The sequence below is a fragment of the Myxococcus eversor genome, from assembly GCF_010894455.1.
Classification (GTDB): Bacteria; Myxococcota; Myxococcia; order Myxococcales; family Myxococcaceae; genus Myxococcus; species Myxococcus eversor.
The window spans coordinates 1-57,148 of sequence record NZ_JAAIXY010000037.1; the positions used below are offsets into that span (position 1 = coordinate 1).

47 protein-coding genes are annotated in these 57,148 nt (G+C 69.5%); 29 read left to right on the plus strand and 18 right to left on the minus strand.

Features of this window, described 5'->3' with window-relative positions:
• The 6 genes from G4D83_RS43830 to G4D83_RS43855 all read left to right on the plus strand — a co-directional run bounded on the left by G4D83_RS43830 (position 1) and on the right by G4D83_RS43855 (position 4,567).
• Entirely contained in the window at positions 1 to 96 is a 96-nt protein-coding gene (locus G4D83_RS43830; RefSeq protein WP_372241176.1) for an IS3 family transposase, read from the plus strand.
• 380 nt (positions 97 to 476) lie between these two features.
• Positions 477 to 1,760, plus strand: a complete 1,284-nt coding sequence (locus tag G4D83_RS43835; RefSeq protein WP_240357159.1) for a right-handed parallel beta-helix repeat-containing protein — start codon at positions 477 to 479, stop codon at positions 1,758 to 1,760.
• 295 nt (positions 1,761 to 2,055) lie between these two features.
• Positions 2,056 to 2,349 carry a hypothetical protein gene (locus tag G4D83_RS43840; RefSeq protein ID WP_163870925.1) on the plus strand — a complete coding sequence of 98 codons (294 nt, stop codon included), beginning with the start codon at positions 2,056 to 2,058 and terminating at the stop codon, positions 2,347 to 2,349.
• A 293-nt stretch (positions 2,350 to 2,642) separates the two neighbouring features.
• Positions 2,643 to 3,221 (plus strand): DJ-1/PfpI family protein, encoded by a 579-nt coding sequence (locus tag G4D83_RS43845; protein WP_163870926.1) that lies wholly within the window; start codon positions 2,643 to 2,645, stop codon positions 3,219 to 3,221.
• A gap of 93 nt (positions 3,222 to 3,314) precedes the next feature.
• Positions 3,315 to 3,590 (plus strand): hypothetical protein, encoded by a 276-nt coding sequence (locus G4D83_RS43850; protein ID WP_163870927.1) that lies wholly within the window; start codon positions 3,315 to 3,317, stop codon positions 3,588 to 3,590.
• Positions 3,591 to 3,733: 143 nt separating this feature from the next.
• Positions 3,734 to 4,567 (plus strand): Uma2 family endonuclease, encoded by an 834-nt coding sequence (locus G4D83_RS43855; protein WP_205522859.1) that lies wholly within the window; start codon positions 3,734 to 3,736, stop codon positions 4,565 to 4,567.
• A 10-nt stretch (positions 4,568 to 4,577) separates the two neighbouring features.
• Here the strand turns inward: G4D83_RS43855 and G4D83_RS43860 are convergent, their stop codons facing one another.
• The 3 genes from G4D83_RS43860 to G4D83_RS43870 form a co-directional block, all read right to left on the minus strand.
• Positions 4,578 to 6,440 carry an ABC transporter ATP-binding protein gene (locus G4D83_RS43860; protein ID WP_163870929.1) on the minus strand — a complete coding sequence of 621 codons (1,863 nt, stop codon included), beginning with the start codon at positions 6,438 to 6,440 and terminating at the stop codon, positions 4,578 to 4,580.
• Positions 6,441 to 6,483: 43 nt separating this feature from the next.
• A complete protein-coding gene (locus G4D83_RS43865) occupies positions 6,484 to 7,350 on the minus strand; it encodes a universal stress protein (protein ID WP_240357160.1) in 867 nt (288 codons plus the stop codon).
• A gap of 977 nt (positions 7,351 to 8,327) precedes the next feature.
• Positions 8,328 to 8,519 (minus strand): CsbD family protein, encoded by a 192-nt coding sequence (locus G4D83_RS43870; protein ID WP_163870931.1) that lies wholly within the window; start codon positions 8,517 to 8,519, stop codon positions 8,328 to 8,330.
• Positions 8,520 to 8,919: 400 nt separating this feature from the next.
• On the opposite strand from G4D83_RS43870, the gene G4D83_RS43875 reads away from it, so the two are divergent.
• Entirely contained in the window at positions 8,920 to 10,644 is a 1,725-nt protein-coding gene (locus G4D83_RS43875) for a methyl-accepting chemotaxis protein (protein WP_240357161.1), read from the plus strand.
• Here the strand turns inward: G4D83_RS43875 and G4D83_RS43880 are convergent.
• Complete coding sequence (locus G4D83_RS43880) at positions 10,635 to 11,492, minus strand: hypothetical protein (RefSeq protein WP_163870933.1); 858 nt, start codon at positions 11,490 to 11,492, stop codon at positions 10,635 to 10,637. The two genes, G4D83_RS43875 and G4D83_RS43880, sit on opposite strands and share 10 nt — an antisense overlap.
• A gap of 94 nt (positions 11,493 to 11,586) precedes the next feature.
• Positions 11,587 to 13,185, minus strand: coding sequence for a phytoene desaturase family protein (locus G4D83_RS43885; protein ID WP_163870934.1), 1,599 nt, complete (start codon positions 13,183 to 13,185; stop codon positions 11,587 to 11,589).
• A 211-nt stretch (positions 13,186 to 13,396) separates the two neighbouring features.
• Between G4D83_RS43885 and G4D83_RS43890 the strand changes: the two genes are divergently transcribed.
• The gene (locus G4D83_RS43890; RefSeq protein WP_240357162.1) at positions 13,397 to 15,226 is read left to right on the plus strand and encodes a CHASE domain-containing protein; all 1,830 of its coding nucleotides are present in this window, start codon (positions 13,397 to 13,399) and stop codon (positions 15,224 to 15,226) included.
• 16 nt (positions 15,227 to 15,242) lie between these two features.
• On the opposite strand, the gene G4D83_RS43895 is transcribed toward G4D83_RS43890, so the two are convergent.
• Together G4D83_RS43895 and G4D83_RS43900 are read right to left on the minus strand one after the other, a co-directional pair.
• Entirely contained in the window at positions 15,243 to 16,214 is a 972-nt protein-coding gene (locus G4D83_RS43895; RefSeq protein WP_163870935.1) for an aldo/keto reductase, read from the minus strand.
• Between the two features lie 147 nt (positions 16,215 to 16,361).
• On the minus strand, positions 16,362 to 17,270 hold the full coding sequence (locus G4D83_RS43900) for a LysR family transcriptional regulator (protein ID WP_163870936.1): 909 nt from the start codon (positions 17,268 to 17,270) through the stop codon (positions 16,362 to 16,364).
• Positions 17,271 to 17,336: 66 nt separating this feature from the next.
• Here G4D83_RS43900 and G4D83_RS43905 point away from each other — a divergent pair, with 66 nt between their 5' ends.
• Positions 17,337 to 18,821, plus strand: a complete 1,485-nt coding sequence (locus G4D83_RS43905) for an alpha/beta fold hydrolase (RefSeq protein WP_163870937.1) — start codon at positions 17,337 to 17,339, stop codon at positions 18,819 to 18,821.
• A 69-nt stretch (positions 18,822 to 18,890) separates the two neighbouring features.
• On the plus strand, positions 18,891 to 19,292 hold the full coding sequence (locus tag G4D83_RS43910) for a hypothetical protein (RefSeq protein ID WP_163870938.1): 402 nt from the start codon (positions 18,891 to 18,893) through the stop codon (positions 19,290 to 19,292).
• A 15-nt stretch (positions 19,293 to 19,307) separates the two neighbouring features.
• Here G4D83_RS43910 and G4D83_RS43915 read toward each other — a convergent pair whose 3' ends face one another.
• Positions 19,308 to 19,598 (minus strand): hypothetical protein, encoded by a 291-nt coding sequence (locus tag G4D83_RS43915; protein ID WP_163870939.1) that lies wholly within the window; start codon positions 19,596 to 19,598, stop codon positions 19,308 to 19,310.
• A gap of 114 nt (positions 19,599 to 19,712) precedes the next feature.
• Here G4D83_RS43915 and G4D83_RS43920 point away from each other — a divergent pair, with 114 nt between their 5' ends.
• The 3 genes from G4D83_RS43920 (at position 19,713) to G4D83_RS43930 (ending at position 24,118) form a co-directional block, all read left to right on the plus strand.
• Positions 19,713 to 20,576 carry a class I SAM-dependent methyltransferase gene (locus tag G4D83_RS43920; RefSeq protein ID WP_163870940.1) on the plus strand — a complete coding sequence of 288 codons (864 nt, stop codon included), beginning with the start codon at positions 19,713 to 19,715 and terminating at the stop codon, positions 20,574 to 20,576.
• A 110-nt stretch (positions 20,577 to 20,686) separates the two neighbouring features.
• Complete coding sequence (locus G4D83_RS43925) at positions 20,687 to 23,695, plus strand: protein kinase domain-containing protein (protein WP_163870941.1); 3,009 nt, start codon at positions 20,687 to 20,689, stop codon at positions 23,693 to 23,695.
• A gap of 108 nt (positions 23,696 to 23,803) precedes the next feature.
• On the plus strand, positions 23,804 to 24,118 hold the full coding sequence (locus tag G4D83_RS43930) for a hypothetical protein (protein ID WP_163870942.1): 315 nt from the start codon (positions 23,804 to 23,806) through the stop codon (positions 24,116 to 24,118).
• Between the two features lie 18 nt (positions 24,119 to 24,136).
• Here the strand turns inward: G4D83_RS43930 and G4D83_RS43935 are convergent, their stop codons facing one another.
• The 3 genes from G4D83_RS43935 to G4D83_RS43945 all read right to left on the minus strand — a co-directional run bounded on the left by G4D83_RS43935 (position 24,137) and on the right by G4D83_RS43945 (position 26,538).
• A complete protein-coding gene (locus G4D83_RS43935; protein WP_163870943.1) occupies positions 24,137 to 24,505 on the minus strand; it encodes a hypothetical protein in 369 nt (122 codons plus the stop codon).
• Between the two features lie 98 nt (positions 24,506 to 24,603).
• A complete protein-coding gene (locus G4D83_RS43940; RefSeq protein ID WP_163870944.1) occupies positions 24,604 to 26,106 on the minus strand; it encodes a glycosyltransferase family 39 protein in 1,503 nt (500 codons plus the stop codon).
• A gap of 150 nt (positions 26,107 to 26,256) precedes the next feature.
• A complete protein-coding gene (locus G4D83_RS43945) occupies positions 26,257 to 26,538 on the minus strand; it encodes a hypothetical protein (protein WP_163870945.1) in 282 nt (93 codons plus the stop codon).
• Positions 26,539 to 26,837: 299 nt separating this feature from the next.
• Between G4D83_RS43945 and sitA6 the strand changes: the two genes are divergently transcribed.
• Together sitA6 and sitI6 are read left to right on the plus strand one after the other, a co-directional pair.
• Positions 26,838 to 27,542 carry a SitA6 family polymorphic toxin lipoprotein gene (gene sitA6 / locus G4D83_RS43950; RefSeq protein ID WP_163870946.1) on the plus strand — a complete coding sequence of 235 codons (705 nt, stop codon included), beginning with the start codon at positions 26,838 to 26,840 and terminating at the stop codon, positions 27,540 to 27,542.
• On the plus strand, positions 27,543 to 28,283 hold the full coding sequence (gene sitI6, locus G4D83_RS43955) for a SitI6 family double-CXXCG motif immunity protein (RefSeq protein ID WP_163870947.1): 741 nt from the start codon (positions 27,543 to 27,545) through the stop codon (positions 28,281 to 28,283).
• A gap of 45 nt (positions 28,284 to 28,328) precedes the next feature.
• Here the strand turns inward: sitI6 and G4D83_RS43960 are convergent, their stop codons facing one another.
• Positions 28,329 to 28,994, minus strand: a complete 666-nt coding sequence (locus tag G4D83_RS43960; RefSeq protein ID WP_163870948.1) for a hypothetical protein — start codon at positions 28,992 to 28,994, stop codon at positions 28,329 to 28,331.
• Positions 28,995 to 29,125: 131 nt separating this feature from the next.
• Here G4D83_RS43960 and G4D83_RS43965 point away from each other — a divergent pair, with 131 nt between their 5' ends.
• The gene (locus tag G4D83_RS43965; RefSeq protein WP_176434815.1) at positions 29,126 to 30,415 is read left to right on the plus strand and encodes a glycosyltransferase; all 1,290 of its coding nucleotides are present in this window, start codon (positions 29,126 to 29,128) and stop codon (positions 30,413 to 30,415) included.
• A 10-nt stretch (positions 30,416 to 30,425) separates the two neighbouring features.
• Here G4D83_RS43965 and G4D83_RS43970 read toward each other — a convergent pair whose 3' ends face one another.
• Together G4D83_RS43970 and G4D83_RS43975 are read right to left on the minus strand one after the other, a co-directional pair.
• Positions 30,426 to 32,132 (minus strand): DUF3616 domain-containing protein, encoded by a 1,707-nt coding sequence (locus G4D83_RS43970; protein ID WP_163870949.1) that lies wholly within the window; start codon positions 32,130 to 32,132, stop codon positions 30,426 to 30,428.
• A gap of 310 nt (positions 32,133 to 32,442) precedes the next feature.
• Complete coding sequence (locus G4D83_RS43975) at positions 32,443 to 33,381, minus strand: AraC family transcriptional regulator (protein ID WP_163870950.1); 939 nt, start codon at positions 33,379 to 33,381, stop codon at positions 32,443 to 32,445.
• Between the two features lie 114 nt (positions 33,382 to 33,495).
• Here G4D83_RS43975 and G4D83_RS43980 point away from each other — a divergent pair, with 114 nt between their 5' ends.
• Complete coding sequence (locus G4D83_RS43980; RefSeq protein WP_163870951.1) at positions 33,496 to 34,605, plus strand: TlpA disulfide reductase family protein; 1,110 nt, start codon at positions 33,496 to 33,498, stop codon at positions 34,603 to 34,605.
• A 303-nt stretch (positions 34,606 to 34,908) separates the two neighbouring features.
• On the opposite strand, the gene fdhA is transcribed toward G4D83_RS43980, so the two are convergent.
• Positions 34,909 to 36,105, minus strand: a complete 1,197-nt coding sequence (fdhA, locus tag G4D83_RS43985; protein WP_163870952.1) for a formaldehyde dehydrogenase, glutathione-independent — start codon at positions 36,103 to 36,105, stop codon at positions 34,909 to 34,911.
• A gap of 262 nt (positions 36,106 to 36,367) precedes the next feature.
• On the opposite strand from fdhA, the gene G4D83_RS43990 reads away from it, so the two are divergent.
• Entirely contained in the window at positions 36,368 to 38,248 is a 1,881-nt protein-coding gene (locus G4D83_RS43990) for an RICIN domain-containing protein (protein ID WP_163870953.1), read from the plus strand.
• An 18-nt stretch (positions 38,249 to 38,266) separates the two neighbouring features.
• Here G4D83_RS43990 and G4D83_RS43995 read toward each other — a convergent pair whose 3' ends face one another.
• Entirely contained in the window at positions 38,267 to 39,727 is a 1,461-nt protein-coding gene (locus tag G4D83_RS43995) for an RluA family pseudouridine synthase (protein WP_163870954.1), read from the minus strand.
• 266 nt (positions 39,728 to 39,993) lie between these two features.
• Here G4D83_RS43995 and G4D83_RS44000 point away from each other — a divergent pair, with 266 nt between their 5' ends.
• From G4D83_RS44000 to G4D83_RS44045, 10 genes are all read left to right on the plus strand, one after another.
• Complete coding sequence (locus G4D83_RS44000; protein ID WP_163870955.1) at positions 39,994 to 40,467, plus strand: chemotaxis protein CheW; 474 nt, start codon at positions 39,994 to 39,996, stop codon at positions 40,465 to 40,467.
• Positions 40,464 to 42,254: a CheR family methyltransferase gene (locus G4D83_RS44005; protein WP_163870956.1), complete on the plus strand. Its 1,791-nt coding sequence runs from the start codon at positions 40,464 to 40,466 to the stop codon at positions 42,252 to 42,254. Before G4D83_RS44000 ends, G4D83_RS44005 begins: the two co-directional genes overlap by 4 nt.
• Positions 42,254 to 42,856: a chemotaxis protein CheW gene (locus G4D83_RS44010; RefSeq protein ID WP_163870957.1), complete on the plus strand. Its 603-nt coding sequence runs from the start codon at positions 42,254 to 42,256 to the stop codon at positions 42,854 to 42,856. Before G4D83_RS44005 ends, G4D83_RS44010 begins: the two co-directional genes overlap by 1 nt.
• Positions 42,853 to 44,496: a methyl-accepting chemotaxis protein gene (locus tag G4D83_RS44015; protein WP_163870958.1), complete on the plus strand. Its 1,644-nt coding sequence runs from the start codon at positions 42,853 to 42,855 to the stop codon at positions 44,494 to 44,496. Before G4D83_RS44010 ends, G4D83_RS44015 begins: the two co-directional genes overlap by 4 nt.
• Complete coding sequence (locus tag G4D83_RS44020; RefSeq protein ID WP_163870959.1) at positions 44,496 to 46,736, plus strand: hybrid sensor histidine kinase/response regulator; 2,241 nt, start codon at positions 44,496 to 44,498, stop codon at positions 46,734 to 46,736. The genes G4D83_RS44015 and G4D83_RS44020 overlap by 1 nt, the downstream gene beginning before the upstream one ends.
• A complete protein-coding gene (gene cheB, locus G4D83_RS44025) occupies positions 46,733 to 47,794 on the plus strand; it encodes a chemotaxis-specific protein-glutamate methyltransferase CheB (RefSeq protein ID WP_163870960.1) in 1,062 nt (353 codons plus the stop codon). The genes G4D83_RS44020 and cheB overlap by 4 nt, the downstream gene beginning before the upstream one ends.
• 100 nt (positions 47,795 to 47,894) lie before the next feature.
• Positions 47,895 to 49,583, plus strand: a complete 1,689-nt coding sequence (locus G4D83_RS44030) for an ATP-binding protein (protein WP_205522860.1) — start codon at positions 47,895 to 47,897, stop codon at positions 49,581 to 49,583.
• 34 nt (positions 49,584 to 49,617) lie between these two features.
• Positions 49,618 to 51,099, plus strand: a complete 1,482-nt coding sequence (locus G4D83_RS44035; RefSeq protein WP_163870962.1) for a potassium/proton antiporter — start codon at positions 49,618 to 49,620, stop codon at positions 51,097 to 51,099.
• Positions 51,100 to 51,156: 57 nt separating this feature from the next.
• A complete protein-coding gene (locus G4D83_RS44040) occupies positions 51,157 to 52,005 on the plus strand; it encodes a helix-turn-helix transcriptional regulator (protein ID WP_163870963.1) in 849 nt (282 codons plus the stop codon).
• Between the two features lie 25 nt (positions 52,006 to 52,030).
• A complete protein-coding gene (locus G4D83_RS44045; protein ID WP_163870964.1) occupies positions 52,031 to 52,393 on the plus strand; it encodes a VOC family protein in 363 nt (120 codons plus the stop codon).
• Between the two features lie 56 nt (positions 52,394 to 52,449).
• Here G4D83_RS44045 and G4D83_RS44050 read toward each other — a convergent pair whose 3' ends face one another.
• Positions 52,450 to 54,876, minus strand: a complete 2,427-nt coding sequence (locus G4D83_RS44050) for an arylsulfatase (RefSeq protein ID WP_240357163.1) — start codon at positions 54,874 to 54,876, stop codon at positions 52,450 to 52,452.
• Between the two features lie 98 nt (positions 54,877 to 54,974).
• Entirely contained in the window at positions 54,975 to 55,403 is a 429-nt protein-coding gene (locus G4D83_RS44055) for a helix-turn-helix domain-containing protein (protein ID WP_163870965.1), read from the minus strand.
• Between the two features lie 75 nt (positions 55,404 to 55,478).
• Between G4D83_RS44055 and G4D83_RS44060 the strand changes: the two genes are divergently transcribed.
• Positions 55,479 to 56,339, plus strand: a complete 861-nt coding sequence (locus tag G4D83_RS44060; protein ID WP_163870966.1) for a class I SAM-dependent methyltransferase — start codon at positions 55,479 to 55,481, stop codon at positions 56,337 to 56,339.
• Positions 56,340 to 57,148 lie beyond the last annotated feature (809 nt).

Consider the following 57,148-nt stretch of genomic DNA (forward strand, 5'->3'; position numbering starts at 1 on the left):
CTGTTCGACTACATCGAGGTCTTCTACAACCAGCAACGCATGCACTCGGCAATCGGCTACGCTGCGCCGGCTGAGTTCGAAAGAGCAGCGGCGTAGTCAACCTGTCCACCGAACCGGATCACGCCCAGTCCGCCCCGCAGGGCTACGAGGTTGATGCGGCGAGGGTCCGTTACAACCATGGAAGCTCTCGGTGGCGGGCCATGGGGGAAACGGTCATGAAGAAGCACCGGTTGGGGCAAACGCTCACGCGTCTGGCTTTCATCGCGTGGATGGGGAGTGGCGCGTCAGGCTGTGGCGCGAGCCCGGAGGACGCACTTGGCGAAGGCTCTTCGTCAGATGAGGTGGGGACTCAGACCGCGAGGCAGGGACCCGCCTTCACAGAGGACATCTTCTACGACCGCTGTCCCAAGGCGGAGCAGGCCAATGGCCCCACACTCTACGTGTCGAAGAATGGCCCACGGGATTCCAGAAAGCCATTGGGGTCCAACCAGAACCCCTACTCCACCATCATGGCGGCGGTGAAGGTCGCGAGGCCGGGGAACATCATCCAGGTGCGAGCAGGCGACTACAACGAGCAGGTCTCCATTACCGCCCCGAAGGGGGCACGACCCGGCACCGTCGATGCGCCCATCGTCCTGAGAGGTGAGCAGGCCGGGCGTCCCCGCATCCTCCCCTCGGCCACCAACGTCGGCAGCCTGGTCGCGGTGAGCCAGCCGTACTGGGTGGTGCAGGGCTTCGAGGTGGACGTCCAGGGCAGGCCGTCGTTCGCCGCCCTCTTCGAGACGAGCACCACGTGCTCCCAGCTCACCGACTCGGTGCTGCACGGAGGCCGGGCTGGCGGTGGCGTCGTCGCCAGCTACGCGGACTTCGTCCTCATCGACAACAACGAGATCTACGACTTCTCCAGGGCGAATACGGACTCACACGGCGTGGCGGTGCGAGGCGTGTCCCGCAACATCTTCATCGTGGAGAACGACATCCACGATGTCTCGGGCGACGGGGTGCAGTGCCAGCCGAACGGCGGCCGACCCGCCATCGTCCTCATCGAGAAGAACAAGCTGCATGCGGCCGGGGAGAACGGGGTCGACATCAAGGCCTGCGATGACATCCTCATCCACCAGAACACCATCTCCGACTTCCCGAACATCGCGAGCTATCCCTGGCAGGCCAACACCTCCGCGGCGGAAGGCGTGCTCATTCACGAGGACGCGACGAACGTCCAGATTCTGGGCAACGAAATCCACCGGGCGGGCCGAGGCGTCTCCGTCGGCGGGAACAACCCCGTCGACCGGCCCGCCAACGTGCAGATCGACAACAACTACATCCACGACATCTATGACTATGCCAACCGCAACAACGGTCAGGGCATCCGCATCGTGAAGGCGCAAGGCGTGCACATCGTCGGCAACTACATCGAGCGGACCGCCGACGCGGGGATGCGGCTCGCCGCGGACGAGCCCAACACGGTGTTGGGCCTCATCGTCTACGACAACGTCCTGCGCGACATGAGGTTGTTCGTACGCCTGGGGCAGCCGTCCTCCCGGCCGGGCATGGGGATGGACCGCAACCGCTACGTAGGCACCGGGGGTGTCTTCACCATCACCAACCTGCTCTGGGAGGGAGACCACGCCCGGTGGCTCAACGCCCTGGCCTCATCCTATCTGGACCAGTACTCGGTGAGAGTCCTCTTGCCCACTCGGGCCCTCTCCGAGACCGGGCTCCTGGAAGCGCCCTCCCCCTCGTCGACGCACGTCCCCTGAGCAGGTCGCCACCCGTCGGAAGGAGCCACGGAGCTTCCGACGGGCGGTGCGTCCGCATCGGGCGCGGTGCGGCATGAGGGGAATCCCTGCTCACGCCCCAAGCACCATGGGCAGACGCCCACCGGACAATTCATTGACTTCGGCAACCACTTACACGCCGTCATATTGCCTTTCCGGTCCCTCCGTGGCTTACTGTCTTTGCGTCTGATGGGCCAATCAGAACCCAGACGCCAAGGAAACGGAGACACCTATGTTCATGACGGGACTGCGTCGTTGTGCGCTGTTGGCTGGAGTCGTGGCATTGACCGCGTGCGGAGGTCCGCTCCCGGAGGAGCAGGCGCCCACCGAGGCCACGCCGGGCGAGGAGGTCACCATGGAGGAGGTGACCGAGGGCGGTGAAGTCGAGGCTCAGCTCTGCTCACTGACCGTCAAGGAGGCATGTCAGCCCAACCTGCGGACCTGCGGCATCCGCTGCTGCGATGGAACGCTCATCCAGGCCCCGAACACGGCCTGTGGCGCATGTGAGCCACTCGCGTATGAAGTCTGCGCCTGGCGCGGCGGTCCGTGGCACATCCGCTGGACGAACTGACGCACTGGCGAATCGCACGAACCCGTCCATTCGTGCGGCGGACAGCACACCGCGAGTCAATTGACGGAGTCAACCACTCACATCCACGTCGCTCGTCGTGCGCCCATGGCGGACGCGAACCGCCGTCCCTTACCCTGAGCAGGACGACTTCGGCCTGACTGAAGCTGGATGACTTTGACCCCAGGGCGAGAGGGCCCCGCCGCTGCTTTGCCTTGGCGGCGGGGACTTCTCTCGGCTGGAGAGTCGCGGCCACTTTCCCTATCCTTGGGGCTCATTCAGCGAGGAGCACGCTGTTGGCCCGTATCGCATTCGTCGTGGTGGAGCCGTTCGCCGACTGGGAACCCGCGCTGCTGGCGGCGGTGGCTCGCGAGGACTTTGGCGACCAGGTGTCGTGGTGGTCTCCGGGGGGACGGCCGGTTCCTTCGATTGGCGGAATGACCATCCAGGTCCACGGCGCGCTCGAGGACTTCTCCACCGACCAGGCCGAGGCGCTCGTCCTGATTGGGTCCCCGCTCTGGATGACGGCCGCGAGCCCCGACCTCACGCCCTTGCTGCGGCGCGCGGCGGACGCGGGCCTCGTCGTCGCTGGCATCTGCGGCGCGACGCTCGCGCTGGCCCGGGCCGGCCTGCTCGATGATTGCGCTCACACCAGCAACGCCCTCGACTTCCTCCAGCAACATGTCCCCGCCTACCGCGGCGCCGCGCACTATCGACCGGGGGCGCGCGCGGTGCGTGGCGGACGGATTGTCACCGCGTCCGGCTCGGCGCCCACGAGCTTCGCCTCGGAAGTGCTCGGCGCCCTGCATCCCGAGGCCACGAAGTCCCTGTCCGAGTTCGTCACGGAGTTCGGGCGCGAGCACCAGCCCGCCTGAGCCCTCGCGCGGACAGCGTCCCCAGGCGGCTTCCGAGCCCGTGTGCTTCAATGGAGGGAACGCGGGCCCTCTCGCTGCATCACGAGGCAGACCATGACCCTCATCGAGCCCGTCCTCCTCGCGGCCGCCACCCTCAGCGGCATCGCTGGCGCCGTGTGGGGCATCACCTCGGCCCCCATCTGGGGACTCGACGGCTTCGTCGGCGGCGCCGTGCGTGGGCTCGGTGGCTTCGTCGGTGGCTTCATCGGCGGGGGCGCCTCGTTCGCCGCGGTGTTCTTCGCCCTGGGGTGCGTGCTCCTCCTTCTGGACAAGGCACGCAAGAAGCGCCAGCGCCACACCGGGGGACCTGACCAGCCGCCCTCGCCCTGAAGTCGGACCTCGGAGTGGACGTCGCCCACCTCGACTCCTGCTTTTCCGGGCAACGCCCGGGGGCCTACAGCGCCCCAACGAACGAAACGCGCCAGCGGCCCTTGGCCCTGCATTCCGGGCGACCTACTCTCGGAAGCAGTCCCATGGCTTCCAACCCCTACCGCGTCAATCCGGACGACCCGCGCGCTCCTCCCCAGGAGTTGTGGGAGCAGCTGACACCCGAGGAGCAGGCCCAGGTCATCGACAGCCTTCCCTCCGAGTTTCCCGTGTCACAGACGCACCCTCCCGAGGGGGACCCTCACTACGAGGCCAAGTCGCGGACGAGGGAGGTGCTCGGGAGCTTCTTCTCTCGCATTGGCCGCAAGGTGTACCTGGCTTGCGAACTGCCCGTGTACTACCCGGGCGAGTCGATGTTCGCTCCGGACGTCATCGCCGTGTTGGACGTGGAGTCCCGTTCCCGCATGCGCTGGATGGTGAGCGCTGAAGGAAAGGGCCCGGACCTGGCCCTGGAAGTCATCGTCGCGGGGGAGCGACGCAAGGACCTGGAGCGCAACGTGGAGCGCTTCGCCCGCCTCGGAATCCGCGAGTACTTCGTCTTTGACCGAGGCCGGCTGCGGCTCAGCGGCTGGAGGCTCGAGGAGGGACGCCGTGCCTACCGCCCCATCCTTCCCCAACATGGGTTCTACCGCTCGGACGTGCTCGGCCTGGAGCTCCAGGTGGACGACGAGCGGCTTCGCTTCTACGTCGGCGGCGCGGCGCTTCCCGAAGCCCAGGAGATGATTTCGCGACTCGAGCACATGATGGAGCGCGTCGAGGCGAGCCACACGGACCTGGAGCACCAGCTCACCGAGGAGATGCGCTTGCGCGCGGAGGAGTCTCGCCTGCGCGCGGAGGAGACCCAGCGCCGCGAGGACGCCGAGCGTCGCCTGGCCGAGGCCCTCGCCGAGCTGGAGCGGCTGCGCGGCGAGCGAGGCTGAGCGCCCTGCCTCAGGTCTGGTAGCCGCGCGCCTGCAGGCGGAACAGGTGCGCGTAGCGCCCGTCCTTCGCCATCAACGCGTCGTGGCTGCCCAGTTCGTCCACGCCGCCGTTGTGCAGCACCGCAATCTGGTCCGCCATCCGCACCGTGGAGAAGCGGTGCGAAATCACAATCGCCATCCGGTCCGCCGCCAACGCCTGGAAGCGCTCGAACAACGCGTGCTCCGCCTCCGCGTCGATGCTCGCCGTGGGCTCGTCCAGAATCAGCACCTCCGCGTCGTCGCGCATGAACGCTCGCGCCACCGCCAGCTTCTGCCACTGCCCCGCCGACAGCTCCTGCCCCTTCTCGAACCACCCGCCCAGCATCGTGTCGTACTGGCTGGGCAGCGTCTCAATCACCCCGCTCGCTCCACCCTGCTCCGCCGCCTTCACGATGCGGCCCCGGTCCTCCAGCGCCGGCACATGCCCCAACCCGATGTTCTCCGCCACGTTGAACTGGTAGCGCACGAAGTCCTGGAACACCGCTCCGAAGCGGCTGCGCAAATCCCCCACGTCCATGTCCCGGATGTCCACGCCCCCGTAGAGGATGGCCCCCTCCGTCGGCTCGTACAGCCGCAACAGCAGCTTCAACAACGTGCTCTTCCCCGCCCCGTTCTCCCCCACCAGCGCCAGCTTCTGTCCCGGCCGCAGCGTCAACGACACGTGCCTGAGCGCCCACGCCTCCTTCCCCGGATAGCGGAAGGACACGTCGCGCAGCTCGATGTGATTGGTCGGCCCGCGCGGCGGTGACTTCGCCGGCAACACCCGGGACGTCTCGGCGCCCGTCGGAATCTCCAGGTACGTGAAGAGATTGCTCATGAAGAGCGCGTCCTCGAACATGGAGCCCACGCTCGTCAGGATGCCCTGGAACGCCGCCTGCCCCTGCCGGAACACGCCCAGGTACAACACCATGTCGCCCACGCTGATGGCCCCGTCCGCCGCCTTCCCCGCGACAAACAGATAGCAGCCATAGAAGGCAGCCAGCGACAGCAGGCCCAACCCCAACCCCCACGCCATCCGCTTGAAGGCCAGCGCCCGGTCCTCCGCGAAGAACTTCCGGAACAACTCCCGGTAGCGCCCCAGCACCAGCTCCCCCAACCCGAAGAGCTTCACCTCCTTCACGTGGCTGTCGCGCGTGAGAATCCACTCCAGGTAGTTCAGCTTGCGCCCCTCCGGCGCACGCCACGAGTAGAGCCGGAAGCCCGCCATCGCCAGCCGCGCCTCCGCGATGAACGCCGGAATCGACGCCGCCACCAGCACCACGACGCTCCACGGCGACAGCGCAATCAACAGCGCCGCGAAGGTCGACAACGTAATCGCGTTGCGGACGATGGAGAACGCCTGCATCACCAGCGACAGCGGCCGGCTGCTCGCCTCGCGCCGCGCGTTCTGCATCTTGTCGTAGGTGTCCGAGTCCTCGAAGTGCCGGAGCTCCAGCGCCAACGCCTTCTGGAGAATCTGCTCGTTGAGCAGGTTGCCCAGGTTGGCGCGCAACAACTCCCGCGTCAGCGTCAGCCCCCGCTCCACCACCCCCGCGCCGAGCATCAACCCGAACTCCAACCCCACCAGGCCGTAGACGCGCGAGTGCGCCTCCGCCGAGCCCTGCGCGGACGCCACCACCGCGTCCACAATCAGCTTGCCCACCCAGGCGATGGCCGCCGGCAGCACCGCCGCCACCAGCGTCAGCGCGCCCAGCAACACCGCGCCCTGGGGGCTCGCGCGCCAGAAGAGGTGGAACGTGCCAGGGAGCTGCCGGAACAGGCTTCCGGCCCCCTTCAGGCGTTCCTTGAGGGAGGGCTTCGCGGGGGGCGTGGAATCAAGAGGACGAGAAGACACAGGGCGCGTACATAACGCGCCCGGCGTCCGCGCGCTCGGCCCCTCACGACATCGCGCGTCCTTCGTGACGGGACACCAGCACGTCGCACGAGGACCTCGCCAGCACCCGCTCCGCCAGCGAGACGCCGCACCCCTCGGACGGGCCCGAGCCCGCCAGCGCCAGCAGGTCCGTGCCCAGCTCCGCCGCGTGCGCGAGGATGCTCTCCCCCGGCTCTCCTCCACGCAGCCGGGCTTCCAGCTCGCGCCCCGTCTCCCGGTAGGGAGCCAGGAAGCGGGCGAGCGCCACCCTCGCGGCGTCCTCCCGCTCCCGCTGCAATATCAAGAAGCGCTCCGGTGACACCCCGCGCGCTCGCAGCGCCGCTTCTTCCGCTCGGGTGTCCACCACGTGCAGCACCTCCACGGGCGTCAGGGGGCACAGCCGCAACGTCAGCTCCAGCGCCCGCCGGGACTCGCGCGAGAAGTCCACCGCCACCAGCGGGTTCGCATAAGGCCGCGCCGGATGCGGCAGCACCGTCAGCACCGACGTGTCCAGCCGCCGCACCATGCGCCTCACCGTCGAGCGCTCTCCCAGCTCCTTCCCGGGCGTCGTCACGTGCGTGCCGCCCAGGACCACCAGCTCCGCGCCCTGCTCGCGCGCCACCGCCACCGCCGCGTCCACCGCGTCTCCCCGCCGCAGCTCCTCGTGCACCGTCACGTCCGGCCGCTGCCGCAGCCGACGACACACCGCGCTCACCGCCTTGCGCAGACAGCGCTCTCCCGCGACGACGCCTCCCGCGGGGGTGCCCTCCAACAGAGGCCCCGCGTGCAACAACGTGAAGGAAGCGCCCTGCCCCAGCGGCAGCCGCAGCGCACGGGCCAGCGCCAGCTCGGAGCGCAGTGAAAAGTCCGTCGCCACCACCAGGCGTGTCATGCCCCTCGGTCCCCGGAAGGGCCCCTGTGACGACGCCAAGGGAATGGCCATTCGGGTCAGCTCGTGCTGCCTCATCGCGAGACCCTCCTTTCGTCTGTCCTCACTTCTTTAGTGTCGGCGCCGTGGGGCGGTGACACGCCATCCCATGCACCCGACACGACCTGGGCGAGCCGTTGCTCGTTCGGTCCGCCGCTGCCGCGTCGCGGCGACATCCCAGCCCTCGAAGCGAAGATTCAGGCCGACGCGCTCAAATGCCACCCGGTCCCCGGGGACGCCGCGTGCCCGAGCGGACGACGGAGCCCTCCTGTCCTCGCGCGTCCGTCACGCCCTCCGAGCCGGACGTCGTGCGCCCGGCGCATGCCCCGGCGTCCCGTGCGCTGACAGTCGCGACGGCCCGACTCAGACCTGGGTGAGGGTGGAGCACGACACCGCGTTCAGTGAGGACGTGACGTCGCGAGGGGTGGCGAGGGTGCGAGCCCCCGCTGCGCGCGGGAAGGAGAGGTGCGTCGCACGGTGGACGGCCTCCCTGAAAAAACTCCAGGGGGCGGGTGTCCGTATCTCACGTGAGGCGCGAGGGGCCCGCGGCTCGATCTGAGGATTGGCCCGCTTGGCACGTCCGCAGAGCAACAGAGCGACGCCTGCGGGCCGCGCGAAGAACGGCCAGGGCTTTGCAGAAGGGGTGCGGCGGCAGCGCGGTGGGGTGGCGGGACGGACGGGATGCAGCAGAAGGGGGAGGGCCAATGCGCGGGGTCATCACCGGCAGAGAGGTGGTCACCAATCTGGGTCTCATCTACCGAGAGTTCGGCGCGGGCTGTGTGCTGCGCTGCTTGTGGGTGATGCTCAGTGGGAAGACCACGACGTTTCTTGAAGTGGCGTGTCCGCCCGCGGTGAAGCGTTAGGGCGACGACGACGGCGACGGGCCGCGAGGGCGACATGCCCCGCGACCCGACCGTCGGCTTCAACTTCGTGACAGCGGACTAGGGTTCATCGCGGCGAGGCTTGTTGTCGTCCACCGCGTCCCGGACCGCGCGCTTGGCGTCCTCGAGCTTCTCCTTCGCGTGGCCCTTCGCCGTGTCGACCTTGCCTTCGGCCTCCAGCGAACGGTCGCCCGTCGCGGCGCCCACGGTCTCCTTGATCTTGCCCTTGGCCTTGTCGATCAACTCACCCATGACGCGTCTCCTTTGGCTGTGAGCTCCTGAGAGCCGTTGTGGTGTGAGTGTGAACACCCCTTCACGAGCGTGCAGGCACGGGCGAGACGCTCGCCTGCCCTGGAAGCGGCGCAAAGGCGTGTAGGTGCCGGTGTCAGGCGTTCCTCTCTCACCGGGTGGTAATCCCATAATTTTCCTGGAATTGCCTGACATGCAGACAGACTGCGGGTAGGGTTCCGAAGCGGTCCTGACGACCAGGCAGACACGCTATCTGGTTGGAATCCTCCTCTCAGGCTGAAACGGGACGTTGACGCAGGGCGCGCCGGCCCGCACGCTCAGGTCACTGCCACCCCGGAGTCACTGCTTCCCGATGTCTACTCCTCCGCTTCCGACCCCTGGCGCGCTGTTCTGGCGGATGTACATGTTGCGGTCCCTCATCACGACGGTGGCCTTCTGTCCGGCCCTGTACGTGGACATGCAATTGCTCTCACTGGAGGGACCGCGCGCGACGCGCATCCTGCTGGGAGTCATCACCCCGCTGGTGCTGGGGTTGTGCGCGGTGGCGCAGCCGGTGCTCGTGCTGCCGTGGCTCTTGAAGCGCGCCATGGGCTCGCAGGGGAAGCAGCGGGTGGAGCGGTTGATTGGCATCCCCTCCACGCTGGCGTTCGGCGAATCGATGGTGTCGTGGTTCATCGGCGGGGTGCTCTTCAACGGCGGCGTGGCGCTCCTCTTGGACCGGCCCCTGTCGGTGGTGCCGGTGGGCGTGGCGGTGTCGATGAGCGCGGGCCTGTTCAGCAGCCCGCTCCTGTACATGCTCTATGAGCAGGTGCTGATGCCCACCGTGCTGGACGCGTACCAGAAGGCGCCCAGCAGCCGGCCCGCGGGCGACGGCTTCGCGCCCCGACAGTTGTGGCTCCTGCCCGCCACCGTCGTGTCCGCGCTGCTCGTCACGTGTCTGACGAGCATCGTCACGCTGCACCTGCGAATCGAGCGGGAGCTGGGCGAGCTGGCGACGGACATCGAGTCGCGAGGCCAGGCCTCGTCGGCGGACCGCGTGCGCGCCACGGTGGCGCCGCTGCAGCGGGACTTGGTGCTGCCGGTCATCATGTTCGGTGGCTACGCGGCGCTGGGCTCCATCCTCACCGCGGCGTGGGCCGCGCGAAGGCTCGCCAAGGGCTCGCGGGCGGTGGGGGCGTCGCTGGAGGCGCTGGTGGAGGGCCGCGCCGCGCCGCCGCGCTGGGTGTCCACGGACGAGCTGGGAGACCTGGCCGCGACGACGTGGCAGCTCTACCAGCGGCTCCAGGAGCTGCCGCGCTCGCTGCGCTCCTCGGCGGGTGACCTGGCCCAGGCTGGCACGCGGCTGTCGGAGGCCAGCAGCCAGCAGAACCAGACGCTGTCGCGCCAGGCCGCGGCGCTGCATCAGGCGCGCGCCACCGCGCAGGAAATCCAGCAGGCGTCACACGTCGCGGCCTCGCGGGCCACCAGCATCCTCCAGGTCGCCGAGCGCGCCGCGGCCGTGGGCCGGCTGGGCGAGGAGTCCCTGCTCGGCACGGAGAAGGGGCTCGCCTCCATCCGCGATATCGCGGACGGGCTGCACGAGCAGATGATGGATTTGGAGCAGCGCGCCCGCGAGGTGGGCCGTGTGTCGGAGGTGGTGAAGGCGCTCGCGGACCAGTCGCACATGCTGGCCATCAACGCCGCCATTGAAGCGACGCGCGCGGGCGAGCATGGCAAGGGCTTTGGCGTGGTGGCGCGGCAGATGCGCGAACTGGCGGACCAGTCCGTCCAGGCCACCAACCAGGTGCGCGGCCTGCTGGAGACGATGGCCTCCGCCGCCACCGAGGCCACGGAGATGACGAACAAGGGCGCCGCGGGCGTGGAGACGGCGCTGACGCCGCTGCGCAACAGCGGAGAGCGGCTGCGCGAACTGGCCACGCTGTCGCGCGAGTCCGCGTCCGCCGTGCGTCAAATCGCCGAGGCCGTGGCCCAGCAGCACCAGGGCGTGGACCAGCTCTTCGCCGCCGTGCGCGAGCTGGACGAGCTGACGACGGACACGCTGCGACACCTGGACACCACGCAGCAGGCCGCCGTCGCCGTCACCCACGCGACGGGCCAGGTGTCCCAGCTCGCGCAGCGCTACGTCTGAGCCAGCAGCGCTTCTTCCGGTGACACCGGGGGCTCGGGAACGAGCCTCCCTTCCGACGACAGCACCGGCGCGCACAGCAGCACCACCAGGTGCCCCGCGAGCACGCCCAGGCGTGACAGTCGCTCGCGAGGCTCCGGGCCACCCTCCTCGAAGCTGGCCGCGTCCAGGTAGTTCAACTGGACCTCCGCGCGCCCATGGAGCACCCCCACGCGCGCGTCGAGCGTGGCCAGGCGCGAGAGCATCTCCTCCAGGAAGGCCGTGGCCCGCACCAGCATCGCCGCGCGGTCATCCAGGCCTCGCACGCGCGCCTCCACCGTGTCCGGCGCGGGCGAGGCGGCCCAGGGCGCCGCGGCGTCGAACAACGACATCCCATCCAACACCACCGGCACCGCGTCCTCCAGGAGCCAGCCCCGCTCCAGCCACTCCAGCACCGGCACCAGCTCCGAAGGCGCCGTCGCCCCCGCGCCGAAGAGCGGCCACGCGCGCCGCGTCCCACGGGACACGGGCTCCGGAGGCAGCGCCTCCAGCGCGGACAGGGCCTCGGCCGGAAGGACGTCCTCGCGCCGCGCGTGCTCCCACCGCTCCAACCGCGCCAGCAGTCCGCGCAGCGGCTCCACGACTTGCGCCTTCGCCTTCGCCTGCCGCTCGCCGAGCGAGGCCATGGTGTCCCGCACCCGCAGCCGGGCGGACTTGAGCGCCCCCAGCGCCACCGCGTGCCGCTCCTTCGCCGCGCGGACCTCCGGTGGGTCCGGAGGCCCCATCAGGCCCTCATCGAAGGCCCGCTTCACGCCGAGCCCCAGCGCCGTCAGCACCAGGCCACCCACCGCGAACGGGATGAATAAGGGCATGCTCTCGCGACCTCCAGGAACAGTCATGACAGCTTCGCACCCGCCACGCCGCCGCGCGAGCCGGGCCCGCCGTTCGCACGGAGAGGAGGGAGGCTCAGCCAGCGCGCGCCCGGGGCGCCTGCATTGGCGGGCCCGAGGCATTTCGTGTCGCGTCCTCGAGCGGCGGCACATACGGCCAGCCCGGCAGCGGCCCCTGGCCCGCCTCGCGGTTGAGGTAGTCCGCGGCGATGTTGGCGCTCTCCATGATGGTGAGCAGCCCGCTGCCTGGATGCGTGCCACCGCCCACCCAGAACAGGCCCTCCACGTCCGGGCTCTTCACGCGGGGCCGCAGCGGACCCAATTGCAGCCACGTGTGAGAGAGATTGAAGACGGCGCCCCGGAACACGTTGAAGTCGTCCCGCCACGTCTCCGCGGTGAAGTAGCGCTCTTCACGGATGTGCTCTCGCACGCCCTTCAGGCCCACCTTCGCGAGCATGTCGGGGATGCGCTCGCGCAGCGTGGCCTGAGTCTTCACCCAGTCCACCGGGCGCGCGGTGTTGGGCGTGGGCACGAGCACGTAGAGCGTGGAGTGTCCCTTCGGCGCGCCGGACGGGTCCGTCACGCACGGGTTGCACACGTAGAAGGGCGGGTCGTCCACGTCTACTTCACGGTCCTCCAGCGCGTCGCGGTCCGTGCGCCGCGCGGCCTCCGAGAGATAGATGAGGTGGTGCGGCAAGTCGTCGTAGCGCGTGTCCAGCCCGTAGTACGCCATGAAGGTGCTGCACGAGTACTTCGCCTTCTCCAGCGCCGCGTCCGTCAGCCGCGAGCCCTCGCGCGCCTCGGCGGGAACCAGCTTCGTCGCCGCGTAGGGCAGGTCCGCGTTCATCACCACCGCGTCCGCGTCCAGCACCTCGCCACCCACCAGCTTCACGCCCGCCACGCGCCCCGCCTCCACGCGCACGCGCTCCACCGGCGCGCCCATGCGGAACGTCGCGCCCAAGTCTTGCGCGCAGCGCATCATCCCTCGCGCCAGTTCGCGGAAGCCGCCGTCCACGTGCCACACGCCGAAGGCCAGCTCCAGGAAGGGAATGACGCTGAACACCGACGAGCACGTCGTCGGGTGCAGGCCCAGGTACTTCGACGGGTACGCCAGCGCGTACGTCAGCCGGTCGTCATGGAAGAAGGAGTCCAGGTGCCGGTACAGCGTCTGCCACGGCTTGAAGCGCAGCGTGGGCGCCAGGCGCCAGGGCGCGTAGTAGCCCAGGCTGCCCGCATGCGTGCAGATGAACTTCTCGTACGCGACGCCGTACTTCTCCCGTCCGTCCGAAAGCCACCGGCGCATCGCCTCCACCTGGGTGGGTCCGAAGCGGGCGAGCTCCGACTCCATGCGCTCCGGGTGACGGCTGGTGTCCAGGTGGGTGCCGTCCCAGAAGTGCACCCGCGTGTTGACGTCCAGGGGGACCAGCTTCACGTAGTCCGCCAGTCGCCGCCCCGCCCGCTCGAAGATGCGCTCCAGCACCCCGGGGAGCTGGAGGATGGAAGGACCAGTATCGAGCGAATACTCGCCCTGGGGTCCGAGCGTCAGGCCCTTCATCCGGCCTCCCGGCACCAGGTCCTTCTCCACCACGGTGACTCGAAAGCCCTGTCCGGCCAGGTTGATGGCGGCGGACAGGCCCCCGGGGCCAGCTCCCACGACGATGACGTGACGCACCATGGCTCCTAGAATGCCCTGAGCGAGCACCCGTTGCAGTGTCCCAGGTACGAACGGGCGGGCGGGCATTGTGTTTCGCCCCCGGGCGTTTCTCCTGGAAGACACGTGGGAGCGGGGACGGCTTGAAGGGGGCCGCCGCGCACTCGAAGCTCGCCTCGTCGTCCTCCCGGCCCCTTTCCCGGCAACCTTCCTGCGGTCCTGCCTCCACGCAGCCGTGTCGACACCCCTGCTCACCCACCTGCGCCGCGACGCGGCCGCGTACTGCGCCCTGCTGCTGGGGCTGCTCGTCACCACGGGGGCCACGTCCTACGTCCAGCGCGGCGTGGACCTGCGGCGCGAGCAGCTCTTCGAGGACGCCGTCGCCGACGGCACCGTGGCCCTCCAACTGCGCATGGACATGTACCAGGCCATGCTGCTGGGCACGCGCGGCGTCTTCAGCGGCAGCCAGGAGGTGGAGCGCCGGGAGTTCCGCGCGTACACCGAGAGCCTGGAGGTGAGGCAGCGCTTCCCCGGCATCCAGAGCATCGGCTTCGCGCAGTGGCTTCAGCAAGAAGCGCTCGCGGAGCACGAGGCCCTGATGCGCGCCGAGGGCTTCACCCAGTACCACGTCCAGCCCCGGCTGGAGCGGCCTCACCATGCCGTCATCGTGATGGTGGAGCCCTTCGACGTGCACAACGCCCGCGCGCTCGGCTTCGACGCGCTGGCGGAGCCCGTGCGGCACGCGGCCCTCCAGCGCGCGCTGGAGACGGGGCTGCCCGCGGCGACCGGCATGGTGCGGCTGTTGTCGGAGGATGAGGATGAGGACCCGGACCTCCGGACGGGCTTCGTGCTCTACGTGCCGCTCTTCGAGAAGCCGGAGCCCACCACGTCCGAGGAGCGCCACGCGCGGCTCCTGGGCTTCGTGTTCGGGGCCTTCCGCATGAAGGACCTGGTGGAGGGCCTGCGCTTCCCCGGCTTCCAGTCCACCATCGACCTGGCCATCTACGATGGGACGGAAGCCCACGAACATGACCTGCTCTACAGCTCGCGCGTCGAGCATCCCGCAGTCGAGCACAACACCCCGCTGCGCTCGCAAGTCAGCCTGTCGGTGGCCGGAACGCCGTGGACACTGGTGTTCACCACCCGGCCCGCCTTCTTCGAGGGGACGAGCTCCAGCCACCCGACCACCGTGGCGGTCGGCGGGCTGCTGATGTCCCTGCTGCTGTTCCTCGTCACGCGCGCCCAGGTCAGCGCGAGGGCCTCCGCGGAGCGCGCCAGCGCCGAGCAGCAACGGCTGGCGAGCGAGGCCCAGTCGGCGGTGCGCATCCGCGACGAGTTCCTCAGCGTCGCCGCGCACGAGCTGCGCACGCCGCTCACGTCCTTGAAGCTCCAGCTCCAGCTCCTCTTCCGGCAGCTCCACCAGAAAGAGCCCCTGGACCTGGGCCGCCTGGAGCGCGGCGTGGAGACCTGCGAGCGCCAGATGACCCGGCTCACCAAGCTGGTGGACAACCTGCTGGACGTGTCGCGCCTGTCGAGCGGGAGGATGGAGCTGCAGTTGGAGTCACTGGAGCTGGGAGAGCTGGTGCGCGAGCTGGCGCGCCGCTTCGAGATGGAGGCGCAGACGGTGAACGTGCGCCTGGAGGTCAACGCGCCCACGCCCATGACGGGCCGGTGGGACCGGCTGCGGTTGGAGCAGGTCATCACCAACCTGCTGTCCAACGCGCTCAAGTATGGACATGGCGCGCCGGTGGACGTGCACGTGCGGGGCGACGAGCACGAGGCCCGCCTGGAGGTGCGTGACAGGGGCATCGGCATCGCCCCCGAGGACGCGGAGCGCGTCTTCGACCGCTTCGAGCGCGCGGTGTCCAGCCGTCACTACGGAGGCCTGGGCCTGGGCCTGTTCATCACCCGCCAGCTCGTGGAGGCCCATGGCGGCCACATCTTCCTGGAGAGCCACCCCGGCGCGGGCACCACCTTCATCGTCGTGCTGCCACGCGCGGGGCCTGACGCCGGGGCCGAGAATCCACCCCGGCCGCCGGAGCCTCCTGGACCGCCGCTGCACTGAGCACGCCCAGGCGTCATTACCAGGCGTAGTCCTCGGGCGCGGGGCGGTGGCCCGGGAAGATTTCATTCAGCGTGGCCAGGGTCTTCTCGTCGAGCTTCACGTCGAGCGCACGGAGCGCCGCGTCAAGCTGGCCCGCGGTGCGCGGCCCGATGATGGGCGCGGTGACGGCGGGCTGATGGAGCAGCCACGCCAGCGAGACGTCACCCGGCTCGTGCCCCAGCTCGGCGGCGAGGTTCTCGTAGCGCTCGATTTTCTCGCGATTCTTCTGGAGGGCCTCCTGAGCGCGGCCCTCCAGCCGGCGCTTGCCCTCGCGCTCCTTCTTCAGCACGCCGCCGAGCAGGCCGCCCTGGAGCGGAGACCACGGGAGGATTCCCACGCCGTAGTGCTGGGCGGCGGGCAGCACCTCCAGCTCCACGGTGCGCGCCATCAGGTTGTAGAGGGACTGCTCGCTGACCAGCCCCATGAAGTCGCGGCGCGCGGCGGCGGCCTGCGCCTGGGCGATGTGCCAGCCGGCGAAGTTGCTGCTTCCCACATAGAGCACCTTGCCCTGGGCGACGGCGACCTCCATCGCCTGCCAGATTTCCTCCCACGGCGTGGCACGGTCCACGTGGTGGAACTGGTACAGGTCGATGTAGTCGGTGCGCAGCCGCTTCAAGCTGGCGTCCAGCGCGCGGCGGATGTTGAGCGCGGACAGCTTGCCCTCGTTGGGCCACTCCCCCATGGGGCCGTAGAGCTTGGTGGCGATGACGGTGCGCTCGCGCCGGCGGCCGCCCTGCGCGAACCAGTTGCCGATGATCTGCTCGGTGCGGCCCTTGTTCTCGCCCCAACCGTAGACGTTGGCCGTGTCGAAGAAGTTGATTCCGCGCTCCAGCGCGGAGTCCATGATGGCGTGGGCGTCGGGCTCCTCGGTGGTCCAGCCGAAGTTCATCGTGCCGAGGCACAGCCGGCTGACGGAGAGACCCGAGCGCCCCAGGTTCGTGTACTTCATGTCGACTCCCTCGCGGCCGGATGGAAGGACGCTGCGCACTGGGGAACGGCCCGGCCCGCCGCCGTTCGAGCGCGCCACAGTGACGGCTCGCGCCGCACGAGTCGAGTCCGAACACGGACCGCATCGGAGCGCCGTCGTGTCACGAACTCAGCGCAGCGCCACCGACGTCATCCGCGACACGATGCGCAGACAGGCCCGCAGGGCGGGGCCCGGGGGCGTGGGGGCCCGGGCAATCACCAGGTCCACGTGCCGGGGAGTGCCCGCGACGGCGCGATAGACGGCGCCCTCGCGCGAGAAGGTGCGGACCGACTCCGGGAGGATGGCGCACCCGAGCCCGGCCGCCACCAGGCTCACCATGGTGAACCACTCCACCGCCTCCGCGACGAACGTGGGCGAGAAGCCCGCCTCCAGGCACATGCCCATCATCGCGTCATGCAGCGACGGAGCCGTGTCCCGCGCGAAGCCGATGAAGGGCTCGTCCGCGAGTTGCTCCAGCGGCACCCGTGTCTTTCGCGCCAGCCGATGGCCTGACGGCAACACGAGCACGAGCGGCTCCCGGCGCAGCGTGTCGATGAGCACCCCTGGCGCGATGACGGGCCCCCGCGCGAAGGCCACGTCGAGCTGTCCCAGCCGCACCTCCTCCAGGAGCGTCGCGCTGCCCGCCTCGCGCAGCATCAGGTGCACCTCCGGGTGCTCGGCTCGCAGGCCGCGCAGGACCTCCGGCACCAGGGCGAACGCGGCGGGGTTGACGAAGCCGACGCGTAGCAACGACTGCTGCTCCCGGGCGGTGCGCTGGGCGGCCTCCGCCGCGTGGGACAGGTGGACGAGCGCACGCCTCCCCGCTTCCAGGAGCGCCTGTCCCGCCGGGGTCAGCTCGACGCGCCGTCTGTCCCGCTTCAGCAACTGGCAGCCGAGCTCCTCCTCCAACTTGCGAATCTGCTGGCTGAGGGCGGGCTGTGCCAGGCGCAGTTGCTCCGCGGCCTTGCGGAAGTGCAGCGTCTCCGCGACCGCGATGAAGCACGTGAGGCGACGGGTATCGAGCGTGGGTGAGATCACTTCGCTATCACAGGCCCGGATTTCGGTATTGGACGCGCGACGGGTCGCTGACTTCTAACGGAGCCCATGTCCTCGAGCATCATGGGCTTCCTGGCCACACTGTCACTCGCCATCTCGGCCTCCGCCACGGAATCCCCACCCACCGCCGTGCCCCGCTTCGAGCCCGCCCCCTGCCCCGCCACCGTGGAGGCCGGGGAGAACATCGAATGTGGGTTCCTGGTCGTCCCGGAGAACCGACAGAAGGCAGACAGCCGCTCCATCAAGCTGCCGGTGATGCGCCTGCGCAGCCGCGCGGCGAAGCCGGCGAAGGACCCGCTGCTCTTCATGCCCGGCGGCCCCGGAGTCAGCGCCTTGGCCCGGCTGCGCTCCGGGAGGAAGAACCCCCTGCTCGACGAGCGCGACTTCATCGCCATGGAGCCGCGCGGCGGAAAGATGGCCCAGCCCGCGCTGGAGTGTCCCGACATCAACGCCCTCAAGGGCGACATCGCGGCGGGCCGGCTGCGTGGTGCCAAGGCGCAGGACGCGCTGACGAAGGCGGCGGGTCGCTGCCGCGCGACGCTGACGGCCGCCGGGGTGGACCTGGACGGATACACGACGACGGCCACGGCGGATGACCTCGAGGACCTGCGCAAGGCCCTGGGTTACGGGACGTGGAACCTCCAGGGGCTCTCCTACAGCACGCGGCTGATGCTCACCGTGCTGCGCCGGCATCCGGCGGGGGTGCGCTCGGTCATCCTGGATTCGGTGCTGCCGCCCGAGGTGAACTTCGACGAGGTCGGCGCGGTGAACCTGCTGCGCTCGCTCGACCTGGTGTTCGACGGGTGCGCCATCGACCGCGAGTGCTCCGCCGCGCATCCGGACCTGCGCAAGCGCTTCGCGCAGCTCATCGCCACCGCGGAGCGCAAGCCGCTGCCCCTGGTGCTGAAGGAGTCCGTGACGGAGGGACGTCCGGTGGAGGTGCGCGGCGCTCAGGTCGTCGAGGCCCTCTACACGGCGTTGCACGACCCGGACGCGATTCCCTTCCTCCCGCGCATCATCAGCCGGGCGGCGGCGGGCGACTACTCGGAGCTGACGCCGTGGGTGGAGCGCAGCCAGGGGGCGTCGACGATGAGCTGGGGACTGCGGCTGTCGGTCTGGTGCTCGGAGGAGATTCCGTTCGAGGACCCGAAGCGCATCGCCGCGCAGCGCTCGCCGGCGATGGGCCTGGGCGGTGTCGACGAAGGCACGGCCTCCGTGGAGACGTGCCGCGTGTGGAATGTGGCGCCGGTACCCGCCGAGGAGAACACGCCAGTGAAGAGCGACGTGCCGACGCTCATCTTCGCGGGGGAGTTCGACCCGGACACGCCTCCGGACTGGGGGCGGCAGTTGCTGGAGTCCATGCCCCAGGCCCGCTACGTCGAGATGCGGGGCTACAGCCACGGCGCGTCGTTCAACCGCTGCGGTGGAGAGGTCACCCTGGCCTTCCTCCGCGACCCCAAGGGGCCGTTGCCGTTGGACTGCGTCCTGAAGCTTCGCGGCGTGGACTTCGGAAAGAGCGCAACGACTCCTTGAGGCGCCGCTTCCCCGACGACGCTAGGCTCACGGAGCATGACGCCCCGTCCCCTCCCGTTCCGAGGAAGCATGAGCCGCCGCCCTTCCGAGCGTCTGCGGCGCTACCTCCAACAGTGGTTGGAGCAATTCCTCCTCAACCCCTCGGAGTCTGCTGACCAGCGACAGCTCGCCCGCGAGTCCGGCGCGCTGCCACTGTATGGCGACCTGGGGGGCCTCATCGCCATCCACCCCGACGGCACGGTGTTGACGTACGAGTGGGAGACCTCCAGGTCCGAGGTGACCGACGAGAGGTGGACGGTGGTGGCACTCACCAACGGGTGCCGGAAGCATCCCGAGTTGAGAGAGCTGTTGCCTCCACGTACCGCGAGCGCGCTCGACTGCGCGACCTGCACGGGAACCGGGTCTCTCGCCCACTCCGTGACGTGCGGAACCTGCCTTGGCCTCGGCTGGCATGAGCCCGAGGCGGACTGAGGCTCGCGCCCCGAATCAAGCCGCGTGAGGCACGCGACGGGGCCGCGTGAAGCGGGAGAGCAGCGCCGCCACGCCCCACCAGATGAGCCCCCAGACCAGGACGACCGCGACCCAGCCGAGCACCGACGGCCCCGCCCAGCCGCCCGACGGCGCCGTCGAAAGGACAGGGAGCCCCAGGGCACGCAGGGGCATCAGCGGCAGGTAGATGGAACCGGCCAGCGCGGGAGCCAGGTCCTTCGGGAGAAACGCAATCGCCAGGAAGTGCAGCGCCATCATCGCTGCCCAGGCCACCCATCGAATTCGCATCGCCTCACAGCCTCCGGGGACCGGCCATATGAGTCAAGGGTGGTGCATTTCTTCCAAGCGCTCGCCGCCCGTTCCAGGTGGAATCCGCGTCCCACCCTGTTGGAGCCCACCCTCATGTCGTCGACCGCTTCACCCCTCGCCGTGCCGGAACCCTGGGACCTCGTCGCGCCTGACTACGTGCGCGAGCTGCTCCCCATGTTCGAGACCTTCGCCAGGGACGCCCTCGCCCGCACCGGCACCAGCACGGGCTCACGCGTGGTGGACGTGGCGGCGGGTCCCGGAACACTGTCCCTGCTCGCGGCACGACAGGGTGCCCGCGTGACGGCGGTGGACTTCTCCCCCCGGATGCTCGCCACCCTCCGGGAGCGCGCGACGTCGGAAGGGCTCGACATCGAAGCGCTCACGGGCGACGGCATGGCCCTTCCACTGCCGGACCAGAAGTTCGACGCCGCCTTCTCCCTCTTCGGCCTGATGTTCTTCCCGGACCGCCCGCGCGGCTTCCGCGAACTGCACCGCGTCCTCGTCCCGGGCGGCCGTGCCGTCGTGTCGAGCTGGCTGCCCTTCGAACACTCGCCCACGATGAACACCGTCTATCAATCCCTCGCGGAGCTGATGGGCGGAGGAAGCGGCGGACCCCGCGACGGCATGATGCCCCTGTCAGACAAGGAGACCTGTCGGCGGGAGATGACCGCGTCTGGGTTCGATGAGGTCGACGTGCACGAGGTCACGGCCCGCGTGGAATACCCCACCACCGTCGCCATGGTGGACGCATTGATGCGCTCCAGCGCCCCCGTCGTCCTGGCGCGCAAGGCATTGGGCGACACGTGGCCTTCCCTCCAACAAGCCCTGGAAGAGAAGGTCGCCGCCCTCCTGGGCGCCGGTCCCCAGGTCGGCCTCTTCAATGCATACCTCACCACCGGCATCCGCCATCTGTCCGCGGCGTCCAAGACCCGACACTCCCAGGCCGACAAGCGTTGAGCGAGAGACAATCTGGCTGCTTTTCGCCGCCCCCGCGGCCCTGAACGCCTGATTGTGACCTTTCCTCTCCCTTCGTACGTCTGCAATGCCATTGCGGCTTCGGAGACAGCGTGGGGACATACCGCATCGTGAAGAAGCTGGCCGCGGGCGGCATGGCCGAGGTCTATCTGGGCAAGGTGGTGGGCGCGGAAGGCTTTGAAAAGCCTGTCGCGGTGAAGCGAATCCTCCCTTCCTTCGTGCAGGACGCGGCCTTCGTGGACCTCTTCCTGCGCGAGGCGAAGCTCTCCGTCTCCCTTCAGCACGGCAATGTCTTGCAGGTGCTGGACCTGGGCTCCAGCGCCGGCCAGTACTACATGGTGATGGAGTTCGTGGACGGGGAGAACCTGAGCGCGCTGCTCAAGGCGGCCCGCAAGCGCCAGGTGCCCCTGGGGATTCGCGAAATCTGCTTCATCGCGCAGCAGGTCGCGGACGGCCTCGCGTATGCCCATGGCTGCACGGACTCCGGGGGCGCGCCGCTCAACATCATCCACCGCGACGTCAATCCCTCCAACGTCATGGTCTCCAGCAACGGAGGCGTGAAGCTGGCCGACTTCGGCATCGCCAAGGCCGCCGACGAGGGACACCAGGAGACGCAGGTCGGCGTCCTCAAGGGGAAGATCAACTACCTGTCTCCCGAGCAGGTCCACGGCCGCCCCGTGGACCAGCGCAGCGACATCTTCCTCCTGGGCCTGCTGCTCTTCGAGATGCTCGCCGGACGGCGCCTCTTCGAAGGCACCACGCCTCAAATCATCCACGCCCTGGGCAGCTTCGACGAGCGCACCCTGGAGCCGCTGCCCGGCGTCCCCGCGCCGCTGTGGGCCCTGCTGGTGCGCGCGCTGGCCGCCAACCCCGCCGCCCGCTGCCCGCTGGCCCGCGAGTTCTCCGAGTCCATCCAGAACTTCCTCTTCGACCACCGCTTGCGCGTGGGCGCCTCCGACATCGCCAGCCTCTTCAGCCGCGCGCTTCCCGAATGGCGCTCTCCCCTGGTGGACCTGGCCAGCAGCCCTGGCGAGGAGATTCGCCTGGAGGGCGAGGACTTCCAGCGCGCGCGTTCATCTCCGAACCGGGATGCACGGCGCCCGCCGCCGCCAGGGCCACCGCCCACGTTGAAGCCCGTGACGCCCCCTCCTGGCGGCGCGGGAGTCACCGCGGTGGGGCGCCCCTCCTTCTTCGCGACCCCTCCCCAGCCAGGCCTCGAGCCTCCCACCAGGCTGGCCACCACGGTGGGCCCGCCCGCGCCCCGCGCCATCCGCTCGCGCCAGCAACTGGGCGCCATCCTCCTGACGCGCGGCCTGCTCACACCGCACGTCCTGAACGAAGCGCTGGCGCTCCAGCGGCGCAAGGGCGGCAGGCTGGGTCAGCTGCTCGTGCACGAGAAGTGGCTGGAGCCCGAGCACCTGATGCGCGCGCTGTCCGAGCAGGCCGGCCTGCCGCACATCACCGACGAGAAGCTCCAGGCCCTGCCGGTGCCGAAGGAGCTCGTGCAACGGATCCCCCGCGAGCTGTGCGAGCGGCTGTGCGCCGTCCCCATCGGCCTGCGCGGTCGCGAGCTGTTCTGCGCGGTGGTGGACCCTCGGGATGTGCAGGTCACCGACGCGCTCAAGTTCTCCACGCGCGCCGTCGCCGTCCAGGGGCTGTTCGCCACGGAAGAGGCCATCCGCAAGGCCATCCGCCGCTTCTACGACGAGGAGGAGCAGCCCCAGCCCGCGCATCGCTCCCATGAGCCCATCCCCCTGGACGACGAGCCCGACCCGGGTGGACGCGCGCGCGTGCTCCAGTTCGCGGAGCAGTTCACCGGGCGCGCGGTGCTCGACGGCGGGACCTTCGCGCCGGCCGAACCCCAGGAGGTCAAGACGCCCGCGTCGCTGGAGCCCGTGAGCCGGGCGACGCCGGCCCGGAGCGACGTGCGCGCGCGCATGGTGCTGCTGGTGGCGGAGCCCTCCGAGCCTCGCGAGGCCGTGGTGCGGCTGCTGCTGATGCAAGGGCTGGCGGCGGCGACCAGCCCGGCCGCCGACGCCGAGCGCGCGCTCTCGCTCGGGGGTTATGACCTGGTGCTCGTGCTCGAGGACTCGGTGAAGGAGCCCGCTGTCCTCGCGCAGAAGCTGCGCGCCGCGCACCCGCTGGTGGAGGTGCGCCTGCTGCTGTCCTACAGCGCGGCGCTGATGGGCGAGGGCGGACCGCTGGCGCGGCTCGCGGAGACCCAGGCCCGGCTGCTGGATGGAATGCTGTCCATGCTCGGCGGCAGCGCGACGCTGGCGCCCCTCATGACGAAGCTGGCGCGACGAATCGCGGTGCGGCTGGGCGCGGGGCGCGTGGAGGAAGTCCTCCTCGGCGCGGCGGCCTGCGCGCTGGCCCTGGCCGCGCGACTGGAGGAGCCACGCCGCTTCAAGCTGCCCTCGCGCGCTCGCGCCCTGGTGCTCGCGGGCAACGCCATGCCCGAGGTGACCGAGCTGCTCGTGTCGGTCCTGCCCGAAGGAGAGGAGCGCACCCCGCCCGTGGGACGCGCGGCGGGGGCCCTGCTGGGCGCGGCGCGCTTCGTCCAGGAGGTCCAGAGCGCGCAGCCCACTCCGGCCAAGGCGGCCCAGGCGCTCCAGACCCTGCGCCAGGATGCGCGGTTGCCCGTCCCCGTGCTGGAGGCGCTCACCCTCGAGTGGGAGGGGAACACCCGCGCTGACCAGACCACCCCCAAGGTGGTGGTGGCCGAGACGGACAGCGCCAACGCGATGACGTTGCAAATCCGACTCATGGCGGAGGGCTTCAGAACCGTGCGCGCGAAGAACCGCGTCGACGTGGAGAAGGCGGTGAACGGCGGCGCGCAGGCGGCCATCCTCGCCAACCCGCTGCCGGATGGAGATTTGAGCTCGCTCTTGCAAGCGCTCCGGAAGAACCCGGCCACCGAGGACCTGCCCATCTACCTCATCGTCGACAAGGAAGACCCCACCGTCTTCACCGCCAGCCTCGATGCGGGGGCCGATGACGTCCTGGTCCGCTCCGCGAGCCCCGAGGTGCTCATCGCCAAGCTGCGCCGGGGCATCCAGCAACGCCAGGGGGCTCGCCGCGCCGCCAAGACAGCCCCTTGAGCGCGCGGGCCCCGGTGTTCAGCGGCGCACAGCCCCCACCGAAAACGGGTGCGGGCAAGTCAGCGCTCCTGGGCATCATCCAGGAGTTCCCCTTTCCAGGAGCTCCGGATGATGCTGAAGCCTGCCTTGGGATTCGTGCTGGCGTTGACCGTCGCTGTGGGAATGGTGGTCACCACCTTCCCACGGGATGAGCCCCTCGCGGCCGAGTCCGCCGCCCCCACCTCCAGCGCCTGTGAGGCGGACAAGCAGAAGCTCCTCATGTCGAGGGCCCGCGGCGGCCTTCCGGCAGACGCCACGCCGGCCCTCTTCTCGGACGAGCCGGTGGGCCTGCTGGGCTACTGTTCCTTTGATTGCTCGGGCTGCTCCAGCACCGCGGAGTGCCGGGCTCGCGGCGCGGGCTCCTGTTACAACATCTGCCCCTGAGCGTCGGCGCGCGCGGCGTCACTCGACGCAGTTGTCGGGCTCGTTGCAGGAGTAGGTCACCAGCACGCCCATGCTGAAGCCCTGGCTGCCATTGGGGCCCACCGGGGCGCATGACTGAAGGGAGCGGGTGAGGTTGCAGCCACCCGCTGGACACGCGGCGGCGATGGCCTCGTCCGCGAGGCTGTTCGCCTGGTCATAGGCTCGCGCGCAGTTGACCGACGTCGCCCGCCTCACGACGGTGAACGTCTCGGCGCCACAGGTGCACGTCAGCGCGGACTCCGACGTTCCCAGGACGTCCTCCACCTCCGCCGTGCCGCCACAGGCGCTCAGCGCGAGGAAGAGGCCCGCCACCACCCAGCGCCACGACATGCGATTCAGGTTGGTCATGCCGCGACGCTAGACGCAATTCATGTTCAACAGCAACTCGGGTCCACTGGCGTCTGTCCGATGTCCGTTCAGCACCGGCACAGGCGTTCCACGCGGCTTCATTTCGTGGCGCGCCGCCAGAAGGTACCCTCCCGCACGAAGTGTTCCTGGACCCACCGCTCGCTGGCGGAGGACAGCTGCCATTCGCCGCGTCCCTCCAGGACCAGGTAGTCACAGCGTGCGAGCAGGGGGAGCATGGTCCTCTGCGAGCGCTCATCCTCGAAAGCCGCTCCCGCGTGGGCGAAGCGTCCCGGAGTTCCCAGTGCGTCATTCAGCATGAGGCCATAGGGGTCCACTAGGACGGGGGTGCCCTTCGGGATTCCAGGAAGCCGCCCGGCGGCGATGGCCCAGGCAGGCTCGAAGGTGCAGAGCGCCGAGTCACCGGGGACGGCGACCCGGAGCGTGTGCCCGAGCGTGAGCAGGAAGCGGTCCCGCTGATTCGCCGAGCGGATGGCCGCGGGCAGCGGTGAGAGCGCGATGAGCATTACCGTGGCGGTGACGAGCGCGGCTTGCTTGCGCGAGCGAGTGTCCGCCCACCGCAGCAGCACGGAGGCCCCCAGCCCCGCGAGGACTGCCATGGTGGGCGCCAGGTGCGCGTTGTATTGAGTCCAATAGCTCTTCGACGACAAGAAGGTCGCGACCGTCAGGAGCCAGGCGGCCGAGAAGAGTCGCTCGGCGACGGCCTCTCTTCGACGGGTCCGTGCCAGGGCCACGACCAGGCCCCAGACACAGAGGATGGAAAGCCCCGTGCGGCCCTCGCCCAGAATCGCGAGGAGTCGGTGCCAGACATCCAACTCACCATCGGGAGGGCGGAGCAGTTGGAAGCGCAGAAGGCCATCGAACATCGCGGCCGGAGCGAGCGCGAAGAAGGGCCCCAGCCAGAGCAGGCCCACGACGGCGGCGACGAGCACGACTCGCAGGGCGCGCCTTCCCTGCCCCGCCAGGCTCAGGGCCCACACCATGGCGATGACCCAGGCGCCGGCTGTCAGCTTGATGGCGCACGCGGTGGCGAGGAGGGCTCCAGCCAGCAGGTCCCTTCGCCATGAAGAGACATCAGACCCAGGCCGGAGCCAGACCCAGGCCATGGCAAGGCAGGTCAGGTTGAGCAGCGCCTCCAGGAAGGGCCCGCGCTCGGTGGCGGCGGCCTCCGGAAAGACGGCATAGGCGAGCGCGGCCACGACGCCTGCTCGGACACCCCACTGCTCCTGGGCAATGCGTCCGCTCAGGAGCGCGCTCAGCGCCCCGAACCCGGGGACAAGCCAGCGGACCACCGTGAAGGTCAGGGCCGCGTCGAAGCCGCGTGCGAGCGCGGCCACGGGCGCCAGCAACACTGCGATTCCGGGCGGGTGGACGAAGAAGTAGTCGCGGTAGGGCAACAGGCCGTGGGAGAGGAGCGCCGCGGCGCTGAAGTAGACGCCCTCGTCGTAGTCCACGGGATGCCCGAGGGCACCGCCCCGATGGAAGAAGCCCGCGATGCGCAGCACCCATGCCCCCGCCGCGACGAGCACCAAGGACCACCAGGGGTGGTGCAGTCGGGAAGTGGAGGGAGTCGCGGAACGCACCGAACCACGCGTACCAAAGGCCCCCCGATGTGTCGAGAAGGCTCAATTCACCGCATCGTGAAGAGAGGCCTTTCAACAACAACTCACGTTCACTTCAAGGAAGGCCCGGTGCCCGAGGGAGCACCGGGAAGGGAGTTCGAGGAGTCCCTGTCAGCCGCAGGTGGACGAGAAGTCCGTCACCGCGAAGCTGGTCTGGCGCCCGGAAATCCACGCGGTCTGGTAGCACTCGCAGGACTTGTACCCGACCCACTTCGTGAGCGTCGCGTCGGAGTAGTAGTCAATCCAGTAGGACTGATTGCCGCAGAAGGGCAGCGCGTCCGCGCGCGTGTCGAGTGAAGACTGCTCTTCCTCCATCGCCGGCTCCACACCACCACAGCCCACCATCAGCAGCCCTGCCGCCAACACTCCACCCAGGATGTTGCTGCTTCGCATGTGTGAATCCTCCACCGGGCGATTGGGGGCCCGGTGGGGTAAACCCTAGCACCAGTCTCCTCTGGCACCGCACTCCGTGAGCGTGGGGACAGCGCGCGCAATGCTACTTCGACACGTTCTGGCAGTCTGTTGAAGACGTCAGGGTTGAAAGCCAGAGGCCCTGCGCCGCACCGTGGCGGCGGAGAATTTCGCTACCGTTGAGGCAATGGTGAATGCCGGAAGGCGCGCGCAGACTGCGGTGACACGCATGCGCGGCGCACCTGCATTCCCGCGATGCAGCGCGTGTCCGGGGGATATCGATGACGATGCTCAAGTGGTGGGCCACTCTGCTCCTGTTCGCCGCTGGCTGTGCCGGAGCGCCGGAACACGTCGGCAGCGCCGATTTGCTCGATGTGAGCGTGGCGGACTCGGCGGAGGGCTGCGCGCAGTCGGCGGGCGCCTCCGAGGCAGGCTGCTATGCCCCGTCCTGTGGCGAGGAAGAGTGTGGCCTCTACCGCTGCGAGGACCTCGCCTCGCCACCGTATGCGCTGAGATTTCCACCGGCCCAGGCGGCAGGAGGCGCGACAGCTCGCATCCAGAGATACTGGGGCGGAGCTGTCCCCCTCCCAGGGCGGCAGGCGGTGTTCATCATCCCGTGGTACCGGCGAGAAAGCCTGCCGAGCGTCGCGGCAGCGAGGAAGGCAATCGCTGATTGGCGTCGCCGCGAGAAGGAGCGGCACCACATCTTCCCACGCGCTTTCGAGGCGTACTTCAAGGGCGTCGGCATCGACATCCACCAGTACACGCTGCTCGTCGACGTCGTGGAACACCGGCGGGTACATGCTGGAAGAGATGGTGGCCCCTGGAATCAAGACTGGTTCGACTGGATACGAGCAAACCAACTGAGCGCGACGCGCGCGGCCCACTTCCAGCATGGCGGATACATGGTCGAGCGTTATGGTCTCATCGGTGTCCCCATGACGTACTGGCAGCGGCTGGCACTGTCCGCCGCCGCGGGAGAGTGAATGCGGTACTACACGCTGACCCAGGCACGCATCGAACGGTCCAGATGGACCGGTGCCTACGACCTGGGACGGGAGTGGGTACTTCCCGGGGTGGAGTGCCCGACCTGCAAGGCCGTTTGGGGGGGCGGCGGGTACGACTACCCGACGGTCGACCTCTCTGAGCTGCCGGGGAGGCAGGACTTCGAGCAGCCGCGATGCGTGCCCTGGAACCAATTCGTGAGCCTGCGGAAGCGCGTCATGCCGCTGGTGCCGCCAGGAGCCGTTGTTGGGCCAGGCACAGGGTTTGGCGCGTTGACCGGCAGAGCCAAAGGGAAATTCGCTCCTGTCGTCATCCACGTGCCGTGGATGCTCCTCGTGGAGCCCGCCTTGGTGGCAAAACTCGAGGGGCTTACTGGCGCCATCCCAGTCCCGACGCGCTTCAAGGCACGTCCTGGGATGACTGGCCTGGTCGAGTTGGAGGTGCGGCCTGGCGGGAGCATTTTGGGAGCCGCTACCCACAAGCCCTGCAGTACCTGCGGGCGCACGGGCTTTGTGCTGCCACCCTTCGGCCAACTGCACCTGGACGAAGTGCCGACCGTCGATTTCGCGAGGAGCTGTGCCTCCGTCGCCGTGGTGAGCGAGCGTGTCCTGGAGCGGTTGGAACGTGAGCTGAAGGAGTCGGATATCGTCGCGGTGGACGTCACCGGCGAGGACGAGAAGAGAACAGGGGCGCAACGTTCGAGCATTGACGTGTTGCCATGAGTGACGCTGTCCAAGCCTGGCCCGGGTGCGTTGAAACACCCTGCCTCAAGGATTGCCAGTCGCGTAGGCCCACAGTTCGATGGGTGTCGCGTAATAAATCCACCCGAAGAACCCTCCCACCGCGGAGTGCGCGGGCGGACGAAGGTAGGCCTTGTCCCGCATGCCGAACAGCTTCAGCAAGCCGCCCACCGTGCACGTCCACAGCAATTGCAACAAGGACGTGATGACATACGAGGCGGCGACGAAGGGCAGATAGAACGGTCCGAAGATGCGCGCTTGAAGCAGGTGCATCTTCTCGTGCTGTCCCGCGCCTCCCAGATTCACCGTGCCCACCGTCTGGAGCACGTTGTGTCCGAACGAGCCTCCCGGATTCGGCCGGTAGACGACCCAGCCCTGATTCTCCGAATCAGCGCGGGAGGGCCTGCCGAAGAACATGTAGACGAGGTTGCCGAAGACGAAGCCGAACAGCGTGTTGGGCAGACTCCACGTCAGGTCGACGAGGAGCTCCACCCACCCCTGCGCGGAGGCCAATGGATAGCTGCGCAGGAGCCCCGTCTGGAGGCCGTACCCGAGCCCCAGGGGAAGTCCCAGCAACAGCGCGACACCCGCCGGAAAGGCGCCACCCGTCACCGCGCTGACGAGGAGCAGGACTCCCGGCACCAGCACGAGCGACAGCAGCACCGTCAGGAAGGACTGCTTTTCCTTCGACATGGTCCCCACCTCTCGGCACGAAGGGAAGCCACCGTGGCTTCCTCTCTCGTGGAGCACCGGTCCTCCCGTTGTGACACCCGGGCAAGCCACCGTGCGCCAGGCGGCACGCCGGGCCGTGCTAAGCGTCCCCCATGGCGAGGATTCTCATGGCGGCCCATCCGACGGCGGGCCACACCAATGCCCTGCGCGCGATGGGCGTGAGGCTGCGCGAGCTGGGCCACGACGTCGCGATGGCCCTGGCCGCGCCACCCCTTCCCTTCTCCAACCTCTGGCCCGAACCCCTGCGCGTGGCCACGACGCTGCCCCACGCAGTCCAGCGCGACGGCCTGCGGCTCATCCGGCTCCAGCCCTCACCCGCCATGCTCTGGTACGGCGCCCGCATCCCCCACGCCCGGGGGGTCGACGAGCTGGCCCTGGCGCTCCGGCTGTTCACCGCCGGGATGACATCCCAGGCCCGCCACCTCGCCCGCGAAATCGAGGCGTCCGGCATCGACGTGGTGCTCGGCGACTACCTCATGCCCGCCGCGCTGCTCGCGGCCCGACTGACGAAGCGGCCCTATGCGGCGTTCTATCACTCGGCGCTGCCCTTCCCCGTGGAGGGCGCGTCTCCCTTCGGCAGCGGCCTGCCTGATGATGCGCCCCGCGATGAGACCTGGGCGCGCGCGGAGGAGACCACGCAGGCCCTCGGTCGCTGGTTCGATGAGCGCGTCGCACGGGACGCGGGCGCGCTGGGCGTGCGCCTGCGCACCGGAGGGCTGCTCTCCGCGCCCATCTCCGACGACCTCAACCTGCTGGCGACGATTCCCGAGCTGGAGCCCGGACTGAAGCCGCTGACGGGGCCCGTGGAGATGACCGGCCCCTGCCTTCCCCGTGCTCGCGACGCGGACCAGGAAGACGCCGCCCTGCGCTCCATCAAGCCCGGACGCCGCCACGTGTACGTGTCGCTGGGCACCGTGTTCAACGGCCAGCCCCGCGTGTTCGACGCCATCCTCGACGGACTGGCACGACATGACGTGCACACCATCGTCAGCGCTGGCGCCAGCTTCGGACGGATGGAGCGGCGCGCGGGCCCTCGCACGCTCGTGTTCCGCCACGTGCCCCAGGTGCCGCTGCTCCGGCGCGTGGACTTCGTGGTGACACATGGTGGGAACAACACCGTGCAGGAAGCGCTCGCCGCGGGCCGCCCCATGGTGGTGATTCCCTTTGGCGGAGACCAGCTCGCGAATGCGCGCCGCGTGGAGCGACTTGGCGTGGGCGTCGCGGTGCTTCCATCGGCGCTCCAGGCCACCTCGGTCGCCAGCGCCCTCTCCCGACTCCTGGAGCCCGCCGTCACGGCCCGGGCCCGCGCGCTCGCCGCCTCGCTGGAGGGCGTGGACGGAACGGAGCGCGCGGTGCGAGCGGTGCTGCGATTGGTGAAGTGAGCGCTCGACCTCAGTCGACGTGGATGAACACGTCGCTGAAGCTCTGGCTGGAAGACGAGACGTCCTTGCACTCCGTCCCACCAATCAACCGCGAGCCCATGTCGAAGAGCACCTGCACGTCCAGCGAGCCGGGATAGGGGATGACGGCCTCCGGCGCGGAGTTCGCCGGGGCGGTCAGGTCCGCCACCTTCACCGGCGCGCTGCTCGCGTCACCCGACCACTTCCAGAGGGCGAACGGGCCACTGCTCTCGTCATGCGGACCACTGAGGAGCAGCACCGCCTGGTGGGCCTCCGACCACGCCATGCCGCGCAGCCCCTGGCCTCCCAGATTCAAGAGGATGGCCCGGCCGAACCGCGCCGTGGCGCCCGTCAGGACAGCGCCCGGATTCGTCAGCGTCACCACGATGGCGCTGGTGCCCACGCGCGGGTTGCGGAAACCAATGGCCAGCTCACCGGAGGGCAGCGCCGCGAGCCCCTCCACGTTGGTGCCATTCACCTTCGGCGCCAACGCGGCCACCGTGGGCTCCGACAACCGGGAGCGCTCGTTGAGCAACGTGATGACCGCCGCGTCCGGCGCGTCCCAGTTGGCGCCGTTCAGCAAGTCCCTCAGCAGCGTCGAGGACGTCCCCGCCACCTGGAGGGTGACGGCGGGCGCCGTGCCCGTGACGTCGATGGCGAAGAACTTGTAGCGCGAGGACTGCAGCTCTCCGTCCTTGTTGCGCGCGTGAGAGCCCGTCACGTAGAGGCGATTGCCTACCCGGGCCACGTCCTCCAGGTCCGCCTCGTCCGACGAGGAGATGCCGATGGCCGAGCTCACGTCCTGGCTCTTCACCGCGCTGGCGCTCTGGCTCCGGGCGAAGACGCGCACCGTCTGCGATTCGTCATTCACGTTCAGGAAGTGCGTCCCGTCCACCCAGGCGCCACCGGAGCCGTCACAGGTGCCCTTGAACGTCCCCGAGGCGGGCACCTCCTCGCTGGGGGTCCCCTGCGTGTCCCACGTCACGGTGAGCTTGGGACGCGAGGCCTTCGTCGAGTACTCGCTCGAGCGCAGCTCCAGGCGATTGTCATTGTCCTTGTTGGCCAGGATGAGGCCCTGGTTGTTCGCGGGCGTGCTCACCCACCGCTGCACCGCCGCCACTCCGCTCGCGTTCAACGCCACGGTGTAGGTGCCCGTCGCGGGCGCGCGCAGCGCACCCAGCACGGTGGTGTCCCGGTCTCCAGTCCCGTCCGCGCCATTGGAAGCCCAGTCGTGGCTGTTGTCCGCCTGTTCCCAGGTGACCTGGCTCTCCGTCCAGCCGCGCGTCAGGGCATACAGTTGATAGTCCTGGTCCGCCTTGTCGGAGACCGTGACGGTGAGCGAGGCGGAGCGGACCACCGCGTTGGCGGGAATGGAGGACACGTCCCACGCGAGCAGGATGTAGTTCTCGTTGCCGCTGCCAGCGGGCGTGTCGCCGCTCGCGGAGACACTGGAGGCGCTCCCGTGGTTGGCGTTGGAGTCCTCTTCTTCAATCATCGCGTCCCGGGTGCCCGCGTAGCCCGTCGTCGGGGCGACGCCATCCTGGAACGACGTGCTCTGGGCGCCGGCCAGGGGCTGGGAGAACGGGAGCGAGTCCTCCAGCTCCGTGTCCCTCAACGTGGGTTCCACTTCTCCACAGCCCCCCACGAGCCAGGAGCAGGCGACGAGCACACCGGTGAGAGGCCGATTCCATCCACGCATGTCATTACCCTCGCGCTTCGTGCGAACGCCGCACCGTCCCCCAGCTCGCGACTGGATGCCGTGACGTTTCCGTGGAAACCCCGCGACAACGGCTGGCCTGCGGCCTCCGTCCGCGCCGGGTCGGGAAACTACAGGAACGGGGTGGTGCGCTGGAACCTGGGTATGGATGGCCTCCTTCAGGCTGGGCTGTCTTCAGGAGTAAATTGAACAGGAGCCGTGCACGAGGCTCGCCGCCGTGTCCCGAGAGAGGTCGGACAGGCGATGGGTCGCGTGCTCCCCTGCTCCGGCCCGAAGCAACTCCACTCGCGGCTCAAGTACCGCGTGAAGGGGCACTGAGCACCCGGGACGCCACGTCCTGGCTCGGCGGCCGTCCGAACTTGCGCGTGTACTCCCGACTGAACTGGCTGGGACTCTCGTAGCCCACCTCGAACGCGACGGTGGTCACCGAGGCCGTGCCCGCCACGAGCGTCCGCCGCGCCTCGAGCAGCCGCAGTCCTTTCTGGTACTGCAGCGGTGAAGACGAGGTGACGGCCTTGAAGTGCTTGTGAAAGGACGAGACGCTCATCCCCACCTCGCGCGCCAGCTCCTCCACCACCATCGGCGAGCGGAAGTCCTGCCGAAGGAGCGCGATGGCGCGGGCAATCGAACTCGCGTGGCTGTCGTGCCGAATCAGGCTCCGCAGCATGTGACCGAGGGGCGCCATCATCAGGCGGTAGTGGATTTCCTTGAGCAACATCGGGCCGAGCACCCGTGCGTCCGCCTCCGACTCCGCGAGCGCGAGATAGCGGGTGATGGCGTCGAGCAGGCGCGAGTCGGCCCGATGCACCTCGAGCGCTCGCGCTTCCGTCCCCGCCGTCACCAGTTCGCCAAGGTCGTCGTAGAGGCTCCGAAGCACCTCGACTTCGATGTTGAGCAGCAACACCAGATAGGGTGCGTCACGGACCCGGGAGACCACCGGCAGGTCATGGCTCACCAGCGCGCACTCGCCGGCGCGCAGCCGAAAGTGGTGCTCGCCGAAGGTCATCTCCTTGCACCCCTGGAGAATCAGACAAAGCATCGGGGTGTAGATGGCGGCCTCGAAGGCCGTGCGCTGATGCTGCCGCAGCAGGTACAAACCCTGCCGTGGGGTGACGAGCTGTGCTGTACGGGCCGTCGAGGGTGGAATGAGTCGCAGGGCCTCCTCGGTCAGCCTCCGCAGACCCTCATGAGCCCCCTCGTCGTTCGCTCGCTTGGGCAGGTCGACAGGCATTCGAACCCATCCTGCTCACCTGGAGAGAATCAGGCAAGGGTGCGCGAGCATCGGGCAGGCCTCGATTCGCTCCGCTGCGTAGGGTCGTCACGACTCAAACCAAGGCGAGTATCGATGACGAGCGAGATTCGAGTGATTCATGAAGCGCGGGACACGCGCCTCGTGGGCGTGACGGTCGACGGCGACAGCCTCTGGCTGGACAAGGAGGACTTCGAGCGTGCCACCGGCTGGCAGTGGAAGGCCGTGGGCCTGTGTCGAGACGACACCTGTATGCCCATTCCGCGTGGCGGCCCGAAACTGGTCGACGGAGACCGCATCGATGCGGCGGGCGTGTGGCGGCATGCGGGCTGGCCCGTCGTACAGAGTCGCTCGGGGACGCTCTGGGTGCTCGGAGAGGGCGCATCGCGCCGTGCCGCCGCGTTGACCTCCCTGGATGCGCCCGACTTCGCGTTGCCCGACCTCGACGGGCGGCTGCATCGGCTGTCCGACTACCGGGGCCGCAAGGTCTTCCTCGTCACCTGGGCCTCGTGGTGTGGCTGCCGAGGAGATTTGCCCGTCTGGCAGTCGCTCCACGAAACCGCCAAGGCCCATGGATTCACGGTGCTGGCAATCGCGCTGGACCAGCCCGACGCGGCCCGGCCTTGGATTGAGGCGGCATCCCCCAGCTACCCGTGCCTGATTGACCGCGACCACCTCACCGCCGAGCTCTACAACCTCGTCAACGTGCCGCAGGCCGTCTGGATTGACGAAGCCGGACATCTGGTGCGGCCACCCGAGGCCGCGGGCATGACGGATGGCTTCCGCGCGATGGAGCGGAAGAGTCTCTCCATGCCGGAGGCGGCGAGAGAGGCGCGTGACCGAGCGAAGGCGGCATATCTCGACGCCGTGCGCGACTGGTCCGTCCGTGGCACTGCGAGCCCGTACGCCCTCGATGCGGAGGGTGTCATGGCGCGGCTGACCGTTCCCGACGCGGCCATCGCAGAAGCCCACGCGCGCTTCCGCCTGGGCCAGGCACTGCTGCGCGACGGGCAGGCCGATGAGGCCGCGGCCGAGTTCGCCGAGGCGACCCGGCTGCACCCAGCGTCCTGGGCGCTCTGGCGACAGACGGCCGAGAAGAACGCGAGCGGACTGGCAGTGGGCGAGGCTTTCTGGCGGCGGGTCGACGCGCTGGGCGACCGGCACTACTACGCGCCGGTCGACCTGGCGGAGCGTCAGCGAGACTAAGCAGGTAGCCACAAGTTCCGAGACGAGTGCAGGCGCCTTGCCTGCTTCCGCCCTGCCCCGGATTCGTTCAGGAACATCTGGCGACTGACTTGGGAGCGCGGCTCCTCACGACCCCACCCGCCAAGGGCCGCGACACACACGGCCGCCCCGCGCGGGGCATCTCGCCTCCAGCGCGCGGCGTTCCCAGGCATGAGTCACCCGAGGAGCGCCGCGCCTTGTGCCCCCGCCCGCGCGGGATGGCGACAGCACGGGCGGAAGACACGAGGAGTCCACCCGAGTCCTCCTCACCGGACTCAGTCGGACTTACTTCTTCTTCAGCATCCCGTGCGGGTCGATGACGAACTTGCGCGCCACGCCCGTGTCGAACTCGTGGTAGCCGCGCGGCGCATCGTCGAGCGAGATGACGGTGGCATTGACGACCTTCGCGATGGGCAGCCGTCCGTGGAGGATGGCCTGCATGAGCTGGCGGTTGTAGCGCAGCACCGGCGTCTGGCCCGTGTAGAGGCGGTGCGACTTGGCCCAGCCCAGACCGAAGCGCATGCGCAGGTTGCCCTGCTTCGCGGCCTCGTCCTTGGCGCCCGGGTCCTCGGTGACGTAGAGGCCAGGAATGCCGATGCCGCCCGCCGCGCGGGTAATCGTCATCAACGAATTGAGCACCGTGGCCGGCGCCTCCGTGGAGGACTGGGCGCCATGGCCGCGCGCCTCGAAGCCCACCGCGTCCACGGAGGCATCCACCTCCGGTACGCCGATGACGGCTTCAATCAGCTCCTCCAGTTTGTCGCTCTTGGTGAGGTCGATGGGCTCGAAGCCCGAGGCCTTCGCGTGCTTCAGGCGCTCCGGATTCATGTCGCCCACCATCACCACCGCCGCGCCCAACACGTGCGCGGAGGCCGCCGCCGCGAGCCCCACCGGACCGGCGCCCGCGACATACACCGTGGAGCCCACGCCGACGCCCGCCGTCACGGCGCCGTGGAAGCCCGTGGGGAGGATGTCCGACAACATCGTCAGGTCGAGAATCTTCTCCAGCGCCTGCGCCTTGTCGGGGAAGCGGATGAGGTTGAAGTCCGCGTAGGGGACCATGACGTACTCGGCCTGGCCGCCCACCCAGCCGCCCATGTCCACGTAGCCGTAGGCGCCACCCGCGCGGCCCTTGTTCACGTTGAGGCACACACCCGTCTGCTGCTCACGACACGTGCGGCAACGACCACAGGCGACGTTGAAGGGCACGGTGACCAGGTCGCCGACGCTCAGGTACTCGACGTCCTTGCCCTTCTCGACGATTTCTCCGGTGATTTCATGGCCGAGCACCAGGCCCTTCGGCGCCGTGGTGCGCCCGCGCACCATGTGCTGGTCCGAGCCGCAGATGTTGGTGGAGACCACCTTGAGGATGACCCCATGCTCGATGGACTTCCCCTCCGGATTCACCATCTTGGGATACTCGATGGTGCGCACCTCCACCTTGCCGGGACCGAGATAGACGACGCCGCGATTGCTGGGCATGAGCGGACTCCTCCATTGCGGCCCGGCCGCGCGCCGCGCCGCGTGCAAAGTCCGGATAAGGCTGGGGACCCTCCGCCCCACCGGCACGCAGCGGCGTGGGGGCCATGAAGGGTGTGCCTTCCCGGCTGCCCTCCATCGCTTCAACACGGGCTGGGTTCTTCCTCCCAGCCGCGACTTTGAATTTCAGACAAATCTCGAATTACATTGAAGACGGCAAGTGGCTTCAAGAGACTGCGGACCCCTCGCTGTCGGAGTCCTCCGCATGTCCCTGCCGTCTTTGTCGTCGCTTCCGGCCGCCGTGCTCGTCGCGTCGGTGCTCGCCGCTCCCCATGCGCTCGCGGCGGGCGAGTCCGTCCAGGTCCATCTCACGACGACGTCCGGCAGCACCCTGGCCAAGAAGCTGAGCCTGGAGGCGAGCAGGACGTTCGGCCCGGAGAGCAACACGGCCCTGGTCATCGACGTGAATGACGGCGTGACGTACCAGACGCTCGACGGGTTCGGCGGAGCGCTCACGGACTCCTCCGCGTGGCTCATCCATGGCTCGCCGCACCGCGCGGCCATCATGAGTGACTTGTTCAGCGTGAGCGCGGGCGCGGGCTACAACCTCATCCGTCTGCCCATGGGCTCGTCGGACTTCGCGCGCAATCACTACACGTACGACGACACCTGCTGCGACTTGAATGACTTCTCGGTGGGACACGACGCGGCCTACATCCTTCCGCTGCTCCAGCAGGCCCGCGCCATCAATCCCGAGGTGAAGGTGCTCGCCGTGCCGTGGAGCGCCCCGGCGTGGATGAAGTTCAACAACTCGCTGCTGGGCGGCGGCTACCTGCGCAATGACCTCTACGGCACCTATGCGCAGTACTTCGTGAAGTTCGCGCAGGCCTACGCCGCGCAAGGCGTGCCACTGCATGCGTTCAGTCTCCAGAACGAGCCGCACAACGCGAACGGCAGCTACGCCACCATGCAGATGGAGTCGAATGACCAGGCGGTGTTCGCCTCGCAGCACCTGCGCCCTGCCCTCAACGCGGCGGGCTTCAATGGAGTGAAGCTGCTCGCGTGGGACCACAACTGGCACGACGGCGCGGGCCCCGCCGGCTTCCCACATGAGGTCATGGCCTACAACAACGGACAGGCCCAGTCCTCCGTCGCCGGGGTGGCCTATCACTGCTACGAGAGCCCCGAGGGCAGCTACACGGTGCAGTCCGCCTTCCACGACGCCTACCCGTCCAAGGAGGTCCACTTCACCGAGTGCACCGGCGGCGCGTGGGCGACGAACGCCGCGGCCAACCTGGAGTGGGCGCTCCAGAACAACCTCTTCGGGCCGCTGCGCCACTGGGCGCGCAGCTCCGTGTACTGGAACCTGGCGCTGGACCCCAACCACGGCCCGCGCGTGGGCGGCTGCGCGGACTGCCGGGGCATGTTCACGGTGAACAACGCCAACGGCACGTACACCCGCAACGAGGAGTACTACGCGTGGGCACACCTGGCGAAAGTCGTGCGCGCGGGGGCGGTGCGCATCGGCGCCACGTCACTCGGCAACAACAGCATCGAGACGCTGGCCTTCCGCAATCCGGATGGCTCGCACGCGCTCATCGCCCTGAACTCCAATGACGGGAGCACGCTCACCTTCAAGGTCCGCTGGGCGGGACAGGCCTTCGACTACACGCTGCCGCCGCGCTCGGTGGTGTCGTTCTCTTGGGGAGGTAGCTCGGGTGGCCCGTGGTACCGGCTCGTCAACAAGGCCACCGGCAAGTGTCTGGATATCATCGGCCCGTCGGCGACGGACGGCACCGGGCTGCACCAGTGGGCGTGCCACGGAGGGACGAGCCAGCAGTGGGCCCTCCAGGCCACCGACGGTGGCTACTCACGGTTGGTATCGCGCTACAGCGGCAAGGCCGTGGACATCGCCGATGCGAGCACCACGGACGGCGCACGCGTCCAGCAGTGGAGCGTGGCGCCGGGCTGGAATCAGCAGTTCAGGGCCGTGGCCACCAGCGGCGGCTTCCACCGCTTCGAGGCGCGCCACAGCGGCAAGGTGCTCGACGTGAGCAACTGCTGGACGGCCGGCGACGGCGCGCTGCTCCAACAATGGGTCTGGGCATCCAACGACTGCCAGCAGTTCCGGATGGAGGCGCAGTAGGACGCGCGTCGCTGTTCGTCAGAACGGCGCGGGCGAGGAGAAGTCCAGCCGTTCTCCGGAAGCGGGATGGATGAAGCCCATGCTCTCGGCGTGAAGCATCAATCGCGTGTCTTCGATTCCGAAGCGCGCGTCACCGACGAGGGGAAGGCCCAGCCCCAACGGATGCGCTGCATGGATGCGAAGCTGCATCGTGTGGCGCGTCCGGGGCCACAGCAACACGCGGGTGCGCGCGTCGCTCCGCTCCACGACTCGCCACTCCGTCAGGGCCTGCTTGTGGTGATTCAGGCCCGCGAGCGTTTCGAGGGTTCCTGAGGTAGTGCCTCGCAGGGGCACGTCGATGCGGCCCTGCTCGGCGGAGAGGAGTCCTTCGACCCAGGCCACGTGCCGGTGCTCGGCTTCGCCTCGCGCGAGCTGTCGCTGGAGCGCGGACTGGGTGGCGGTGTCCCTGGCAATCACCTGGAGCCCCGACACTTCCGTCTCGAGTTCGTGGACGAAGCGCGCGGCGGTCAGGTCCGGGAAGCGCGACTGGAGCAGGACAAGCACCGAGTCCCGCGTGGGGGAATGACGCCCTGGCACAGACGGCAGGCCGTGGGGCTTGTCGACGATGAGCAGCGCAGCGTCCTCGTGCAGCACGCGGACGGTGTCCTCGTCGCCGGGAGTGGAGGGCACCACCGGCGCGGGGTCCACCTCCATTCCCTCCAGCATGAACGGCAGCACCGTTCCGCATTTGTTGTCACAGGCCGGGTAGTACGCGCCTGACTGACGGCCTCCTCCGAGCGGCTCGGCGCCCCACCAAAACTCCGCGAGCGCCAGGGGCTTCCACCCGTGACGATAGGCGCACGCGAGCAGCTTGGGCGCCGCGCAGTCTCCGGCGCCTCCCGGCGGAGGACGCGGCGCGAACAACGCGGACATCGAGCGGTGCCCGCCTCTCGCGTTGGGGACCTCGAAGCCCACGGACAGTTGTCGCCACAGGGAACGGGAACGCTCGGCCCGCTCGTGCGCGACCTCACGCCTGAGTGCTTCGAGCGCTCTCAGCTCCGCTTCCCGACCCTTGGGTTGTCGGGCGACCCAGGCGGCCTGTTCCTTCAGCGCCTCGTATCGCCGCCCCAGCTCCGCCAGCTCGGCCTCTCCCGCAGGCCAGAACGCGGCGCGTGCCACGGGGTCGAACAACGGTGGCACGAAGCCCTCCACCTCCCAGGCGCCCCCCAACATCCCGGAGAACGCGCACAGGTACCCCAGCCGTCCCCCCGGTGTCGCGACGACCAGCACCCCGAACATCTTGCCGCCACCCGGGCTCCACAGCTCCTCCCACCGCGCATGCTCGCGCCGCAGACGCTGTTGCAGCGACTCCGCGGCCATCCTGGCCAGTCGCACCGGAGGGCCTGAATCGAACGGGCTCGGGAGACGCGCCGGCACCTCGCCGGGGAGCGGCGGTGCGTCGAAGGACAGCGGAGTCTGTGAGTAACGCGCCTCGCTCACGGTGATACCTGGGCCGGCATCTATCAGGTCCGGCTCCCCGCGTGCGGCGTGTCACGGCTCGAGCAGGTGCCTCCCAAGCCAGGTCTCCCCGGAGCCGAGCGGACCCAGGGCGCTGGGGAACGGCCGACTCCCGCGGCTTTCCGCAAGCCGAAAAACATGTATCGCGACAGGGGACTCCCCGCGCCAGTGGGGACTGGTGGACAGACGCCATGCGGGGACCACGCCGGGTTCGACAGCCCGCAGGACAGCGTCTATGTCCCTCCTACATGGCTCCCGCTCCGCGAGAAGTCCTGCTGTTCACCCTGGAAGGTCAGCGCTACGGCCTCCCCATGGAGGACGTGCGAGAGCTGATTCGCGCCGTGCGATTGACTCCGCTGCCCCGCGCCCCCGATGTCGTGGAGGGACTGCTCAACCTGCACGGCCAGTTGCTCCCCGTGCTGGACCTGCGCCGCCGCTTCCGGCACACCGCCCGCCCCCTGTCCGCGTTCGACCACATCATCATCGCCCAGGCGGGCTCGCGGCAGGTCGCCCTGCGCGTGGACCGCGCCGAGGGCCTGCGAGTGCTCGCACCGGGCGAGTGGGACGAGACGCCGGGCGAGCTGCCCGGCGTGGGCTATGTGGCGGGCGCCGCGAAGCTGGAGGACGGACTGGTGCTGGTCCATGACCTGCGCGGCTTTCTCTCCGAAGCCGAAGCGCTGGAGCTGGACGCGGCGCTCGCCGCTCCGCCGGAGCGCGCGTGAGACAAGGGCCGTGGAGCCATGAGGGCTTCCCCGCCGTGCTCGCCCTCGTCGAGGAGCGCGCGGGCCTGGCGCCGCCGAGCTGCCCCGCCTCCGCCGAGGAAGGCATCTCCCGCGCCATGGCCCGCGCCGGCCTGAGTGACTTCGACGAGTACCGCGCGCGCATCACCTCCGACTCCGCCGCGATGGATGACCTCCTCACCGAGCTCACCATCGGCGAGACGTACTTCTTCCGCACCCCCGAGCACTTCGAGTTCCTCCGCCGCGTCGTGCTGCCCGAGCTCCGTGAACGGCATGGCCCGGACTACACCGTGAAGATGTGGAGCGCGGCCTGCTCCTCCGGCGAGGAGCCGTACTCGATGGCGGCCCTGCTGATGAACGAGGGCTGGGGCGAACACATGGCGGTGTATGCCACTGATGTGTCTCGCACCGCGCTCGCTCGGGCTCGCCGCGCGCACTACGGCGAATGGTCCCTTCGGGGCCCGTGGGCCGAGCGGATGCGGGTCCACCTGCGGCCCGAGGGTCGACAGTACGTCCTGTCTCCCGAGGTGAAGCAGCGCGTGCGGTTCAACTACCTGAACCTCGCGCTCGATACGTGGCCTTCGCCCGAGTCGGGCATCTGGAAGCTGGACGTCGTCTTCTGCCGCAACGTCCTCATCTACTTCAACGGCTCCACCATCGAGGCCGTGGCTCGCCGCCTCCATGCGTCGCTGGGTGAAGGAGGGGTGCTCTTCACCGGGCCCTCGGACCCGCCGCTCGGGGGACTCGCTCCGCTGGAGCCCATCCTCACCGAATGGGGCGTGTTCTACCGACGCCTCCCGCCCGGCACCACCGTGGCCGTCCCCGATGCGTCGCTGTTCGGTGACCGGGGACGGATGACGGCGCCTCCCGGCGGCACGGCCTCCGAGGAGATGGGTGCCACACACGGAATCGGTGCACGCACCGCGACGGAGAGCGGCGCTGCTGGCCACGCGCGCTTCGGCTCGGGAACAACCGTGGGAGGCGCGCCGGGCTCGGCGTCCGGGCTCGGCTCGGGCACACCCGGCTTTGCTCCTGGCTCGGGCACTGCTTCGGGCGCTGGCGCGAACGCGCCCGGCTCAGGTTCGGCTGCTGGTGGTGGCACGAGCAGGCCTGGCTTCGCTCCAGGTTCGGGCACCGCTTCGGGCGCTGGCACGAGTACGCCGGGCTTCACGCCTGGCTCGGGCGCGGCTTCAGGCGGTGGCTCGGGTGCGCCGGGCTTCGCTCCTCGCTCGGGCACGACGGGCGCGGCTTCCGGCCCCAGCCCCTCCGAGCTCGCCGCGGCCCGCCGCGCCCTGGACAGGGGAGACTGGCGCGAGGCCGCGCTTCGCATGGGCGCGCTGGATGCCGACCCCGACACGGCCACCGCCGCCGTGCGCTCCATCGCGAACCTGGACGCACAGGCCGCCATCTACGCGAGCGCCGAGGCCGCCTCCCGCCATCCGCTCGTCCCCGGCCTGCGCTACCTGGAGGCCCTGCTCCTGCTGGGCCAGGGACGCCTGCCCGACGCCGAGCGCTCCGTCCGTCAGGCCCTCTACCTGGAGCCCACCCTCGCCGTGGCATGGCTCGTCCTGGGACGCGTGCTGCGTCGACTCGGCGACACCGAGGGCGCCCTCAAGGCCCTGCGCGAAGCAGAAGCCCTCTGTAATGCCCTTCCTCCCGAAGCCCCCCTCCCGCTCGCGGAGGGGGAACTCGCCCGGGACCTTGCTCGCGCCGCACGCGACGAGCGCCTCCGCATGGAGCTTCCCCTGACTGAAGGCAAGACCTCCTGATGGCCGGACCCCAAGGAATGAACTGGGAGCACATCCGCGCGCGACTCGCCGAGCTCGAGTCCTCCCGTGAGGCGGAAGGCGCCCTCACCCCCGAGGAGGAGGCCGCGCTGCTCGACGAGCGCGCCCGCGCGCTGAGCCGCCCTCCCGCGCCCGACGTCGCCCCGGGCACCCTGCGAGAGGTGGTGCGCTTTCGCGCCGCCGGCCAGACGTACGCCCTGGAGTCCCGCTTCGTGCTGGAGGTCGTCCGCAGCGTGGACGTGGTGCCGCTGCCCGGCGCGCCTCCGGCCTTGCGCGGGCTCACCCTGCTCCACGGCGAGGTCCTCCCCGTGGTGGAGCTGGCACCGCTGTTCGGCCGCCCCCCGATGGACAGCCCGGGGCCCCTGCTGGTGCTGGGAACGAACCGGCCCGAGCTGGGCGTGCGCACCGAGGAAGTCCACGAGGTCACCCAGGTGTCGAGTCAGGACCTGCTGCCCGCCCCCGCGGGCCCCGCCGGCGAGCTGGTGTTCGCGGCGGACAGGACGGGAACACTCATGCTGGAGGGCGAGGCACTGCTGGGTGACAGTCGCCTCGTGTTCGATTTGTCCGACGAAGGAGTCGTATGAACATCGGGAACCGCATCACGATCGGCTTCGGACTGTCGTTGATGGTGTTGCTCGTCCTGGCGGCCGTCGCCTTCCAGGGCGCACGTCAACTGAATGAGACCACTGAAGGGCTGCTCAAGGCCCACGAGAACTTCCGCCTGGTCCGCGAGGTGCGCGCCCTGCTCATCGACGCGGAGACGGGCCAACGCGGCTTCCTGCTCACGGGCGAAGACCCGTACCTGGAGCCCTACCAGTCGGCCCTCGCCTCGCTCCAGCAAGACATCAACATGCTGCGCGACGCCATGGCCCCCTTCCCCGAGCAACGCAACCGCATGGTGCGCCTGGAGCCGCTGGTGACGGGCCGCCTGGCCCTGCTCGAGGAGGGCATCCGCCAGCGCCGCGAGAAGGGCCTGGAGGGCTCGCTGGTCATCGTCCGCAACAACCGGGGCAGGCAGTTGATGGACCAGATTCGAGATCTCATCAACGAGATGCTCGCGGAGGAGCAGGAGCGGTGGACGGAGCACTCCGAGGCCGCCGAGTCCTCCGCGCGACAAATCATGTGGGTGCTTGGCATCTGCACCGTCCTGGGTCTGCTCATCGTCTCGGCCGGCAGCTACGTGGTCACCCGCAGCATCACCGTCCCGCTGCGCAAGCTCATGGAGGGCACCGAGAAGCTCGGCGCGGGCACCCTCACCCATCGCATCGACATCCGGGGCAGCGACGAGACGGCGGAGCTGGCGCGCGCCTTCAACACCATGGCCGAGCGCCGCCAGCAGTCCGAGGCGCAAATCGCCAAACAGTCCGAGCAGCGCGAGCACACGCTGCGCACCGTGGCGGAGTTCGTCAATCAGCTCGCGGGCGCCAGCTCCGAAATCCTGGCCAGCACCACGGAGCAGGTGGCCGGAGCGCAGGAGCAGGGCAGCGCGGTGACGGAGACGGTGAGCACCATCGAGGAAATCACCAAGACGTCCGAGGAGGCCGCCGGCCGCGCGCGCAACGTCAGCGAGTCCGCCCGTCACGCCGAGGAGGTGGGCCGCAGCGGGCGGCGCTCCGTGGAGGAGGCCGTCTCCTCCATGGGCACCGTGCGCGAGCAGGTGGAGTCCATCGCCTCGCGCATCCTCGCCCTCGCCGAGCAGGCGCAGGCCATTGGCGACATCATCACCACCGTCAATGACATCTCCGAGCAGACGCACATGCTCGCGCTCAATGCCTCCATCGAGGCCAGCCGCGCCGGGGAGAACGGCCGGGGCTTCGCCGTGGTCGCCGCCGAGGTGAAGGCGCTCGCGGACCAGTCCAAGAAGGCCACCGGGCAGGTGCGCCAGATTCTGGGACAGATTCAGAAGGCCACGCACGGCGCGGTGATGACCACCGAGGAAGGCACCAAGAGCGTGGCGACGACCACGCGCATCGTCGCCGAGGCGGGCTCCACCATCCAGACGCTGTCTGATCTGCTCGCCCAGGCGTCGCTCACCGCCGCGCAAATCGCGGCCTCCGCCAACCAGCAGGCCACCGGCATCGCCCAGATTCGCCAGGCGATGCATGACGTCAACCAGGCCACCCAGCAGGGCCTGATGTCCTCGCGCCAGACGGAGCGGGCCATGCAGGACATCAACTCCATGGGCCAGAAGCTCAAGAACCTGCTCGAAGAGTACGGGCGCTGATGGACCGCGACAGGCTCGCCCAGGCACTGCTGGCCACGTTCCTCGAGGAGCTCGAGGGGCACGTGGCCTCGCTCAACCGGGACCTGCTCGCGCTGGAGCGGGAGCAGGGCACGTCGCGCGCCGCCGAGCGCGTGGCCTCGCTGCTGCGCACGCTGCACAGCGTGAAGGGCGCCGCGCGCGCGGCCAGCGCCATGCTGGTGGAGACGGCGTGTCACCGGCTGGAGGAGGTGCTGGAGCCGCTGCGCGACGGGCGCACCGCGGCGCCGGAGCTGTACGAGCTGTGCTTCTCCACCGTGGACGCGCTGGACGACGCGGGACGGCGGCTCGCCACGAAGCAGGAGCTGACCGGCTCTCCGCTGGAGAAGCTGCTGCCGGACCTGGAGCGCGCGGCGGGCCCGTCCGAGGCGACGACGCGTCCGTCCGCGTCCTCCGACACGGCGCGCACCGGGAGGACCCGGACGACGGAGGACACTCGCGCGGCGAGGACCTCGACATCGGAGCCCGCGCGCGCGGCCGAGCCCTCGCGCGCGGCCGAGCCCTCGCGTGCGGCCGAGCCCTCCGCGCCGGAGCACGCGCCCGTGGGCCCCGCGGTGGAGACGACGCTGCCGGTGCGGGTGTCCGCGCAGAAGCTGGACGCGCTGCTGTCGCGCAGTGGCGAGCTTCGGGTCGCCTCGCTGCGACTCGAGGGACGCACGGAGACGCTGGAGGGCGTGCGCGAGGAGCTGGCGCGCATGCGCGAGGCGGTGCAGGGCACCGAGGCCGAGGGCTCGCTGCGCAAGGCCGAGAAGGAGCTGGCGCGCGTGACTCGCGAGCTGGCCGCGGACCAGCGGACCTTGAGTGGCGTGGCCACCGGCATGGACGACGAGGTCCGCCGCGCGCGCACCCTGCCCTTCCTGGAGGGCTGCGAGGGCCTGGTGCGCGCCGCGCGCGACGTGGCCCGCTCCGAGGGCAAGAAGGCGCGGCTGGAGGTGAACGGCGGCGCGCTGGAGCTGGACCGCTCGCTGCTCCAGTCCCTGCGCGAACCCATGCTCCACCTGGTGCGCAACGCGGTGGCCCACGGAATGGAGTCCCCCGAGGAGCGGGTCCGCGCGGGCAAGCCCGAGGAGGGCCGCGTCGCGCTGTCGGCCCGCCTGCGCGGCAGTCGCGTGGAGGTGACGGTGGAGGACGACGGGCGCGGGTTGGACGTGGGAGCGCTGCGCGCCCGCGCACAGGCCCGGGGACTCGACGTGCCCGAGGACGACGAGGACGCCGCGCGCCTCGCCTTCCACTCCGGCCTGTCCACCTCCACTCGCGTCACCGAGGTCGCGGGCCGGGGCGTGGGCCTGGACGTGGTGCGCACGGAAGTGGAGGCGATGCGCGGCACGGTGGAGGTGACCACCTGGCCCGGGAAGGGCGCGCGCTTCACGCTGGACGTGCCCCTCACGCTGAGCACCTTGCGCGTCCTGCTGGTGTCCGCGGGAGGACAGACGCTCGCGCTGGCCCAGGAGGGAGTGGCACGGCTGGTGCGGCTGGCGCCCGAGGAGGTGCGCGACGTGGAGGGCCGCCCGACGTGGGTGGCCCCGGACGCGCTGGTGCCCCTGGCCTCGCTGGCGGACGTGCTGGGGCTGACTCCGGGTCCTCCGCGTCAGCGCCGGAGCGCGGTGGTGCTCGCGGCCGGCACCGCGCGGGCCGCGCTGGTGGTGGATGAAGTCCTGGAGGAGCAGGAGGCGCTCGTCCGGGCGCTCGGCCCCCGGGTGCGCCGCGCCCGCCATGTGTCCGCGGCGGCGGTGCTGCCGGACGGGCGGCTGTCGCTCCTGCTCAACCCCGTGTCGCTGGTGCGGGCCGCGGGAGGGCGTCCTTCCACGGCGCTGTTCCCCGCCCCGGCCACCCAGCGGGCGCGCCGGCGCGTGGTGCTGGCGGACGACTCGCCCACGACGCGCGCGCTGGAGCAGAGCATCCTGGAGGGCGCGGGCTACGACGTGGTGCCCTGCGCCGACGGAGCCGAGGCCTGGGAGCGCCTGCAGGCGGGCGGCGCCGACGCGCTGGTGCTGGACGTGGAGATGCCGCGCATGGACGGCATCGCCCTCACCGAGGCCGTGCGTGCCTCCCCGCGCTTCGCGCGGCTGCCAGTCGTCCTCGTCACCGCCCGGGGCCGCCCGGAGGACAAGGCGCGCGGGCTGCAAGCTGGCGCCAGTGCCTATCTTGTGAAAAGCGCCTTCGACCCCACGAGCCTGCTGGAGACCTTGAGACGACTGCTATGAGGACCGAACCGTTGCGCATCGTGGTGGCCGAGGACTCGCCCACCGCCCGCAGGCTGCTGGTGGAAATCCTCCGCGCCGACCCGGCGCTGAGCGTGGTGGGAGAAGCCAGGGACGGCGTGGAGGCGGTGGAGCTCACCCAGCGCCTGCGGCCCCATCTGGTGACGATGGACATCCAGATGCCGCGCATGGATGGCCTGGAGGCCACCCGTCGCATCATGACGGAGGTGCCCACGCCCGTCGTCGTCGTCTCCACGCTGGTGGAGCGCGACATCCAGACGTCCATGGCCGCGTTGCGGGCCGGCGCGCTCGCGGTGCTCCAGAAGCCCCTGGGCCCGGAGACTCCGGACTTCGACGCGGACAGCCGCCGCCTGCGCGACACCCTCAAGGCCATGGCCGAGGTGAAGGTCGTCCGCCGCTGGCCGGACCGGAGCACCCCGCATGCCACGCCCGCGCCCAAGCCCGCGCCCCGCGCGCAGACGTCGCGGACGGCGGTGGTGGCCCTGGCCGCGTCCACGGGGGGGCCGGCCGCGCTGTTCCGGCTCCTGTCGGAGCTGCCCGCGGACTTCCCCGCGCCGCTGCTGGTGGTGCAACACATCGCGCTCGGCTTCGGGCAGGGCCTGGCGTCCTGGCTGGCCACGGCCGGCCCGCTGCCCGTGCGGGTGGCGGAGGAGGGCGAGCTGCTGTTGCCAGGGCACGTCTACCTGGCGCCGGATGACCGGCACCTGGGCGTCCAGGACGGCCGGGCGCAGGTGTCCAAGGCGGCGCCCGTCAACGGCTTCCGCCCGTCCGCGACGTGGCTGTTCCGCTCGGTGGCGCGCGCGCACGGCTCGGAGGGGCTGGCCGTCGTCCTCACCGGCATGGGACAGGACGGCCTGGAGGGGGCGCGGGAGCTGAGAGAGGCCGGAGGCCGGGTGCTGGCCCAGGACGAGGAGTCCTCCGTCGTCTTCGGCATGCCTGGCGTCGTGGTGAACGCGGGACTGGCCGACGAGGTCGTCTCCCTGTCCGCCCTGCCTTCCCGGGTGTTGCTCGCCGTCCGGGCAGACACGCAGCCGGGGTGAGACACATTATCCAGTACTGAATCCTTGAGAGGGGCCTGACGGGTCCGGAATGGCCTTGGGGCCGAGCGATGTCAATATCCCGTCAGCCCCCCGCACCTCGATGAGTACCCACCTGCCTTCCTTCCTCGGCGCCTTCACGGCGCTTCCCGACCCGGCCTACGTGCTCGATGCCACGGGCCGCATCCTGGCGTGCAGCACATCGGGAGCGCGGGCGTTCGGCCAGGGGCCGGAGGGGCTGGTGGGCCGGCACTGGGGCGAGCTGGGCGTCCCCCTGGAGGATGCCGCGCGGTTGGATGCGGCGCGGGTGCAGGCCTCGACTCGCGGCGACGCCGTCACGGTGGAGCTGCCGTGGCCGGTGGACGCGGGGCTGCGCCGCCACGCCCTGGTGCTCACGCCGCTGCCCTCCGAGGGTGGCGCCCGCACCGTGCTGGTGACGGCGAGGCCGCTCACGGAAGCGGAGGCCGTGTACTCGCGCGCGCTGGAGCTGGAGCAGGCCGCGCGGGCCGAGGTCGAACAGGCCGAGCGCCGCCGCTCGTTCCTGTACCAGGCGATGACGACGCTGTTCACCCATCCGCCTGATCCGCACGGCATGTACACGCTGCTGGCGCACCTGGCGGTGCCGGACCTGGCGGACTGGTGTCTGGTGGACGCGCTGGAGCAGGGCCCCTTCGTGTCCCGCGTGGCGGTGGCGTGCCTGGACCCGACGCAGCAGGAGCGCGCGAGCGCGCTGCCCCAGCGAATCGAGAAGCGCGACGACGCGCCGGTGGGCTTGCTGCGCGTGCTGCGCACCGGGGAGCCGGAGCTGGTGCCCGCGGTGACGGACTCGCTGTTGCGCGCGGCGGCGGCGGAGCCCGCGCACCCCACCCTGCTGCGCACGCTCCAGGCGCGCTCGTACATGATCATCCCGCTGCGCGCGCGCGGGAACACGCTGGGCGCGGTGACGTTCGTCTCCTCGGGCTCCGGGCGGCGGTATGGACCGGATGACCTGGCGCTGGCGGAGGACCTGTGCCTGCGCGCAAGCCTGGCCATCGACAACGCGCGGCTGGTGGGCGAATCGCGCCGGGCCGCTCGGGCGCGCGAGGACCTGCTGGCCGTCGTCTCGCACGACTTGAAGAACCCGCTGGGCGTGGTGCAGTTGGGCGCGGCGCTGCTCCTGCGCGGGCCGGGCGCGCGGCCGGGTGGAGAAATCGTCACCAAGCAGGCCACGCGCATCCAGGACGCGACGGACCGGATGTCGCGCCTCATCTCGGACCTGCTGGACTGGGGCCGGCTGGAGGCGGGCGGGCTGCCGCTGGAGCTGGGTGAGCACTCGGTGGCGGGGCTCGTCGCGGAGGCGATGGAGTCCATCCGGCCTCTCGCGGAGGTCAAGGGACTGCACCTGCACCCCCAACCCCCGCCCGAGGACGTGCGCACCCGGTGCGACCGGACTCGCGTGCTCCAGGTGATGGGCAACCTCCTGGGCAACGCGGTGAAGTTCACCCCGGCGGGAGGGGACTTGGACGTGGGGGCCGTCGTGCGCAACGGCGAGGTGTGCTTCCACGTGAGGGACACGGGCGCGGGCATCGACGCCGAGGCGCTGCCGCACATCTTCGACCGGTACTGGCAGGCGCGCGACGCGGCCAGCCGGGGCACGGGCCTGGGGCTCGCCATCGCCAAGGGGCTCGTCGAAGCCCACGGCGGAAGCATCCACGCCCGGAGCACGCCGGGCGAGGGCAGCACCTTCTCCTTCACGCTGCCCCTGTCCTCCGCGACCCACTCCACCCGCACGTCATCGCGCGTGGACGCCTGAGTTTCTCCGGGGGCGAGTAGAGTCCTCCCCGGACATGCTCACCACCGAGCCGCTTCCCACCGCATTCCTGCTCGCCGTCTGCGGCGCGTTGCTCGCGCTCAGCGTGCTGTTCAGTCGCGCGTCCGGACGCTTCGGCATCCCCGTGGCGCTGCTGTTCCTGGGCGTGGGCATGTTGGCGGGCTCGGATGGGCCCGGCGGCATCGCGTTCGACAACTACAGCTTCGCCTTCCGCCTGGGCACGGTGGCGCTGGTCCTCATCCTCTTCGACGGTGGCCTCAACACGCCGCTGGCGGCCATCCACTCAGCGCTGCGCCCGGCGGCGGCGCTGGCCACGGTGGGCGTGGTGGCCACGGCCGCGCTGATGGGCGCGGCGACGCACTACCTGTTCGGCTTCGGGTGGACGCAGGCGCTGTTGCTGGGCGCCATCGTCTCCTCCACGGACGCGGCGGCTGTCTTCTCCGTGCTGCGAGGCAGCGGGCTGCACCTGAAGCGGCGGGTGGGCACCACGCTGGAGCTGGAGTCGGGGCTCAACGACCCCATGGCCGTCATCCTCACCATCGGCCTGACGCAGAGCCTGGCGAGCGGGAAGGCTCCCGGCTGGGAGCTGGTGGGAGCGGCGCTGGTGGAGATGGTGGTGGGCGCCGGCCTGGGCCTGGCCATGGGCTGGGGCGCGCGGCTGGTCCTCAAGCGCCTGCGCCTGCGCGTGGCGGGGTTGTATCCGGTGATGACGCTGGCGCTGGCGTTCCTGTCCTTCGGCCTGCCCACGCTGTTGCACGGCAGCGGCTTCTTGGCCGTGTACATCGTCGGAATCGCGCTGGGCAACGAGACCATCCGCTACCGCACCGGACTGTTGCGCGTGCATGACGCGCTGGCGTGGCTGTCCCAGGTGTTGATGTTCCTGGTGCTCGGGTTGCTGGTGTATCCGCGCAACCTCATCGACGTGGCCTGGGTGGGCCTGGTCCTGGGCCTCATCCTCGCCTTCGTGGCGAGGCCGCTGGCGGCGCTCTTGTGCCTGCTGCCCTTCAAGTTCCCCCTGGGGGAAATCGTCTTCACGGGGTGGGTGGGGCTGCGCGGCGCGGTGCCCATCATCCTGGCCACCTTCCCGGTGCTGTCCGGCACGGAGGGGGCGCGCGACATCTTCAACATCGTGTTCTTCATCGTGGTGGTGAACGGGCTGGTGCCCGGCGCCACGGTGCCGTGGGTGACGCGCAAGCTGGGACTTGCCGCCAACGTGCCCGAGCCGCCCCAGGCCGTGCTCGAAATCGCCTCCACCCAGCTCCTCAAGGGCGAGGTCAGCTCGTTCTACATCCACCAGGCCTCGGCCGTGGCGGGTGAGCGGCTGGCGGACCTGCCCTTCCCCCCGGGCTCCTCCGCGATGCTCCTGGTGCGAGGCCAGGAGCTCGTCGCACCCAAGGGCGACACCGTGTTCCAGCAGGGGGACCACGTGTATGTCATTGGCCACACCGAGGACCTGGCCCTGCTGCGGCTGCTCTTCGGCCAGCAGGAGGACGAGTAGCCCCGTCCGTGGCTTTCCATTGCCCGGGTACGGCCCCGCCATTAGCTTGGGCCGGCGATGCGGGCCTCGACCATCCTGGAGCGTGAGTCGATTCAGGTGACGGACTTCCGGTGCGATGCCGGCCCCGAGGACGCGCCCTTCGTCGAGCAGCACCGCGCCTTCTCCGTGGCCTATGTGCGCAAGGGCACCTTCTGCTACCGCACGCGCGGCGAGGCCTTCGAGCTCGTCGCGGGCTCGCTGCTGATTGGCCACCCCGGGGATGAGTACATGTGCTCGCACGAGCACCTCCGCGGCGATGAGTGCCTGTCATTCAAGCTGGCCCCGGCGCTGCTGGAGTCGATGGGACTTGCGCCCGAGGATTGGCGCAGCGGCGGAGTGCCTCCCCTGCCGGAGTTGATGGTGCTCGGGGAGCTGGCCCAGGCCACCGCCGAGGGCTCGAGTGATTTGGGGATGGACGAGGTGGGGCTGGTGTTCGCGGCCCGCTTCGCCGAGGTCGTCACCGGACGCGAGGACAAGGCACCCTCGGCGCGGCCCGTGGACCGGCGGCGCGTGGTGGAGACGGCGCTGTGGCTGGATGCGCACTCGCGCGAGGACATCGACCTGGAGGGCGCGGCGAGGGAGGCGGGGCTCAGCGCGTTCCACTTCCTGCGGCTCTTCTCGAAAGTCGTTGGCGTGACGCCACACCAGTACGTGCTGCGCTCCCGGCTGCGCCATGCGGCGCGGCTGCTCGCGGATGACTCGCGCTCCATCACCGACGTGGCCTTCGACGTGGGCTTCGGCGACCTCTCCAACTTCGTGCGCACCTTCCACCGCGCGGCGGGTGTGTCTCCCGGACGCTTCCGTCAGGCGGCCCGCGGCGAGCGCAATTTCCTCCAAGAGCGACTCGCCCCCCGCCCCGTACGGTGACGGCCTCTCTCACACAGAGGTCATCGTGTTCGACCACATCGGATTGAAGGTGAAGGACCTGGACGCCAGCGTGCGCTTCTACACCGCCGCGCTCGCGCCCCTGGGGTTTGGATTGTGCTCGCGGGACGACTCGAGCGCGGGCTTCGGCCCTCCGGGTGAGCCCGCGCTGTGGCTCTACCCCACGCAAGGCACGGCGGGGCCCGGCAGCCACCTGGCGTTCCGCGCCTCGCAGCACGCCGCCGTGGACCGCTTCCACGCCAGCGGACTGGAGGCTGGCGGCAAGGACAACGGGAAGCCCGGCGTGCGCGCCGACTACAGCCCCACGTACTACGCCGCGTTCCTGAAGGACCCCGACGGCAACAACATCGAGGCCGTCTGTCTGAAGTGACGCGAAGCGTGACGCTCCCGGCGCGGCGGGTCGGGAGCGTTGCTTGTTCCTTCGCGCTACTGCCGCATCATCTCGTGCTTGAAGCGGGCCTCGGCCTTCTTCGCCGGGTCCGCGTGGTCCGGGTGGAAGTCCGGCTTGAGGTCGAAGTCCACGCGCAGCACGCGGCCGGTGAAGCGGGAGTTGGACGGGTACTCGGGGCTCACCGCCGTGCCCTTGTCCCAGCCCACATCGAAGGTCTCATCCATCGAGTAGCCCACCGGCACCGTCCGGGGAATCGGAGCTTGCGCCACCTTCTTCCCGTCGACGTAGAGCCGCCCCGTGCCGCCCGCGCCGAAGGGCTCCGGTCCGGTCTTCTCGAACTCGTAGCGCAGCAGGTGCTTGCCGGGCTTCAGCGCCTCCTTGCCACGGATGTATGTGAGCTCGGGTCCGGGGAAGTTGTAGCAGAACACCGGCACGCCCTTCTTGAGGTACAGCGTGAAGCCCGCGGAGCTTCCACCGAGCGCGACGATGGGGCCATTCGCATCGCCCGCGGGCACCTCCACCTCCGCCGTCATCTCCCAGGAGCGGTTCTTCGTGTCCGGTCCGGCGAACTCCTGGATGCGCACGGCGCCCTCGTAATACGTCATGCGCTCGCGCTCCGCGTAGAGCCCCGCGCGGCCCAGCGCGCGCATCTGGAAACGGTCATCCAGCGGCAGCACCTGGTAGCGCCCCGCCTCCGCCCACCACATGCCCACCATCTCGATGAGCTTCTTCACCATCGGGTCGCTCAGGTTGGCCCTGTCGCGGCCCTTCATCAAATCGTTGGACTCGGTGGGGTCGTCCACCACGTTGTAGAGCTCCCAGTGGTCCTCGTCGAAGCTCCACCGCGCCTTGTTCTCCCACGGCTTGCGCCCGTGGTACGTCACGACCTTCCAGCCGTCGTGGTACAGGCCCCGGTTGCCGAGCATCTCGAAGTACTGGGTGGAGTGGTTGGTCGGCGCCTCCGCGTCGTTGAACGAGTAGTTCATCGGGAAGCCCTCGACGGGCGCCTGCTGCACCGTGTTGATGAAGCGGGGCTCCTCCACGCCAATCGCCTCCAGAATCGTCGGGACGATGTCGATGCAGTGGTGGTACTGCGTGCGCAGCTCGCCCTTGGCTTCGATGCCACGCGGCCAGTGGACGATGAGCGGGTTTCGCACGCCGCCGAAGTGCGTGTACTGCTTGCAGAGCTGGAACGGCGTGTTGCCCGCCATGGCCCAGCCCACCGGGTAGTGATTGTACGAGCCGGGCTGGCCGAACTGGTCGATGCGCGCGATATTCTGCGCCACCGTCTCCTGCGCGTTGTTCGCCACGGACTGCTCGTTGAACAGGCCCGTCAGCGTGCCCTCACCGGAGGAGCCGTTGTCCCCGATGAAGACGAACACCAGCGTGTTGTCGAGCTGGCCGGTGCGCTCCAGGAACTCCATCAGCCGGCCGAGCTGTGCGTCGGCGTGTTCGATGAAGCCCGCGTACAGCTCCGCCATGCGCGCGAAGAGGCGTTTCTCGTCGGCGGAGAGCGAGTCCCACTTCTGCACGCCCTCCAGCATGGGCGCGAGCTTCGAGTGTTCGGGGATGATGCCCAGCTTCTTCTGCTGGGCCAGCACCTTCTCGCGGTAGGCGTCCCAGCCCATGTCGAACTGGCCCTTGTACTTGTCGGCCCACTCGGGCGCGACATGGTGGGGCGCGTGCGCGCACCCCAGCGCGAGCCACGTCAGCCACGGCTTCTCCGGGTCCGCCGAGTGGTGCTGCGAAATCCAGCTCATGGCCCGGTCCACCAGGTCCGCGGACAGGTGGTAGCCCTCCTCGGGCGTAGCCGGCGGGTCGACGGCCTCGCGGTCCAGGAAGAGCTTCGGCTCCCACTGGTCGCAGTCGCCCCCGAGGAAGCCATAGAAGCGGTCGAAGCCGAAGACGGAGCCCGTGGGCCAGCGGTCATAGGGCCCGGCGATGGTCGTCTCTTCAGACGGCGTGTTGTGCCACTTGCCGATGCAGTAGCTGGTGTATCCGTGTTGATGGAGCATGGCGGGCACTCCCGCCTTGTCTTGCGGCTGACGGCCGTTGTAGCCGGGGAAGCCCGTGGCCAGTTCGGTGATGTTGGCCATGCCCACGGAGTGGTGGTTGCGGCCGGTGACGAGACAGGAGCGCGTGGGCGAGCACAGCGCCGTGGTGGTGAAGTGCGTGTAGCGCAGGCCCTGCCTGGCCAGCTTCATCAGCGTGGGCGTGCGAATCATGCCGCCGAAGGGCTCACACCAGCCGAAGCCGACGTCGTCCAGGATGACGTAGAGGATGTTGGGCGCGTCCTTCGGTGCCTTGGGCGGCATCGGGAAGGCCGGCTCGGATTCCTCGTACGTGCGACCAATGCGGCCCGGGAAGCGCTCTCCCTCCCGATAGGTCTTCATCGGCGTGTCCGCTTTCACGCCCCCGCCGCCACCGTTGGCGCCCTGCTTCTTGCGCTTGTCCTTGCTCATGCGGGCCTCCCAGGCACCGCCTGAAGGTGAAAGGGCGCGAGCGCTTCGGCATCGTCCCGGTGGCGCGGGCGTTCGAGGGAGCGGGCGGAGGGTGCGGACTAACGCCGTGGTTTCGGGGGTGTTCGCTTGCTTCGCGCGGCCGGCGCGGTGGAGCGCAGGATGCGGCGGAAGGTGGGGCACTCCAGGTGGCTGGGCGCGGGACAGACGGCGGCGTGGCGCAGGCCATCGCGCATGGCGCTGAGCTCTCGAATCGTCCTGTCCAGCTCGTCCGCCCGGGCCGAGAGCAGCTTCCGGTCCAGGCGCAGGCGTCCGTCCGGCGCGAACATGCGCGCGATGTCCTCCAGCGAGAAGCCAGCGGCGCGGCCCATGGCGATGAGCGACAGGCGCTCCAGTACGTCAGGAGCGAACAGTCGGCGCAGACCGCGCCGGCCGGTGGAGGACAACAGTCCCCTGGCCTCGTAGAACCGGAGTGTCGAGGCGGGAACGCCGGACCGCCGCGCCACCTCCGTGATGTCCAGGTCTCTCACCCGCTTGACCTCAAGTCGACTTGAACTGGCACAGTTGAGCTTCCGCTGCCTGAAGGCAAGTCGAAGGAGACACGCATGAGTGCCACGAACGCACCCGAGAACGAGCAGTCGAAGATGTGGAACGGCACCTCCGGGAACGCCTGGGTCGACCTGCGGGAGGTGCTGGATGGGATGTTCCAGCCGTTCGAGGACCTGCTCGTCGCGGCGGTGTCCCCGGACTCCGGAGGACGGGTGCTCGACATCGGCTGTGGCACGGGCGCGACCACACTCGCTGTCGCTCGGAAGCTGGGAGCCAAGGGGCGCTGTGTCGGCATCGATATCTCGGAGCCGATGCTCGCCGTCGCACGGGCACGGGCCGAGCAGGACGGTACGCCGGCGCGCTTCGTCCACGGCGACCCGCAGAGCCATGGGTTAGAGCCCGCGAGCTTCGATGTGCTCATCTCGCGCTTCGGGGTGATGTTCTTCGACGACCCGGTCCGGGCCTTCACGAATCTGAGAGGGGCCGTGAGGGAGGGTGGCGAGGTCAGGTTCATCGCCTGGCGGAGTGGCTCGGAGAATCCGTTCATGACCACGGCCGAGCGCGCGGCTGCGCCACTGCTGCCAGAGCTTCCCGTTCGGAAATCGGACGGGCCAGGGCAGTTCGCGTTCGCGGACCCGAGCCGCGTCCAGGCCCTCCTGGAGCAGAGCGGTTGGGCTGACGTCGAGCTGCGGCCCATCGATGTGAATTGCGCCTTCCCCGAGAAGGAGCTGGTCCGCTACCTGAGTCGGCTCGGCCCCGTGGGCTCGTTTCTTCAAGGGGCGGATGAGCAGACTCGCACGCGGGTTCTCGGCGCGGTGCGCGCGGCCTTCGAGACCTTCGTGCAAGGAGAAGAGGTCCGCTTCACCGCGGCCTGCTGGTGGATCTCCGCGCGGGCGCCGGCCACGTCAGTCGGCTAGCAGCCCAGGCTCGATAGCGCGCCACAGTCCGTGAAACCACCCACTCACGCAGAGTAAATAGACTCACTTGGGTGCAGTGCTGTTGCTCCTGTGACTCGGAGGCGTTGATGACTGCCTCCGTTTTCCTGGCCGGTGGCCAACCAGGTCACAGGCGGCCTCAACTCGTGACATGAATGGCTACAGGCATTCCGCAAGCCATTCCCTGCTCACAGCGACAAAGGCAATCAAATCCATCCCAGAGCGAGCGGCATGCCTGGTGCACCAACATTGAATCCTTCCCGGGAAGGAAGACCAACGTCACCCCCAATGCGAGGATTTGAATGCACCGGAATTGGACAGTGGGACTGGTTGCGACTGCTTTCTTTGGACTGACGGGTTGCCAGGGTGACTCCGTCGAGATGGACCCGGGTGCCCAATCAGCGGGGATGGCATCGGAGTGCTTCTTGCCCTTCAGTGGTATCAGCAGTTGCGCCGTGGGTGGCGCGAAGCTCAACAAGACAGACCAGGGGCTCGTCGTCACGGGACTCACTACCCCTGGGGCAAACGGCGTCTCCAGCAGCTTCGCGGGAGCCAAGACGTGGTCGCAGCAGGCGCTTGTGCAGGGCTTCGGCTCACTGACACTGACAGCCCATTACGGCGAACAGAGCGGCGGCAGCCTCCGAATCATTCGCGGAGACAATAGTGTTGCTGAGCGAAGTGGTTGATGGAGAGCGCGGTCGCGACGAGCGCGCTGGTTGCCGGGAAGGAATGTTGCAGGCCGCGCGGAGTCCAGCAGCGAGCCGGATGCTGGCACGCCACGCTGGGTGAGG

Bases quoted from the DNA above. Each gene is read 5' to 3' on its own strand.
- G4D83_RS43850 (WP_163870927.1), top strand. From the start codon at position 3,315: ATGACCCTCATCGAGCCCGTCCTCCTCGCGGCCGCCACCCTCAGCGGC.
- G4D83_RS43855 (WP_205522859.1), top strand. From the start codon at position 3,734: ATGGCTTCCAACCCCTACCGCGTCAATCCGGACGACCCGCGCGCTCCT.
- G4D83_RS43865 (WP_240357160.1), bottom strand. From the start codon at position 7,350: ATGACACGCCTGGTGGTGGCGACGGACTTTTCACTGCGCTCCGAGCTG.
- G4D83_RS43870 (WP_163870931.1), bottom strand. From the start codon at position 8,519: ATGGGTGAGTTGATCGACAAGGCCAAGGGCAAGATCAAGGAGACCGTG.
- G4D83_RS43875 (WP_240357161.1), top strand. From the start codon at position 8,920: ATGTTGCGGTCCCTCATCACGACGGTGGCCTTCTGTCCGGCCCTGTAC.
- G4D83_RS43880 (WP_163870933.1), bottom strand. From the start codon at position 11,492: ATGCCCTTATTCATCCCGTTCGCGGTGGGTGGCCTGGTGCTGACGGCG.
- G4D83_RS43885 (WP_163870934.1), bottom strand. From the start codon at position 13,185: ATGGTGCGTCACGTCATCGTCGTGGGAGCTGGCCCCGGGGGCCTGTCC.
- G4D83_RS43895 (WP_163870935.1), bottom strand. From the start codon at position 16,214: ATGAAGTACACGAACCTGGGGCGCTCGGGTCTCTCCGTCAGCCGGCTG.
- G4D83_RS43905 (WP_163870937.1), top strand. From the start codon at position 17,337: ATGTCCTCGAGCATCATGGGCTTCCTGGCCACACTGTCACTCGCCATC.
- G4D83_RS43910 (WP_163870938.1), top strand. From the start codon at position 18,891: ATGAGCCGCCGCCCTTCCGAGCGTCTGCGGCGCTACCTCCAACAGTGG.
- G4D83_RS43915 (WP_163870939.1), bottom strand. From the start codon at position 19,598: ATGCGAATTCGATGGGTGGCCTGGGCAGCGATGATGGCGCTGCACTTC.
- G4D83_RS43920 (WP_163870940.1), top strand. From the start codon at position 19,713: ATGTCGTCGACCGCTTCACCCCTCGCCGTGCCGGAACCCTGGGACCTC.
- G4D83_RS43930 (WP_163870942.1), top strand. From the start codon at position 23,804: ATGATGCTGAAGCCTGCCTTGGGATTCGTGCTGGCGTTGACCGTCGCT.
- G4D83_RS43935 (WP_163870943.1), bottom strand. From the start codon at position 24,505: ATGACCAACCTGAATCGCATGTCGTGGCGCTGGGTGGTGGCGGGCCTC.
- G4D83_RS43945 (WP_163870945.1), bottom strand. From the start codon at position 26,538: ATGCGAAGCAGCAACATCCTGGGTGGAGTGTTGGCGGCAGGGCTGCTG.
- sitA6 (WP_163870946.1), top strand. From the start codon at position 26,838: ATGACGATGCTCAAGTGGTGGGCCACTCTGCTCCTGTTCGCCGCTGGC.
- sitI6 (WP_163870947.1), top strand. From the start codon at position 27,543: ATGCGGTACTACACGCTGACCCAGGCACGCATCGAACGGTCCAGATGG.
- G4D83_RS43960 (WP_163870948.1), bottom strand. From the start codon at position 28,994: ATGTCGAAGGAAAAGCAGTCCTTCCTGACGGTGCTGCTGTCGCTCGTG.
- G4D83_RS43965 (WP_176434815.1), top strand. From the start codon at position 29,126: ATGGCGAGGATTCTCATGGCGGCCCATCCGACGGCGGGCCACACCAAT.
- G4D83_RS43970 (WP_163870949.1), bottom strand. From the start codon at position 32,132: ATGCGTGGATGGAATCGGCCTCTCACCGGTGTGCTCGTCGCCTGCTCC.
- G4D83_RS43975 (WP_163870950.1), bottom strand. From the start codon at position 33,381: ATGCCTGTCGACCTGCCCAAGCGAGCGAACGACGAGGGGGCTCATGAG.
- G4D83_RS43980 (WP_163870951.1), top strand. From the start codon at position 33,496: ATGACGAGCGAGATTCGAGTGATTCATGAAGCGCGGGACACGCGCCTC.
- fdhA (WP_163870952.1), bottom strand. From the start codon at position 36,105: ATGCCCAGCAATCGCGGCGTCGTCTATCTCGGTCCCGGCAAGGTGGAG.
- G4D83_RS43990 (WP_163870953.1), top strand. From the start codon at position 36,368: ATGTCCCTGCCGTCTTTGTCGTCGCTTCCGGCCGCCGTGCTCGTCGCG.
- G4D83_RS44000 (WP_163870955.1), top strand. From the start codon at position 39,994: ATGGCTCCCGCTCCGCGAGAAGTCCTGCTGTTCACCCTGGAAGGTCAG.
- G4D83_RS44010 (WP_163870957.1), top strand. From the start codon at position 42,254: ATGGCCGGACCCCAAGGAATGAACTGGGAGCACATCCGCGCGCGACTC.
- G4D83_RS44015 (WP_163870958.1), top strand. From the start codon at position 42,853: ATGAACATCGGGAACCGCATCACGATCGGCTTCGGACTGTCGTTGATG.
- G4D83_RS44020 (WP_163870959.1), top strand. From the start codon at position 44,496: ATGGACCGCGACAGGCTCGCCCAGGCACTGCTGGCCACGTTCCTCGAG.
- cheB (WP_163870960.1), top strand. From the start codon at position 46,733: ATGAGGACCGAACCGTTGCGCATCGTGGTGGCCGAGGACTCGCCCACC.
- G4D83_RS44030 (WP_205522860.1), top strand. From the start codon at position 47,895: ATGAGTACCCACCTGCCTTCCTTCCTCGGCGCCTTCACGGCGCTTCCC.
- G4D83_RS44035 (WP_163870962.1), top strand. From the start codon at position 49,618: ATGCTCACCACCGAGCCGCTTCCCACCGCATTCCTGCTCGCCGTCTGC.
- G4D83_RS44040 (WP_163870963.1), top strand. From the start codon at position 51,157: ATGCGGGCCTCGACCATCCTGGAGCGTGAGTCGATTCAGGTGACGGAC.
- G4D83_RS44050 (WP_240357163.1), bottom strand. From the start codon at position 54,876: ATGAGCAAGGACAAGCGCAAGAAGCAGGGCGCCAACGGTGGCGGCGGG.
- G4D83_RS44060 (WP_163870966.1), top strand. From the start codon at position 55,479: ATGAGTGCCACGAACGCACCCGAGAACGAGCAGTCGAAGATGTGGAAC.